This is a genomic window from Massilia sp. IC2-476 (assembly GCF_020707295.1).
Lineage (GTDB): Bacteria > Pseudomonadota > Gammaproteobacteria > Burkholderiales > Burkholderiaceae_D > Telluria.
In genome coordinates, this window is sequence record NZ_JAJFER010000001.1 from 679,160 (window position 1) to 735,023 (window position 55,864).

A 55,864-nucleotide genomic window follows, 5' to 3' on the forward strand; every position below is an offset into this window, starting at 1 on the left:
TATCGAACGAAAGTACCTGGGGCGTGTGCCAGTACATCAAGCAGGCCGAACTGCGCGGCCTGCCGCGCATCGCCACCGTGCAGAACCTGTACAACCTGACGGCGCGCCATTTCGAGACCAGCCTGATGGACGAGGCCTGCTACCGTGAAGGCGTGAGCCTGCTGGCCTACAGCCCGCTGGCTTTTGGGCAGCTGACGGCGAAGTACCTGGACGATCCGAATGCAGTCGGGCGCCTGACGGTGTTCCCGAAAAACTGGAGTCCTCGCTATGTGCGCCCGGCGGTGCTGGCGGCCACCGCGGAGTATGCAGCGCTGGCGCGGGCGCACGGAATGACGCCCGCGCAGATGGCACTGGCGTGGTGCTATTCGCGCTGGTTCGTGGGATCGACCATCATCGGCGCAACGAATCTCGCGCAGCTGAAGGAGAACATCGATGCGGCCGACCTGGTGCTGTCAGCGGAGGTGCTGAAGGGGATTGATGAGATTCACGCGCGCTACGTGAATGTGGGGCAGTAGCCCTGATGCCGGTCACTTAAAAGCTGGGGCTCATCCGTAGGGTGGGCGGGTCTCCCGCCCACGCGGTCAAATCACAGTACTGCAACCGTGCGGCTGTTCATATCGCAGCTATCACCGCGTGAGCGGGGAACCCGCCCACCCTACAATCCGGCTGACTGACTGGCATTAGGCAGTAGCCCCCACATTCACTCTGCCTGCAAGGCCTTCTCGATATCCGAGCGCGTATACCCCTGGGCAAAGCGCTCGATGAAGTGGTAGGCATACGCCCGTAGATACGAACCCTTGCGCACCGCGAGCCGCGTCACGTTCGGCGCGAACAGGTGCGAGGCCTCGATCGCCCGCATCCCCTTGTCGCGGCCGTGATCGAAGGCCATCGAGGCCACGATCCCGACACCCATCCCCAGCGACACGTACTGCTTGATGACGTCCGAATCCATCGCGGTGAGCACGATGTCCGGCGCCAGCCCGGCTTCCACGAAAGCGGCATCGATGTGGCTGCGGCCAGTGAAGCCGACGTCGTAGGTAATCAAGGGATACTCGGCCAGGTCTTCCAGCCGCAGCGGCGTGCTGGAGGCGAAGATCGGGTGGCCTTCCGGCGCCACCACCAGGTGGCTCCAGCGGTAGCAAGGGAAGGACACGAGGTCGGGGAAGGCGCTCAGGCCTTCGGTGGCGATGCCGATATCGGCCTTGCCCGACAAAACCCATTCCGCGATGTGTTCCGGTGCGCTCTGCTGCAGGGCGATGCGCACGCCCGGGAAGGCGTTACGGAAGGACTGCACCACCTGGGGCAGCGCGTAGCGTGCCTGGGTGTGCGTCACCGCCACCGTCAGGGTGCCGCTGTCTTGGGCCGCGAACTCGGCGCTGGCCTGCTGCAGGTTCTCGGCTTCCACCAGCAGGCGCTCGACGATCTTGAGGATGCCCTTGCCCGGCGGCGTGAGGCCGGTCAGGCGCTTGCCGTTGCGCTCGAAGATGACGACCCCGAGCTCTTCCTCGAGCTCGCGGATCTGGCGCGAGACGCCGGGTTGCGAGGTGAACAGCGCATTGGCCACCTCGGTCAGGTTGAAGTCGCGGCGTGCGGCTTCGCGTACGGAACGCAGCTGCTGGAAGTTCATATGCCTACCTTTCAGATACCTTCGCCGGCGTCGACGAAGACTTCGATACGGCGCGGCTTGACCACCAGGGTGTCGCCTTCGCGGAAGCCGTGGCGGGCGAACAGTTCGTTCGGCATCACCGCCTCGATCAGCTGCTGGTTGTCGGCGCGCTCGAGGTCGAGCTGGGCCAGCGGTCCGATCGCATGCGCGCGGCGCAGCTTGGCCACGACTCCACCCTTGTCGCCTTCGCCCGGCGTATAGCGCTCGACGTCGAGGTCGTGCGGACGTACGTAGCCGATGCCCTCGCCGCTGCCCGCATGCTGCGGCACGTCGAGCTTGACGTCGCCGCTGGCCAGCACGCCATCCTGCACGCGGCCGTGGAACAGGTTGACGTTGCCGAGGAAGCCGTAGACGAAAGGCGACGCCGGCTTGTTATAGACGGCATCCGGCGTGCCAAGCTGCTCGATGCGGCCCTTGTTCATCAGGACCACCTGGTCGGCCACTTCCAGCGCTTCTTCCTGATCGTGGGTGACGAAGATCGAGGTCACGTGCAGTTCGTCGTGCAGGCGGCGCAGCCAGCGGCGCAGTTCCTTGCGCACCTTGGCATCCAGCGCGCCGAAGGGTTCGTCGAGCAGCAGCACGCGCGGCTCGACAGCGAGGGCGCGGGCCAGGGCGATGCGCTGGCGCTGGCCGCCCGAGAGCTGGGGCGGATAGCGGTCGGCGATCCAGTCGAGCTGCACCAGTTCCAGCAGCTGGCGCACCTTGTCGCGGATCTGCTGTTCCGACGGGCGCTCCTTGCGCGGCTTGACGCGCAGGCCGAAGGCGACGTTCTCGAACACGGTCATGTGCTTGAACAACGCATAGTGCTGGAACACGAAGCCGACCTGGCGCTCGCGCACGTGGCGGTGCGAGGCGTCTTCGCCGTCGAGCAGGACGGCGCCGGAATCGGGATGCTCGAGGCCCGCGATCACGCGCAACAGCGTGGTCTTGCCGCAGCCCGAGGGGCCCAGCAAGGCGGTCAGCTGGCCGTCGGGGAACTTGAGCGAAACGTCGTCGAGCGCGGTGAACTGGCCGAACTGTTTACGGATGTGCTGGACTTCGATGGTCATGCTGCGTGCTCCAATATGCGTGTGTCTTCCTTGCGGGCCTGATGCAGGCGCCATTCGACAAAACTCTTCACCGCCAGGGTCACCAGTGCCAGCAGCGCCAGCAGCGACGCCACCGCGAAGGCGGCCGTGAAGTTGTACTCGTTGTAGAGGATCTCGACGTGCAGCGGCATCGTGTTGGTCTCGCCGCGGATGTGGCCCGACACCACCGAGACGGCGCCGAACTCGCCCATCGCGCGGGCGTTACACAGGATGACGCCGTACAGCAGGCCCCACTTGATGTTCGGCAGCGTCACGCGCCAGAAGGTGGACCAGCCCGAGGCGCCCAGCACCAACGCCGCTTCTTCCTCTTCCGTGCCCTGCTGCTGCATCAGCGGGATCAGCTCGCGTGCAACGAAGGGGAAGGTGATGAACAGGGTTGCCAGCACGATGCCCGGCACCGCGAACAGGATCTTGATGTCGTGCGCGGCCAGCCAGTCGCCGAACCAGCCCTGGGCGCCGAACAGCAGCACGTAGATCAGGCCGGCGATCACGGGCGAGACCGAGAACGGCAGGTCGATCAGGGTCAGCAGGATGCTCTTGCCGCGGAATTCGAACTTGGCGATGGCCCAGGCGGCGGCGACGCCGAACACCAGGTTCAGCGGCACTGAGATGCCGGCAGCGATCAGCGTGAGCTTGATGGCAGATACCGCGTCCGGATCCTTGATCGATTCGAGGTAGGTGTCCCAGCCCTTCTTCAGGGCCTCGGTGAACACGGCGGCCAGCGGCACGAACAGGAACAGAGTGAGGAAAGCCAGCGCCACCGCGATGAGCAGGTAGCGCACCCAGTTCGGTTCCAGCACGTTGGTGGTAGGCCGGCGCGCCGGGGCGGCGGCTTTCGGCGCCGCCTTGATGTTGTCGAGGACTGCGCTCATCAGTTGCGTACCCCTTTTCCTGCACGTTTGCGAGTCCACGCCTGCAGCAGGTTAATCGTCAGCAGCAGGATGAACGAGATGACCAGCATGACCACCGCGATCGCCGTGGCGCCCGCGTAGTCGTACTGTTCGAGTTTGGTGATGATGAACAGCGGCGTGATCTCGGACACCATCGGCAGGTTGCCGGCGATGAAGATCACCGAGCCGTATTCGCCGGTGGCGCGCGCAAAGCTCAGCGCGAAGCCGGTCAGCAGGGCCGGCACGATCGAAGGCAGCACCACGCGCCAGAAGGTCTGCAGCGGCGACGCACCCAGGCTGGCAGCGGCTTCTTCCAGTTCGCGCTCGGCTTCTTCCAGCACCGGCTGCACCGTACGCACCACGAAAGGCAGGCCGATGAAGGTCAGCGCCACCAGCACGCCCAGCGGGGTGAAGGCGACCTTGATGCCGAACTTGGCGAGCTGTTCGCCGATCAGGCCGTTGTGCGAGTACAGCGCGGTCAGCGTGATGCCTGCCACGGCGGTAGGCAGCGCGAACGGCAGGTCGACCAGCGCATCGACGATGCGCTTGCCGGGAAAGGTGTAGCGCACCAGCACCCAGGCGACGATGCCGCCGAAGATGACGTTGATGAAGGCGGCCAGCAGCGACGCGCCGAAGGTGAGCTTGTAGGAAGCGACCACGCGTTCGGAAGTGACGGCGGTCCAGAAGGCGTCCCAGCTCATCGTGAAGGTCTTCAGGAAGACCGCCGAGAGCGGGATCAGCACGATCAGCGCAAGGTAGAAAATCGTGAAGCCCAGCGAGATGCCGAAGCCGGGTATCACCCGGCCAGGGGATCTGCGTGGCGCGATGTGCGTCTGCACGAGGGAGGTCATGGAAGCCCTTATTACAAATTCTTCTAACGGGCTACCATATTCGCACGCAGCCCTTATATTACAAACGAAGCATTTCTTATTTGTATAGACACGGCAGCTATTACGACTTTAGAACACGAGCTTGGCGGCGACACCGGTCAGGGTGGTGGCCAGCAGCGCGCGCAGGAAGCGTTCCGGCACCTTGCGCGCCGCCATGGCGCCCAGGGTAATGCCCGGCACCGAACCGATGAGCAGGGTCAGGAGCAGCATCCAGTCGATCGAACCCAGCCACCAGTGGCCGACCGCGGCGATCGCCGTGAGCGGCACGGCGTAGGCGATGTCGGTGCCGGCCACCTCGGCCGGCGTGAGACGCGGGTACAGCATGACGAGCAGCGTGGCGCCGATCGCGCCTGCGCCGATCGACGAGACGGTGACGAGCGTGCCCAGCACGACGCCCGAGACAATGGTTGCGATGGCGAGCGCCCTGCCCTGCAGCTGGCGCCGTGGGTCCGCATTGACCCAGGCCAGCATGCGCGCGCGGAACAGCAGCGCGACCACGGTCAGCATCACGGAGCCGGCGATGGAATAGCGGATCAGCTGGCCGATCTCGGCGTCGAGCCCGCCGAAGTACTTCAGTGCAAGCGTGGCCACCAGGGCGGCCGGCAAGGCGCCCAGGCACAGGCGGCCGACGATCGGCCAGTGGACGGTGCGGTTGAAGCGGTGGGTGACGGTGCCGACACCCTTGGTGATGGAAGCGAAAGCCAGATCGGTGCCGACGGCAACCGAGGGCGAGACGCCGAACAGCAGGGTCAGAAGCGGCGTCATGAGCGAACCGCCGCCCACGCCGGTCATGCCGACCAGCAGCCCTACTGCGAATCCCGCGAAAATATACGTCGTCGACATGCCTCTACCCTTACGTTAAGCCACAGCGTAAGGGGGCTCGGCAGTAAAGCAAACAACAGGTTTCTTATTTGCTTATGCGACGGGTGGTGACCGCGTGGGCGGGAAACCCGCCCGCCCTACGGCTTATTTGTTTGGCTGCGGAGTCAGGCGCAGGTAAGGGCGCGGCGAGGTATAGCCCTTCGGATACTTTTGCTCGATAACGGCCGGATCCTGCACGGTCAGCGGAATGATGACGTCGTCGCCATCCTTCCAGTTGCCCGGGGTGGCCACGGTGTAGCCGTCGGTCAGTTGCAGGGCGTCGATCACGCGCAGCACTTCGTCGAAGTTGCGGCCGGTGCTCATCGGGTAGGTGATCGTCAGGCGCACTTTCTTGGCCGGGTCGATCACGAACAGCGAACGCACGGTGGCGGTGGCCGAGGCTTCCGGGTGGATCATGTCGTACAGGCTCGATACCGACTTGTCGGCATCGGCGATGATCGGGAAGCCGACCACGGTCTGCTGGGTTTCTTCGATGTCGCGGATCCAGTCGCGGTGCTTGTCGGCCGGGTCGACCGACAGCGCGATCGCCTTGACATTGCGCTTGTCGAATTCCGGCTTCAGCTTGGCGGTCAGGCCCAGTTCGGTCGTGCAGACCGGGGTGAAGTCGGCCGGGTGCGAGAACAGCACCACCCAGGAATCGCCCGCCCATTCATGGAAGCGGATCTTGCCGATGCTGGAATCCTGCTCGAAATCGGGGGCGGTATCGCCGAGGCGTAAGGTCATTGTCATCTCTCCAGGTGATTGGACTGCGGAAGCCGGTCACGGCCGGCCACATCAAGCCATAGTCTAAGAGGACTTGGCAATTAATCAAACGACAGGTTTGTTATTTGCTTGTACCGAGGGCGACAGGGTTGCGCCACCGTTCAGAGATAACGGTTGTACAACACAACCGCCCAGGTCGCAAGCGCCAGCAGCAGGGTCAGGGCGACGGCCGCGCTGCCCATGTCCTTAGCCACCTTGGACAGCGGATGGCGTTCGAGCGAGATGCGGTCGACGATGGCTTCGATGGCCGAGTTGATGATCTCGACGATCAGCACCAGGATCAGCACGCCGATCAGCACCAGCTTCTGGAAGCTCGACACCGGCAGCAACAGCGCCACCACGGTGGCGATGGCGATCACTACGACCTCCTGCCGGAACGCCGCCTCGCTGCGCCAGGCCCAGGACAGGCCGTCCGCGGTATTGCGGCAGGCTGCCAGCAGGCGCGCGATGCCGCGCTTGGTCTTGAATTCGCTGATCGGGTGTTCCATGTGTTTATTGAATATAAATGCCGGGCTGTCATTATGCCGCGCGCAAGACAGCTTGCACACAGCAGCCCGACGGTTTGCATCTGCGTTTCACATCATGGTATAAAGGTGTGAATACTGCACTGCACCAACCACATCATGAAAATGGAAACCCCAGAACCGGCTTCGGCGCCCGCCTCGGCCAAGACCTCGATCCAGGTGATCGAGCGCATGATGGCGCTGCTCGACGCGCTGGCCACCTATTCTGATCCGGTGAGCCTGAAGGAGCTGTCCAAGGTGTCCGGCCTGCATCCCTCGACCGCGCACCGCATCCTGAACGACATGGTTGTCACGCGTTTCGTCGACAGGGTCGAGCCGGGCACCTACCGCCTCGGCATGCGCCTGCTGGAACTGGGGAACGTGGTCAAGAGCCGCCTGTCGGTGCGCGAAGCGGCGCTCGACTTCATGCGCGCCCTGCACAAGAAGACCCAGCAGACCGTGAACCTGTCGGTGCGCCAGGGCGACGAGATCGTCTACATCGATCGCGCCTATTCCGAGCGCTCCGGCATGCAGGTGGTGCGCGCCATCGGCGGCCGCGCCCCGCTGCACCTGACCTCGACCGGCAAGCTGTTCCTGTCGATCGACGATGCGAAAACCATCCGCGGCTACGCCACCCGCACCGGGCTGGCGGGCCACAACAAGAATTCGATCACCGACCTGGCGCGCTTCGAGCGCGAACTCAGCCTGGTGCGCGCGCGCGGCTATGCGCGCGACAACGAGGAACTGGAGCTGGGAGTGCGCTGCATGGCCGCCGGCATCTTCGACGACAGCGGCAAGCTGGTCGCGGGCCTGTCGATCTCGGCTCCGGCCGACCGCCTGCAGGAAGAGTGGCTGGAAGACCTGGTGCAGACGGCGTCCAGCATCTCGGCCACCCTGGGCTACCGCCCTGCCCCGGCCATCTGACGATCGCGGGTGGCCGCCCAGAACAGCAAGGCCAGCAGGCTGATCGCTGCCCCAAGGATGCAGACGCCGCTCCAACCCGCGTGGGTGAAGCTGAGGGTCGCACCCATCGCTCCCATGCCGCTGCCAAGCGCGTAAAACAGCATGTAGGCGCCGACCAGCCGGCCGTGGGCCTCGCTGCTGGTGCGGAAAATCATGCCCTGGTTCGTGACGTGGATCGCTTGTCCGCCAAGGTCGAGCAGCACAATGCCGGCCACCAGCGCCAAGGGCGACAGGTGCATGAAGGACAGGGGCAGCCACGCCAGACACAGCAGGACCAGCGCAAGCAGGCTGGTTTGCTGGCCGCGGCCCTGGTCCACCAGGCGTCCCGCGCGGGCCGCCGCCAGCGCACCCACGGCGCCGATGAGGCCGAAGGCGCCGATGGCGGTGTGCGAGTAGCCGTAGGGCGGTGCGCTCAGGGCCAGGACCAGTGCGCTCCAGAACACATTGAATGCCGCAAACATCAGCAGCGCAATGACGCCCCGAACCTGCAGCACGCGGTTCCGGCGCAGCAGGACCAACATCGACGCCAGCAGGGCGCGATAGGTCATGGCGGAGCGGCCGCCGGCAAGTCGCGGCAAACCGCGCCACATCAGGGCAGCCAGCAACAGCATTGCCGCGGCAGCGGCGAGGTACACGCTGCGCCAGCCTGCGAGGTCGCTGATGGCGCCGGCAAACACCCGAGCCAGCAGCAGGCCGGTGAACACCCCGCCCTGGGTTGCCCCAACGATCCGTCCACGCTCGTGTTCTCCCGCGCTGCTGGCGGCATACGCAATCAGGCCCTGCGTCATGGCGGTGCCGAGCAGGCCGGTCAGGAGCATGGCCGCCAGCAGCATGCCTGGCGATTGCGCACAGCCGACCGCGACCAGCGCGACCACCAGCAAGAGTGCCTGCACCAGCATCAGGCGGCGCCGTTCGACCAGGTCGCCCAAAGGCACCAGCAGGAACAGTGCAAGGGCGCAGCCGGCCTGGGTGGCCGTGATGACCGCGCCGACCGCCGCGTGCGAGATCGAAAAGTCGACAGCAAGCGCGTCCAGCAGCGCCTGGGCGTAATACACGTTCGCGACGCTCATCCCTGCCGCGCAGGCAAACAGCCAGGCAAGGCTGGCGGGCATCATAGGTCTGGCATCGGGACAGGCGACATGCATGGAGCGATCCTAAACTGGTTTCAATTTGAAACCAGTTGAAGCCTAGCCGAGGTGGTCTTAAAATGCAACCACTTTGATCGCCAGCTTCCCGCCATGACAACTCCGGAACCCATCAGCAGCGAACCTTGCCCTGTGGCGAGGTCGGTCAACATCCTGGGCGATCGCTGGTCGCTGCTGATCGTGCGCGATGCCTTCGACGGGATCGGCCGCTTCAGTGAGTTCCAGCGCAGCCTGGGCGCCGCCCGCAATATCTTGGCGGACAGACTGCGGCGCCTGGTCGATGGGGGAATTCTCGCGACCCGGCCCGCTGGCACCGGTAGCGCCTACCAGGAATATGTGCTGACCGAGGCCGGCAAAAGCCTGTTTCCCGTCGTCGTCGCGCTGCGCCAGTGGGGCGAGCGCAACCTGTTCATGCCCGGTGAAGCGCATTCGGAACTGATCGAGAAGAAAACGGGCAAGCCGGTACAGTTGATGTCGGTCAGGACCGAAGACGGGGGCGTACTGGGGCCGGACGATGCCGAGGTGCGCAAGCTTGCGCTCTCGCCCGGCACGGATACTTAATGTAGTGCCGGGGGCGGCGCTGCCGCGCTGAAGTTGCCGATCGCCGGGGAAGCGACCTTCTCGCCGAGGGTGCCGGGCGTCAGCACGTCGAGCTTGCTCGGGGCCAGCGCTTCCAGGAAGCGGCGCACGCGGCCGGCATCGGCGGTGCGTGACATCTTCCCTTTCGAATCCAGGAACACCATGATCACGTTGCGGCCGTGGATGGCCGCCTGCATCACCAGGCAGCGCCCTGCTTCGTTGATGAAGCCGGTCTTCTGCAGGCCGATGTTCCAGTCCGGCAGCGCCACCAGGTAGTTGGTGTTCGCGTAGCGCATCGGGCGACCGCTTGCCTTGACGATCGAATTCGGGGTGGTGGAATACTCGCGCAGCAGCGGTTCCTGGTGCGCTGTGGCGACCAGGCGCGCCAGGTCGCGCGCGCTCGACACGTTACGGCTCGACAGGCCGCTGGAGTCGACATAGTGGGTGTCCTTCATGCCCAGCTCGCGTGCCTTGGCGTTCATCGCGTCCACGAAGGCCCCGATGCCGCCGGGATAGTTGCGCCCGAGCGCGGAGGCGGCACGGTTTTCCGAACTCATCAGGGCAATATGCAGCAGTTCGCGCCGCGTCATGCGGGTGCCGACCGGCAGGCGCGAGCTGGAATACTTGTGGCGGTCGACGTCCGCGTCGGTGATGCGCAGGGTTTCGTCGAGATCCTGCCTGGCCTGCACCACGACCAGGCCGGTCATGAGCTTGGTGATCGAGGCGATCGGCAGGGCGATGTTGGCGTTCTTTTCGAACAGCACTTCCGAGCTGTTCTGGTCGAGCACGAAGGCGACGTTCGAGCGCAGCGACAGCGGATCGGCCGTGCGGCGCAGGCCGGCGACGTCGCCCAGGCTGCGCGGATCGACGGCCGCGGCGCCGGCGGCGCGGCGCACCAGTTGGTAAGTCACCTTGCGCTTGCCGCGCACCATCTCGACGCGGCGCACCATGCGCGCGCGGTTGTCGTCGGCGATGGCCTGGGCCAGGTCCTGGCGCTTGGCGCGGGTCTTGCGTACCGCCTTGCCCGAGGCCCGGCGCTGTTTTTTCTTGACGACCTTTTTCTTGCCGGACTTGGCTTCGGCCGACGCACCCGCACCCGCACCGGCGCCCGCTCCGGCACCGTAGACGGGCTGGAACGCAAACAGCAGCGATACGACGGCGGCCAAGGCAAGTTTAAACATCTGGAAACCCTTCGACGCAAACTGATGAGATACGGAATGCAGTGTAGCTGAACGACGCCCCATCGCAAGCGAAACTTATATTCCGTGCGGCAACGTTCCGAAAAACGACAAACCGTTTCCAATCAAGTATTTACGTCCACCTCACTCGCGGAATTGCGTGAAATCTTGAACAGGCACGCGTTCGGTCACGAGGGAATTTTCTATGCGGCCGGGATCGGCCCAACCGAGCGCCATGCCGCACACCACCATTTCATTCTCCGGCAACCCGAGCTGCTGCGCAATCACGCGGTGATACTGTGTGAAGGCTGCCTGGGGGCAGGTATCGAGGCCGCGGGCGCGCGCGGCGACCATGATGTTCTGCAAGAACATGCCGTAATCCAACCACGAACCCTGCTCCATGATGCGATCGATGGTGAAGATCAGGCCGACCGGAGCGTCGAAGAAGCGGTAGTTGCGCGCGTGCTGGGCCGCCATGCCGGCCTTGTTGTCGCGCGTGAGTCCGAGCAGGCTGTACAAATCCCAGCCCACCTTGCGGCGCCGGTCGACATAGGGCGAGATCCATTCGCGCGGGTAGTAGGCGTATTCCTCGGTGTGCTGGCGTGCCTGCTCCGGATCGGCGTTCACCGCCAGGATGGCCTCGCTCAGGCTTTGCTTCGCCTGCCTGCTCAAGACGTAGACCTTCCACGGCTGGGTATTGGTGCCGGACGGCGCGCGCGCGGCCACCTCCAGGATGCGTTCGATGTCGGCGCGCTCGACCGGCTTGTCCAGGAAGGCACGGATCGAGTGGCGCGAGGCGATTGCCGCATCGACGGCTTCCTGCTGGGGGCTGGTGATCATGAAGTCTCCTTGTTTTGAACGACGAATGCGACACCCAGCACGGCCACCGCCATGCCCGCCAGCGCGAGCGGACTGAAGGCCTCGCCGAACAGCAGCCAGGCCATGACGGCGGTGGTGGGCGGGGTCAGGTACAACAGGCTGGTCACTTCCGTGGCGCGGCTGCGCCGGATCAGCGTGAACAGCAGGAAAATGGCGCCAATCGACAGCGCGAAGATCGACCACAGCCAGGCCACGACGAAGTCCATGCTCCAGGTGACGCTGGAAAAACGCGGGTCCAGCCCTTCCAGCAGCACGGCCAGCGGCACGAGCACGGCCACGGTGGCGCCGAACTGGATCACGGTGCCGGTGCGCAGGTCGAAGCCCGGGCAATAGCGCTTCTGGTACATGGTGCCGGCCGTGATGCACAGCAGCGCGAACACGCACAGGGCGATGCCGGCCACCGTCAGGCCGGCCAGGTGCAGCTTGGCCTGCACCACCAGCGCCACACCGAGCAGGCCGAGCGCGAAGCCCAGCCACTGGCGCGGCCGCACCCTTTCCTTGAGCAGGGGCGCGCAAGCGGCGGTCAGGATGGGCTGCATGCCGACGATCAGCGCGGTCAGCCCGGCCGGCATCCCGATCTTGATCGCGGCCCAGACGCCGCCCAGGTAACCGGCCTGCAGCAGCAACCCAGCGACCGCCACGTGCAGCACCTGGCCGCGCGGCCAGGGTGCGCGCACGATAAACACCACTGGCAGCAATACCGCCAGTACGCCGAGGCAGCGCAGGATCAGGAAAGTGAGCGGCGGCGCATACGGCAGCCCGAGCTTGGCCACGATGAAGCCGGTACTCCACAGGAACACGAACAGCAGCGGAACGGGCGACAGCCAGGTGGCCTTTGTGACAGAATGCGCGCTGCTTCGGGTGCTGGAGGACATGAATGGGATGCTGCAAAGCAGCCTGTTTCGGTGACTTGGCGGAACGACAAGGTGCTAGTCTAGCATGCCGACGGAAGCGGCTCTGCCTGCCCCTTCGCGGAGCGTTTTCTTGCGCTAAATCAAACGTAAGTCCTTGAAATTTCTTGCAATCAATGCATTCAAGAAATTTATGCACACTTTATGGTGCGTCGCATCAAATCTGCTTGACTCCCCCTGAAAACTGGATGAAAATTTGCCCTGTTGCGGTGCACAAAAAAAGATTTCGTTCCTAAAGACGGAAACATCTGCCTCACCGGTCCAAGCAACATTTCATCCACTGAACACATTGAATTTTGGAGAGCCACATGTTTGCAATTCCTGAGCAGTTTTCGAATGCCACCAAAGCCAACCTGGAATCGCAGTTCGCCCTGCTGTCCTCGCTGACCGCCAAGACCTTCGAAGGCATGGAGAAGCTGGTCGACCTGAACATCAGCACTGCCCGCAGCACCCTGGAAGATTCGTCGAACGTCGCCCGCCAGCTGCTGGGCGCCAAGGATCCGCAGGAATTCTTCTCGGTGACCGCGTCGCAGGCCCAGCCGACCGCTGAAAAGGCCCTGTCGTACAACCGCCAGCTGGCCGCCATCGCCACCGGCACCGGCGCCGAGTTCTCGAAGGCCGCCGAAACCCAGATCGTCGAAACCAACCGCAAGGTCATCGCCCTGGTCGACGAAGTGAGCAAGAACGCCCCGGCCGGTTCGGAAACCTTCGTTGCCGCCGTCAAGACCGTGATCAGCAACGCCAACGCCGGCTACGAGCAGTTCAGCAAGACCAGCAAGCAGGCTGCCGAAGCGATCGAAAACAACGTCAACGCAGCGGTGAGCCAGTTTTCGGCGACTGCTCGCAAGGCTACCGCTACTGCGACTGCTGCGACCCAGACCGCTGCCGCCTAAGCTGCGACTGGTCAAATGAAAAAGCCGGGACGCTGTCCCGGCTTTTTGTTTTTCGGGCCACCTACTCGCCCAGGTAGGCCGCCTGCACCCGCGGATCGTCCAGCATCTGCGCGGCATTGCCGGTCATGGTCAGGCTCCCCGACTCCATCACATAGCCGCGGTGCGCCGCCTGCAGCGCCAGCTTGGCGTTCTGCTCCACCAGCAGGATCGTGATGCCCTGGCTCGACACGTCGCGGATCACTTCGAAGATCTTCTCCACCATGATCGGCGACAGGCCCATCGAAGGCTCGTCCAGCAGCAGCAGCGTCGGGTGGCACATCAGCGCGCGCGCCATCGCCAGCATCTGCTGCTCGCCGCCCGACAGGGTGCCGGCCAGCTGGCTGGAACGCTCCTTCAGGCGCGGGAACACCGCGTACCACTTCTCGATGTCTTGCGCGATCCCCGCCTGGTCATTGCGCGTGTAGGCGCCCATCAAGAGGTTCTCGTGGATCGTCATGCGGGTGAACACGCCCCGCCCTTCCGGCACCATGGCGAGCTTTTGCTGCACCATGCGGAAGGACTGGGTGCCGCGCAAGGGCTTCCCAAGATAGCTGATCTCGCCTTCCACCTTGCATGGCGGGAGCGTGCCAGTGATCGCTTTCAGGGTGGTGGTCTTGCCGGCGCCGTTGGCGCCGATCAGGGTCACCAGTTCGCCCCGGTTCACTTCCAGGTCCAGGCCCTTGACGGCCTTGATGCCGCCATAGGCGACCTTCAGGCCAGATACTTTCAGGATGTTGTCGGTCATTGATGCGCCCCACCGAGGTAGGCCTTGATCACGGCCTCGTTGTTCTGGATCTCCCTAGGGGTACCTTCGGCGATCTGCTTGCCGTATTCGAGCACCGTGATGCGGTCGCACAGGCCCATCATCAGCTTGACGTCGTGCTCGATCAGCAGCACGGTCTTGCCTTCGTTCTTGATTTTCACGAGCAGCTCGCGCAGGGCCAGCTTCTCGGTGGCGTTCATGCCGGCCGCCGGTTCGTCCAGCGCCAGCAGCTGCGGGTCGGTCGCGAGCGCGCGCGCGATCTCGAGGCGGCGCTGGTCGCCGTAGGACAGGTATTTCGCGGTGCGATGCGCAAACTGGCCGATGCCCACGAAGTCCAGCAGCTCCTGCGCCCGCGCGCGGATCGCCGCTTCTTCTGCGCGCGCCGCCTTGTGGCGGAAGATCGCGCCGAACACGCCCTGGCGGGTGCGTACGTGGCGACCCACCATGACGTTTTCCAGCGCGCTCATCTCGCCGAACAGGCGGATGTTCTGGAAGGTACGCGCAATGCCCGCCTTCGCCACCTCGTGCGGGGCAGATGGCGAATACGGCTTGCCGGCCAGTTCGAACGTGCCGCTGTCCGGCTGGTACAGGCCCGTGATCACGTTGAAGAAGGTGGTCTTGCCGGCGCCGTTCGGTCCGATCAGGCCAACAATCTGTCCGCGCTCGATGCGGATGCCGACGTCGGTCAGGGCCTGCAGGCCGCCGAAGCGCTTGTTCACGCCGGAGATGTTCAAAAGGATCTCGCTCATGCCTTGGCTCCCTCTTCGTCCTCGCGGGCCAGGGCGGCGTTCGGGCGCTCCTCCTTGTTCGGCGAGGGCCACAGGCCGGCCGGGTTGACCAGCATGATCAAGACCAGCGCCAGGCCGTAGAGCAGCTGGCGAAGCACTTCGGCTTCGATCACCACGGTGCCGAACAGCGCCTGCTGGGCCGGCTCCACCACGTGACGCAGCACTTCCGGCAGCGCCGCCAGCAGCACGCCGCCCAGCACCACGCCGGGGATGTGGCCGATCCCGCCCAGCACCACCATCGCCAGCACGGCGATCGATTCGGTCAGCGAGAACGATTCCGGCGACACGAAGCCCTGGAAGGCGCCGAACATGGCGCCCGCCACGCCGCCAAAGCTCGCACCCATGGCGAATGCCAGCAGCTTGACGTTGCGGGTATTGATGCCCATGGCCTTGGCCGCGATCTCGTCTTCGCGGATCGCGACCCAGGCGCGGCCCAGGCGCGAATGCTGCAGGCGCGAGGTAACAAAAATAGTCGCGATGGTCAGCGCCAGGAACAGGAAATAGTAGGCGTTCACCGAAGGCATCGAGAAGCCCCCGATGTGCACCGTCGCCTGCGAGCCTGCCTCGCCCGCCAGCGACACGCCGAACACGCGGATCGGGTCGATCATGTTGATCCCCTGCGGCCCGTTGGTGAAGTTGATCGGGTCGTTCAGGTTGTTCATGAAGATGCGGATGATCTCGCCGAAGCCGAGCGTCACGATGGCCAGGTAGTCGCCGCGCAGCTTCAGGGTCGGGGCACCCAGCAGCGCGCCGAACAGGGCCGCTACCAGGGCTGCCAGCGGCACGATCGCCCACACCGACAGGTGGATGCCGTTCTGCTGGATCTCGGGACCGAAGAAAGTCACCAGGGCTTCGCCCAGCGCCGGCGAATAATAGATCACCGACTCCAGCAGGGCCGCGAACTGGGGCGACGAGAACAGGCCGACCAGGTAGGCCCCCACCGCGAAGAAGGCGATGTAGCCCAGGTCGAGCAGCCCGGCGAAGCCGACCACGATGTTCAGGCCCAGCGCCAGCATGATGTACAGGAGCGCGATGTCGATGATGCGCACCCAGGAATTGCCGAACTGGGAAGCGAAGAAAGGAAAGACCAGCATCAGGGCCAGCACCACCGCCATGCTGGCGTAGGCCTGGCGCGGCTTGTGCTGGACGTCGAAAGTCAGGAGTGACATGGTGTCGGTCCTCGGTTACGCGCGGTCCGCCACGCGCTCGCCCATGATGCCCGACGGGCGCAGGGTCAGCACGAGGATCAGCACGACGAAGGCGAAGATGTCCTGGTAGTGGCTACCCAGGAAGCCGCCGGTGAGGTCGCCGATGTAGCCGGCGCCCAGCGCTTCGATGATGCCCAGCAGGATGCCGCCGATCATGGCGCCGTAGATGTTGCCGATCCCGCCCAGCACCGCCGCGCAGAAGGCCTTCAGGCCCGGCAGCACGCCCATGGTGAAGGTGATCGACGCATAGTTCGCGCCCCACATCACGCCCGCCACCGCGGCCAGCGCGGCGCCGATGGCGAAGGTGGCGACGATCACGCGGTTCGAATCGACGCCCATCAGGCCGGCCACGCGCGGGTTCTCGGCCACGGCGCGCATCGCGCGTCCCATGCGGGTGCGCTCGACCAGCAGCACCAGGGCGACCATCGCGGCGGCGGCCAGCACCAGCAGCAGGATCTGGGTGTGCGAAATCAGGGCGCCGCCAATGGACACCGGTTCCGGCGACAGCAGCTGCGGGAAGGGCAGCGGGCTGCGGCCCCAGATCATCATGGCGAAGGTCTGCAGCAGGATCGACACGCCGATCGCCGTGATCAGGGGCGCCAAGCGCGGCGCGTTGCGCAGGCGCCGATAGGCGACGCGCTCGATCAGGATGTTGACCAGTACCGCGACCGGGATGGCGCCGATGATCGCGATCGCCAGCTGCACATAGCCCGGCAGGCCGGGCGCATGGGCTTCCAGCAGTTTCAGGATGGTCAAGCCGATCATGGCGCCGATCATCAACACGTCGCCGTGGGCGAAGTTGATCAGGTTCAGGACTCCGTAGACCATTGTGTAGCCGAGGGCGACGAGGGCATACATGCTGCCCAGCACCAGGCCGTTGAGGATTTGTTGGATGAATGTTTCCATCGTGCGCGTTCGCTCTCCATTGCGGTCCAAGAAAAAACGGCACTCCGGGTAACCCCGCAGTGCCGTTCTGGCCTGGCGTTCATTCCGATTGCCATCATGATAAATGGCATTCAGGAAAACTTATACTGGAATTTGTTCCGTGTAATTACGCCGCCTTGGCGCCATCCAGGCCTTTGGGCAGCGGGAACACGACGTTTTCTTCCACGCCCTCGAGCGCACGCACGCTGGCCGCGCCCAATGCCTTGAGGCGGTCGATCACGGCCTGCACCAGCACTTCCGGGGCCGATGCGCCGGCGGTCACGCCGATGCGCTTCTTGCCAGCGATCCATTGCGGATCGATGGCAGCGGCATTGTCGACCATGTAGGCCGGCGTACCCATCTTCTCCGCCACTTCGCGCAGGCGGTTCGAGTTCGAGCTGTTCGGGCTGCCGACCACGACCACCACTTCCACCTGCGGCGCCATGAACTTGACGGCTTCCTGGCGGTTGGTGGTGGCGTAGCAGATGTCGCCCTTCTTCGGCTCGATGATGTTCGGGAAGCGCGCCTTCAGGGCATTGATGATGTCGGTGGTGTCGTCGACCGACAGCGTGGTCTGCGAGACATAGGCCAACTGGTCCGGGTTGTTCACCTGCAGCGTCGACACGTCGTCCACGGTCTCGACCAGGTGCATGCCCTCTTCCGCCTGGCCCATCGTGCCTTCGACTTCCGGGTGGCCGTCGTGGCCGATCATGACGATCTCGCAGCCCTGCTTGCGCATCTTGGCCACTTCCACATGGACCTTGGTCACCAGCGGGCAGGTCGCATCGAAAATGGTGAGGCCACGCGCCTCGGCATCCGCACGGACGGCCTTGGACACGCCGTGGGCCGAGAACACCAGGGTGTTACCGGGCGGGACGTCTTCCAGTTCCTCGATGAAGATCGCGCCCTTGTTGCGCAGGTCTTCCACCACATAGGCGTTGTGCACGATCTCGTGGCGCACGTAGATCGGGGCGCCGAACTGGCGCAGCGCGCGCTCGACGATCTCGATGGCGCGGTCCACGCCAGCGCAGAAGCCGCGCGGCTGGGCAAGCAGAATTTCGTTTTCCATGAAGGTTTCCTGTTTTACAGAACCGAAATCAGTTTCACTTCGAATTGCAGGGACTGGCCGGCCAGCGGATGGTTGAAGTCGAACAGCGCGGTGGTCTCGCGCATTTCCAGCAGCACGCCGGCAAAGCGGCCGCCCTTGGGCGCGTTGAACTCGATCAGCTCGCCCACCTTGTAGTCGGCATCTGGCACCGAGTTCTCCGCCAGCGTTGCCTTCGACACCGGCTGGATCAGGTCGGGATTGCGTTCGCCGAAGCCTTCTTGCGCGGTGAGCTGGAAAGTCTGGTGCGCGCCCTCTTCCATGCCGATCAGTTTTTGCTCGAGAAAAGGTGCCAGTTGACCCTGGCCCAGCAGCAAGGTAGCCGGGGTGCCATTGAAGGTAGTGATGAGATCAGTACCGTCGGCGGTGGCCAACCGATAATGCAGGGTCAGGTAAGAAGATTCGTTGACGACGTTGGACATGTTCTTTGTGGTGACAGGCAGGCCCGTGACAGGCAAACCGCTATTGTAAGCCACGCCCGGCCCTCGCGCCTCCACGTGCCCTTTTTTATGGCAAGGATCAGACAATGAGAATCACCGAATGGCCCGAAGAGCAACGCCCGCGCGAACGCCTGCTGCGCGGCGGCCCCAGGGTACTGTCCGACACCGAACTGCTGGCGATCTTCCTGCGCGTCGGCGTGGCCGGGAAAAGCGCGGTGGCGCTGGCGCGCGACATGCTCGAGCATTTCGGCTCGCTGCACCGGCTGTTGCATGCGAGCTCGAGTGAATTCGGCGCCCTGCACGGCCTCGGCCCCGCCAAGTACGCCCAGCTGCAGGCGGCGGTCGAGCTGACACGGCGCGCAGTAGCCGAGGAGTTCGAGCGCGAAGGCATGTGCTCGCCAGAAGCGGTGCGCGCCTACCTGCGCCACCAATTCGCGCTGCAGGCCCACGAATCCTTCGTCGTCCTGTTCCTGGACGTGAAGAACCGCCTGATCAACTATGAAGAAATGTTTCGCGGCACGCTCACACACACCAGCGTGTATCCGCGCGAGGTGGTGAAAGCGGCGCTGCGGCGCAATGCTGCGGCCGTGATCCTGGCGCACAACCACCCTTCCGGCGTGCCCGAGCCGAGCGAAGCCGACCTGCGCCTGACCTCCAGCCTGGTGCAGGCCCTGGCCCTGGTCGATATCCGCGTGCTCGACCATTTCGTGGTGGCGGGAACACATGTGCATTCCTTCGCCGAGCATGGCCAGCTATAGGGGCGGAGGCGGAATAAGAGCGTGAAAACAGGGTGTTACGGAACTCATCGGCAATTGTTAAATTCTGCGATTATCAAAAGACACAATTGTTTTTCGCAAGTGATTGATTTGTCGTGTGTTTCCACGCTATACTCTCGTTTTTCCAATCCTGGATATTCTTAAGGAGTGCACTATGGCACGTGTCTGCCAAGTTACCGGCAAGGGAGTGATGGTTGGCAACAACGTCTCCCACGCTAACAACAAAACCAAGCGTCGTTTCCTGCCGAACCTGCAGAACCGCCGCATCTTCGTGGAATCGGAAAACCGCTGGGTCTCCCTGCGTCTGTCCAACGCCGGTCTGCGCGTGATCGACAAGCTCGGCATCGATGCCGTGCTGGCCGACATGCGTGCCCGTGGCGAAAAAGTTTAATTAGGGAGCTATCATGGCAAAAACTGGCCGCGACAAAATCAAGCTGGAATCGACCGCAGGTACCGGTCACTTCTACACCACCACCAAGAACAAGCGCACCATGCCGGCGAAGATGGAAATCACCAAATTCGACCCGAAGGCACGCAAGCACGTGATCTACAAGGAAACCAAGATCAAGTAATCGATCTTGTTCCTCCAAAAAAGCCGCCGTCCCAGACTGGCGGCTTTTTTTATGCTTGCGCTCAGCAGGCGCTCGGGTAAGCTTGCGCCACGATGACAGAACCGCAAGCCTCACCACCCTTCCCGACCCACCGTATTGATGCCCTCGACGTGCTGCGCGGCTTCGCCCTGGTCGGCATCTGCCTCGTCAACGTCGAATTCTTCAATCGCCCCGTCGCCGAGTCCGGCGCCGGCATGGCGCCCGGCCTGCACGGCCTCGACTGGTTTGCCGCGTGGGTGGTCGCTTACTTCGTCAGCGGGAAGTTCTGGACCATCTTCAGCCTGCTGTTCGGCATGGGTTTCGCCGTGATGCTGGAGCGGGCCCGTACCAAGGGCCGCCCTTTCCTGCCCGCCTACCTGCGCCGCATCGCGGCCCTGCTGGTATTCGGCCTGCTGCACCACAGCCTGCTGTGGAGCGGCGACATCCTGATCAGCTATGCGATCGGCGCCCTGTTCCTGCTGCTGGCCCTGTTCGCGCGCGGGCGCTGGCTGCTGTTCGCGATCGTCTGCTGCATGGCCCTGTCGCTGCTGCCGGCACCCTGGCGCGAGTTGAATGGGCTGGCATTGCCGCTGGCCTTCGTGGGCCTGGTCGCGCTCTACCTGCGCGGCAAGCCGGGCGAGCCTGGATTTGCGCTGGCCATGATCATCCCCGGGGCACTGATCCTGCTGGCCGCACTGGTGCTGGTGCTGCAGGGATCGGAAGGCGCCCCCATGCTCGCCGTCGCAGGCAGCATCCTGCTCGCCCTCGGCCTGCTGGCCCGACGCCGTGGCGGCGAGGGACATGGCCGCCTGTGGCGCGCGGGCATCGCCATCTTCGTGCTGAGCTTCGGCTTCCTGGTTGCGGAAGGCGGCCTGCGCTACTTCTCTGCCGGCTCCCCGAGCCTGGGCCCGGCAACCTCGACCGCCATCGACGGACGCGAAGTCGACCAGGACACCGCGCGCAGCCTGCGCCACCGGGAGCTGGTGCAGCGCATTGCCGAGGAACGCAAGGTGCTCACGCAGGGCAGTTACGCGCAGGCGGTCGCCATGCGGGTCGGCCACCTGCGCGAGCGCCTGCGCGACGAAGCGGGCTTTTCCATCGTGCTGGTCGGCGTGTTCCTGGTCGGCGTCTGGTGCGTGCGCAGCGGCATGGTAACCGAGCCTGTCCGGTGGCAGTCATTGCTGCGGCGCCTGGCCTGGATCGGCCTGCCGCTGGGCATCGGTATCGGCCTGGCGGGCAGCCTGGTCGCGACCGCACGTCCTCCAGGCGTCGACGACCAGGGATGGGATTTCGCCTACGGCCTCCTGATGCTGGGCAGTCTGCCCGCCTCCTTCGGCTACATGGCCGCCCTGCTGCTGCTCCTGCAGCGCCGGCCGGGACTGGCGCGCGTGTTCGCGCCGCTGGGGCGCATGGCACTGAGCAATTACCTGATGCAGTCGCTGGTGCTGTCCCTGCTGTTCTACGCCCATGGCGCAGGCCTGTGGGGGATCGGGCGCGCGGCCCAGGTCGGCGTGGCGCTGGCGCTGTGCGCCCTGCAAGCCTGGCTCAGCGCGTGGTGGCTGAGGCGCCACCGCTATGGTCCGATGGAATGGCTGTGGCGTGCCTTTACGTATCTGCGCCTGCCGGAGCGGCGCCCCTCAGTAAATACAACACTGCCTTGACCCCGTATATTGCAATTTTCGCTGGACCGTGAAAGCATAAGGCGTTGTCGACTTCACCATCACCGGCATGTCCCAGCTGCTGAAGTTCCCTGCACTGCCTCTTCTTGCCGCCGGCCTGCTGTGCGCCCTGCCGGCACGCGCCCAGTCCCTTCCCGACGCGGTGCCGACGGTCGAAGTCAAGGCGGCCCATACCCGGCTGCTGCCGTACAAGGAATTGTTCTACCCCATGGCCAAGGCAGTCCAGCAAAGCCTGGCGGGACGCGCCGCGCTGGCGGTCCAGCTGCGTCCGGCGCGGCCCGGCGTGCGCACCGACGACCTGGCGGTCTGGCTGGAGGGAGGCGGCGAATCGCTGCCGGTGCGCGCGGACGCACATGGCCTGTACATCGTGCCCGTGGCCGACCGCATCGCTGCCCAGGACGGCAGCTTCTCCATCAACAAGAAGCCGTCCGACCTGCGCGCCAACCTGGTCCTCGTGCCCACCCTCGCCCCCGATGCCTGGACCATGGGCGAGATCCGGCGCCTGCTGCATGACGTGCACGCCACCCTCGACCCGCTGGTGCCCTGGCACCACCGCTTCTTGATGTGGGCCTTCACGCGCAAGCTCGGCGTGTCCGTGTGCAGCCTGTCGCCCAGCTCCTACGTGGACGTGCGCGACGGCGAGCGCCTGCTGGCCAGCTATCCCACCAGCGAGCCGGCGCGCAACCATGCGAATGCGCCGGTCTACTGCCACCGCTTCACCGGCAACGAAGACTTCGATCCGCGCGCCCGGCTGGTGCTGCCGGAAGATGCGCAGGTACTCCTGATCTGAACATAAAAAAAGGCTCCCCGCGGGGAGCCTTTCTCTTGCCGGCACAGGCCGGGTTTGCTTACGCGTAGCTGCGCAGGCGCAGCGAGAAGTCCTGCAGGGCCTTGATGCCCGAGGCTTCGGCACGTGCGCACCAGTCCTGCAGTTGCTGCAGCAGCTGGTCGCGGGTCGAGTGCGAACGTTCCCAGATTGCGCCCAGTTCCACGCGCATCTGGTGCATGGTTTCCAGCGCCTTGCTGTGCTGGAACAGCTCGACCAGCTGCTGCTTGTGCGAGGCTTCCAGCTTGGCCGGCTCGCGCTGCATCAGCTTGCGCGAGCTCTTCAGGAAGCGCGCTTCCAGTTCAGCCTTGTGCTTCAGGTGCTCGAATTCCTCACGGAAAGCGTGACGCACCGATTTCGCATACTTGGCCATCACGTCGTAGCGGTTGGCGATCACCGACTGCAGGGTGTCGAGGTCGGCCACCAGCTTGTCCTTGGCGAATTCCGGCTTTGGCGCAACCTTCTTGACCTTGGCCAGGCCCAGGGTTTCCAGGATGCGGATATAGCCCCAGCCCAGGTCGAACTCATACCACTTGCTCGACAGCTTGGCCGAGGTGGCGAAGGTGTGGTGGTTGTTGTGCAGCTCCTCGCCGCCGATCAGGATGCCCCACGGCAGGATGTTGGTGGCCGCATCGCTGCAGTCGTAGTTGCGGTAGCCCCAGTAGTGGCCGATGCCGTTGATGATCCCGGCCGCGGTGATCGGGATCCACATCATCTGGACCGCCCATACCGAGATACCGACGATGCCGAACAGGGCGAAGTCGATAAGGAGCATCAGCACCACGCCCATGGCGCTGTGCTTGGTGTACACATGTCGCTCGATCCAGTCGTCCGGGGTGCCATGGCCATACTTCTCCATGGTTTCCTTGTTCTTGCTCTCGGCGCGGTACAGCTCAGCGCCTTCGAACAGCACCTTGCGGATGCCGCGCGTCTGCGGGCTGTGCGGATCCTCTTCGGTATCGCACTTGGCGTGGTGCTTGCGGTGGATCGAGGCCCATTCCTTGGTCACCTGGCCGGTGGTGAGCCACAGCCAGAAGCGGAAGAAGTGGCTCGGGATAGCATGCAGTTCCAGCGCACGGTGCGCCTGGTGGCGGTGCAGATAGATCGTCACGGCGGCGATCGTGATGTGCGTCAGTACCAGGGTGGCAATGACGATCTGCCAACCGGTGAAGTCGAGCAGGCCAGTCGACAGGAAGCTCAGCACGGCTTGCACGGGTTCGCTACTAAAGAAATTCATTCAGTCTCCATGGATATCGCGTCAGTACGCCAAACTTCTGGCGACCACAACCCGACATTTTACGCGGTTCCAGTGACGCGCGGCACGCGAAAGAGCCTTAAGGCATGCCTTATTTCAAGGTGCAGCGGGGGTGCGTGCCACAAGCGATGTGATATGTGCATCCAGCAGGCGCGTATCCATTGACGGATGACCAAGCTTGATCTCGCCCGACTGGACAAGTGCATAAATCTTCTTGTTCACATCGGAGATCGGCCCGCCCTGCCCGTTCTCGGGGTCGCCCAGCCAGAAGCCGACTTCCAGCTCGTAGCCGTCGGCGGCGAAAGCGTTCAGCAGCACGTTCGGCGCCGGCTCGTCCAGCACCCGCGGCACGCCGCGCGGCAGCGATTCGAGCAAGGGCATGATGATGGACAGGTCGCTGTCGTAGGACACGGTCAGCTTCGTGATGGCGCGCACGTTGCGATTGGTCGAAGACTGGTTCAGCACCACGCCGGTGATCAGCATCTCGTTCGGCAGCAGGGTCTGGGTGCCGTCAGTCCCGCGCAACACGGTATAGCGCGTATTGATGCGCGCCACCCGGCCGGAATATTTATCGAGCGTGATCGGGTCGCCGATGGTCAGGCTGCGCTCCAGCAGGATGATGAAGCCGGACACGTAGTTGCTCGCGATACGCTGCATGCCGAGACCGAGACCGACGCCGAGCGCACCGCCGAACACCGACAGCACGGTCAGGTCCAGCCCCGCCAGCGACAGGCTGAACAGCACGGCGACAAGGATCAGCACCGCCCGGCTCATGCGCGCCAGCACGACCTTGATCGAGCTGTGCATGCGGTCCACCTTCATCAGGCGTTCTTCCAGCGCGGCGCCGGCCCACAGCGCCAGCATCATCAGGACCACGATCGAGACAATGCCCTCGACCAGGTCGGCCAGCACGATCTTGTGCTTGCCGACCGGCAAAACAGTGCGATCGAAGAAGCGGATCACCTCGGGCAGCACGCCCGTGATGTGCAGGGCCACGCCCAGCCAGACGATCAGGGCAAAGATCTTCTCGAAGGTCTGCAGCGCCTCGCCCAGCTGGCCGCGGCGGGCGAACACCCGCCGCAGCAGGTAGAAGAAGGTGCGGATCACCGCGAACGAAGACGCCAGCGGCACCGCCACATCGAGCAGGTGCACGCTCTGGTAGTTGCCCATGACGGCGCGGGTGGTCACCAGGAGGCCGAGGATCAGCAGCGGCGGCAGCACGCGGCTGAAACTGGCCATGCCGAGGCCGATCAGGCCACGTTGCTGCTCCTGGTGGCTGGCCAGCCAGGACCGGTGCATCAGCCGCGCCAGGCCCCAGCCGACGGCGACGCACAGGACAATGGCAAGCGCCTGCCACAGGATGGCAGGCTGGCGGATGTCGCCGAACAGGTCGGCCAGCAGTTGCTGGAGCGGCATATTCCGGTTTTACGCGTCGTCCGCCGGCTCGGCAGGCTCAGCGGCCTTGGCCTTTGCCTTGCGTTCCAGCACGGCAGCGAAGAAGCCGTCGGTCTGGTGCTTGTGCGGCAGCATCTTAAGGTACTGGTCCATTTCGAGCGGGATCTTCTGCTCGGCCAGCACCTGGCTTGCCGGCACCAGTTCGAAGTCCGGGTGGGTGGCCAGGAACTGTTCGACGATCACGTCGTTCTCTTCGTTCAGCAGGCTGCAGGTGGCGTACACCAGGCGGCCGCCGTTCTTGACCAGGCGGGCGGCGCCGTCCAGGATCGATGCCTGCTTTTCCTGCATCTCGGCAACCGCTTCCGGGCGCTGGCGCCACTTGACGTCCGGGTTGCGGCGCAGGGTGCCCAGGCCGGAGCAAGGCGCGTCGACCAGCACGCGGTCGATCTTGCCGGCCAGGCGCTTGATCTTGGCGTCGCGCTCGTGCGCGATCAAGACCGGATGCACGTTCGACAGGCCGCTGCGCGCCAGGCGCGGTTTCAGCTTCGACAGTCGCTTTTCCGACACGTCGAAGGCGTACAGGCGGCCGGTATTGCGCATGGTCGCGCCCAGCGCCAGGGTCTTGCCGCCGGCGCCGGCGCAGAAATCGACCACCATCTCGCCGCGGCGCGCGCCGAGCAGCTGGGCCAGCACCTGGCTGCCCTCGTCCTGCACTTCGATCGCGCCTTCCTTGAACAGCGGCAGGTTCTGCAGCGCAGGTTTCTTCTGCACGCGCAGGCCCAGCGGCGCATACGGCATCGGCTCGGCCGCGATCGGCGCCTTGGCCAGTTCGGCGATCACGTCGTCGCGGTTGGCCTTGATGGAGTTCACGCGCAAGTCGAGCGGCGCCGGGGTGTTCAGCACGGCAGCCAACTCCAGCGCCTCGGCCTCGCCGAATTGCGCCACGAGCTTGTCGTACAGCCAGGCCGGCAGGTTGGCGCGCATCTGCGGCGGCAGCAGACTGCGGTCGACTTCCTTGACGCGGGTGAGCAGATGGGTTTCTTCCTCGCTCAGGCCGCCGAGGGCGTCGATGCCCACGGTCTCGGCCAGGCCCAGCAGGGCCAGCTTGCGCATCGAGGGCGTGTTGCCGGAGCCGGCGAAGTCGGTGTAGAAGGATTTGTTACGCAGGACGGCATACACCGCCTCGGCGATGACGCCGCGCTCGCGGCCGCCGAAACGGGGGTGGTCCTTGAAGTAGCGCGACAGGGTGACGTCGGCGGGCGACGTGAAGCGCAGGATCTCGCGCAATACTTCTTCGGTATTGCCGATGATCGCTGGAGGCAATCTCATGGTGTTCCTTAATTAAATGCTTGTGGTTTCGGCGGGCGCGAGGATGCGCACCTCACCGTTTTCAATACTGAGCCTGTCCTCGACGAACAGGCGCACCGCATACGGGTAGAGCTTGTGTTCCTCGACCAGCACGCGGGCGGACAGGGTCTCTTCGGTGTCGCCAGGGAGCACCGGCACACGCGCCTGCGCCACCACCGGGCCATGGTCGAGCTCGGCAGTGACGAAATGGACGGTGGCCCCGTGTTCCTTTTCGCCGGCGTCGATCGCCTGCTGGTGCGTGCCCAATCCCGGGAACAGCGGCAGCAGCGAGGGGTGGATGTTCAGCATGCGGCCGGCGTAGTGCTCGACGAAAGGCGCCGTCAGGATGCGCATGAAGCCGGCCAGCACGACGAGGTCGGGCGCGAAGCGGTCGATCGTCTCTTGCAGGGCCGCGTCGAACTCGGCGCGACTCGCATATTCCTTGTTCGCGACAACGGCCGTCGGGATGCCGCGGGCACGGGCGAATTCCAGGCCCTTGGCTTCCGGCTTGTTGCTGATGACAGCCGCGACACGGGCCGGCCAGCCCTCCGCTTCCAGCGCGCGCACGACCGCTTCCATGTTGCTGCCACGGCCGGAAATGAGGATCACGATGTTTTTCATAGCGCGCATTGTACCGTATCGCCGGCGGGCAACCGCGGCGGACGGCGCTGCGGCCAGCGACTCAGACCGGAATCGCGAAGGAGTAGAATACGCGGAACGGGACTTTCTTTTCGGCCCAGAATTCGGCCGCGTCACGGAACACGTCGAGCAGGTTTTCGCGTGCTTCCTTGTCGAATTTCTGCGCACTCGGCAGTTGCTCGAGCACGACGAGGAAGCCAGGCTGGGGCCCTGCTTCGGCCACGGTTTCGGTCAGGCACTTGCGCAACGCGTCGAAGTTCTTGCTGCAGGGTTTGGGGAAATAGAAGTTCTCGCCGATGCGGGCGCACACCTGCTGCTTGGTCAAGGTATTGGCGCAATGCGCATAGAGAAAGTGATGACCCAGGCGCGCAGCCTCCTGCTGCAGTTCGGCGACGCGGAACGCGCGGATCGACTGCACCAGATTGGGCGGCACTCTCATCAACAAACTCATTTTTTCCTCAGGCTGACCAGATGGGTGTGATACGGCGCCCACAGCGCTACGCGTCGCGACGGCTGACATCCGCCACATTCTTCTCTCCCGTAGTTGTTTCCGCACGCCAATTAAAGACCCTTAGTGTGTAAGAGTAACGTTTTGTGGTATTGGAAGCAACCCAAATGTGATCCAGGGAATCCCATTTGTAATAATTAGTATGTTCACATATGCACAACTTGTCGCTCCACCAACAGCTCTGCCATTCTGGCGGCGGATGCGAAAAGCTTGCGTTGCTGTTACATTTTGTTGCCACAGGGATTCGATGAGTTCGGCAGATCGGATTACCATAGGAGCCATGGAAGTCCGGTCGGTTCCCACCCCACCAGACCCGTCGAATACACCACTACGAGGTAAGACCATGAACTTTCAAGCCAAACTGATCATCGCCGCCGCGGGCCTGGCTGCCCTGCCCCTGGCGCAGGCCCAGGATTTCGAAGATTTCGGCCGCGTGGTGCGCGTGCAGCCGCGCGTGGAACAGATTCGTACCCCGCGCCAGGAATGCCGCACTGATTACGTGCAGGTGCCGGTGGAGCAGCAACGCGGCGTTGGCGGCGGCATCGTCGGCGGCATCGTCGGCGGCCTGCTGGGCAACCAGGTCGGCAGCGGCAGCGGCCGTGTGGCCGCTACGGCAGCGGGCGCGATTGCCGGCGCCATGGTCGGCGACCGCGCGGAAAACGCCAACCGCGGGCCTGGCGGCGTGCAGGAACAGGCCGTGCGCCAGTGCCGCACCGTCGAAGCCTACGAGTCGCGCACCAACGGCTACGACGTCACTTACGAGTACCGCGGCCAGACCTACACCACCCTCATGAATCGCGATCCGGGCAACCGCGTCCGCCTGCGCGTCTCGGCACAGCCGGTCGACGGTTACTGATCCTCAGCCGGCTCCGCGCCGGCTTCCCGCAGCGCCCTTGCGCTGCGGGAACCCCTCCCCCGATAATAGGGCGATTCAACCAGGTTGCCCTATGCTCATCAAACGCAAATCCATCGAACAGGCCGAATCCTCGCGCCGTCCCGCGCGCAAGCCCAAGTTCGCTCCCGTCACCCTGTCCGAACAGGACGGCGTCCGCTACCTCCACTTCGGCACCGAATGGGTGCAGGGCGCGATGCGCATCCGCAAACCGGACTGGCCGGAGCTGGAATACGCGCAGCAGATGATGGCCTGGATGCTGTTCATCGAATCGCCCCGCGCCATCGCCCAGCTGGGCCTGGGCGCCGCGACGCTGACCAAGTTCTGCTACCGCCAGTTCCTTGACGCGAGCGTCACCGCCGTCGAGCTGAACGAATCCGTGATCGCCATCTGCGCCTCGATGTTCAAGCTGCCGCCCAATGACGAACGCCTGGAGGTGCTGGAAATGGACGCGATGGATTTCGTCCTCGACCCGGCGAATCACGGCGCCTTCGATGTCCTGCAGTGCGATTTGTACGACGCCACCGCACGCGGCCCGGTGCTCGATACGCCCGAGTTCTACCAGGCCTGCAACGATTGCCTGGCCGAAGGTGGCATCATGACGGTCAACCTGTTCGGCGACCACCCGAGCTTCGCGAAGAACCTGAAGGCCATGAAATTCGCCTTCGATCACGTGATCTGCCTGCCGGAAGTCCATGAGGGCAATGTCGTGGCGCTATGCTTCCGCGACAGGCCGCAACTGGACAAGGAAGTGCTGGCTGCACGCGCCGCACAGATTGTGGCGGCGACCAAGCTGCCGGCCAAGTCCTGGGTCAAGGGCATCCTCGCTGCCAACTAGAACCCACCAACGGGAGCCGAACGTGACTACGCAAGCCGTCCCCACCACCTCCAAGTCGCCGCGCCTGCGCGCGCTCGACCTGCAGTCGATCTTCTCGTGGCTGCTGGCCGACGGCATCGTCACCAAGGACACGGTCAAAACCCAGTTCGCACAGGCGCAGGCGATATTGAAAAACGCGGCAGGGTCGATGCATCCGCTGACGGCCGTCGCCCAGTGCAAACTTGTATCCGCGCTGCCGCCGAATCGCCTCCTGACGCTCGACCTGCTCACCGAATGGTGCGCGACCAAGGTCGGCCTGCCTTTCATCCGCATCGACCCCTTGAAAATCGATTTCACCAAGGTGGCGGACGTGATGTCCGCCAGCTATGCGGCGCGCTTCAACATCCTGCCGGTGGAGATGACTGCCTCCACGCTGGTGGTGGCGACGGCCGATCCGGCCAACGTGGAATGGGAAGCGGAAATCGCCAAGGTCTCGCGCCGCAAGATCGAACTGGTGCTGGCCAATCCGCTCGATATCGGCCAATACATCTCGCAATTCTTCAGCCTGGCCAAATCGATCCGCGACGCCAACCGCCAGACCGGCCAAGACCTGGCGATGCGCAACAACTTCGAGCAGTTGGTCGAACTGGGCAAATCGAACAAGCAGTTCGATGCGAACGACCAGCACATCGTGAATATCGTCGATTGGCTGTGGAGTTACGCGTTCGAACAGCGTGCTTCGGATATTCACCTGGAACCGAAGCGCGAATTTGCCGTGATCCGCTTCCGCATCGACGGCGTGCTGCATCAGGTGTACCAGGTGCCGGCGGTGGTCATGATTGCGATGACGGCGCGTATCAAGCTGCTGGGACGGATGGACGTGATCGAAAAGCGGCGTCCGCAGGACGGGCGCATCAAGACCCGTACCGCCGGCGGCCAGGAAGTCGAATTGCGCCTGTCGACACTGCCGACCGCATTCGGCGAAAAGCTGGTAATGCGTATTTTCGATCCGGAAGTCGTCGTCAAAACACTGCCGGAGCTGGGCTTCCCGCCGGAAGACGCGGCGCGCTGGGACGCGCTCACCAACCGGCCGCACGGGATCATCCTGGTGACCGGGCCGACTGGGTCTGGCAAGACGACCACGCTGTACACGACGCTGAAGGCACTGGCGACCAGCGAAGTGAATGTCTGCACCGTGGAGGACCCGATCGAGATGGTCGAAGCCTCGTTCAACCAGATGCAGGTACAGCCGGGGATCGAGCTGTCGTTCGCCGACGGCGTGCGTGCGCTGATGCGCCAGGACCCGGACATCATCATGGTGGGCGAGATCCGCGATTTGCAGACAGCCGAAATGGCGATCCAGGCGGCGCTGACCGGGCACCTGGTGTTTTCGACGCTGCATACGAATGACGCGCCAGCCGCGGTCGTGCGTTTGCTGGAGTTGGGGGTGCCGGATTATCTGCTCGAAGCGACCCTGATCGGCGTGATGGCGCAACGTCTGGTGCGCACGCTCTGCCCGGAATGCAAAGCGCCTGGTGGGGAGTTGAGTGACGAGGTGTGGCAGAGCATCGGGGGCGCGTGGAATATTCCGAAGCCGGCGACCGTGTATCGACCGATCGGCTGTCCGGAATGCCGCCAGACGGGCTATCGGGGCCGCACGGGTATCTATGAACTGCTGACGGTGAGCGAAGGGTTTGCCCACGCCGTGCGTGAATCCGCCGATATCCAGAAGCTGCGCCAGCAGAGCGTGGCTGACGGCATGAAGCCGCTACGCATTGCCGGCGCGATGAAGATCGTCGAAGGCGTGACTACGGCGGATGAGGTGCTGAAGGTGACGGCGGCGCTCGTCTAAAATGCCGCTGCACAGTTAGCACTAGCGCAAACCCGAACGCCCGGCTATAATGCTGCCTCTTTCGGGTCGTTAGCTCAGTTGGTAGAGCAGCGGACTTTTAATCCGTTGGTCGCTGGTTCGAGCCCAGCACGGCCTACCAGAATTAGTTGTAGCAAAGAAGGCGTTACGAGTGATCGTGACGCCTTTTTTGTTTAGCGCATCCCTATTCCTCACTTATTTCCCAAGAAAAAACTCCTGCAAGGAAAGCTCTTCGCTTCGTTGATATTCTCTAGTGTTTTTCTTGCTTGGCTAGCTTGATCGACTCGACGATGTGATCCCACATTGCAACAGCTTGATCATTTTCGATTTGAGTCGTTGTGCGGGTCCCGTCGCTTAATGGCTGACCAGAATCCAAAGAGAGAGAAATACTAGGAGTAGTTTTTCCGGGATTCTTCCGTCTAGTTTCAAGCATAAACTTCAATACGTGCTCTCCAGCTCCCTCGATATGTCCAATGCCAAGCCACTCATCAGTAAGCATTCCTGCAGTTGTACGCTGTCGAGCCCTGAGCACTTTGGTCCTAACTTTCAGCTCTTGCAAAGCAGAGCTGTCACGCTTCATCCTATCAGATAATGTCATTGGATCATTGTGCGAAAATGTATCAACGCCAATCTCGAGCACTAATCCACCATTGTCGCGATAGGTAAATTTGCCATTCTCCTGCGATAAATTTGACTGGATCACGACCGGACCAAGGCAGAATCCAGGCCCTACGCTACTGACATCCAAACTCGTTATCGACTTTGATAGCTTCTTTAATTGCTCTTCAGCTTCCAAATACGCATTATTGAAGGAATCTAGTCGCAGTTTGACCATCGCATTTCCACGCAAAAAGAACATCTCGCTGAAATATGCATCGTCGATTTCCTGCACTCGAAACAAAGTTGAACCGTCGGGAAGAACCGTGTCCATCTTCAAAACATCAACAGCCTTGCTTTCCGATCTACTGAGTTCAGAACGCCGCTTCTGAACCTCAATATCAAACTTTGTCTTTGTCGTTATGCCAGATTGAACCAGAATGTCAATCTCGGGATCCTGTGCGGTTGCACCCTCAGCCTTGAAAATTCCGGTAGTGATATTAGACGGCTGAAAAGAGATGGGGATACTCACAAAATGCCGCCCCACACAATGAACCATATCATTACCGATATACATTTTCTTCCCTTCGTTTCCACTTGGCTTGCATCCCAATAAAACTGTGAATGAAAGAGCCAGTATAAATTTCATCATGATATCTCAGCCTTCGCCGCTAATTTTGTAACCGCATACAGGGTTATTAGCTGCGAAGTAATTGAGTTCCGATAAGCGGGTTCGTGTGCGATATCGGGGACCTCAAATTGTTGCAAAACACTTCTTCCGCCAACTCGCCTTGGAGCGCATCCAGAATTTGCAGGGACAGTCCCGTCACCGCTGCTATCTTGCCCAGCGCAGCGGAGTTCCCAAAAGCTCGTTTCCGACGTCAAACCACTCACTGTCTCTCCCCGTGGCGAGACTTTCGGCACTGCGCCGCCGCCAATGTAAATGTTGTTGCTGCCGTCCGTTCTTACTTCTGAATGCCGGAGGTTTACAATGTTATCGCGCTCATTAGGGATGGCATTTATCCCTTTAGGAGCGACGCCCTTCTTGACATTCCATCTTATTTTAGCGAAGCTTCCTTTCTTGGGACCACCACCATAAAATACATAGGTGTTATGGTGATATTGTCCTTCTATCGTTCTATGGAATTCCCTCGCAATCTTCACGTTCTTTACAAAATCTGCCCATCTAATAGGTTTCCCATTTGCAGGACTAAGCCACTCCTCTTTGACGAGACCCCACCACTTATCTTTCTCAAGGTAGATTTCTTCATATGGATCGGCCAGCGGCAAGGACATAAGCTTCTTATTATCCTGATCCGCGACTTCCATCCACTTACTTCCGTAATCAAATGAAGGAAGTAATTGGAGCGCCCCTGGTGCTTGCGCAAATACTGCTGTCACTTCTCTTCCGTCAGCGCCGATAACCAAACCTGCAGCTGCATCCTCATCTTTCATCCCAACTTTACAACGTCTATATGCGACTGCAGCACCAGTCGAAGGCATGACTCCGTGAACAATTCCAAGAATTTTAGTGGACATGCCAGTGAGTTGACTGCATGCGCGCGCGACGAGCCCGCCCATTGAATGGGTTATCAGAATAACTTGAGTACACTTAGTTTCAGCGCCATTGTTTTCTGAAATAACTTTATCGATACGCTCCTTCAATGCTTCAGCGGCAACAGTGTTTGAAGCAAGCCAGTTATATCCGAAAGCATAGATTGGGAAAGCTGATTTTGCTCGCTTAAGGAGGTCGTCCGATTTTATTGGCTCGACAGGAAAACCTCGCTCAGCCACTTGCGGCAAGCCGGGCATGTCCATGATCAGGCCTGGAGACAGTTTGCGCTTCAGGAAATTTGGTACAGCCGATTGCTCGGATAAAGAATTATTTTTGAAATCTGTCCAATTGGCCGGATCTCGCTCGCCGTTGAGTTTAGCGTCGAGCCAAAGCAAAAATTTATGATAACTCGCTTCCGAAACCTCCCCCCATCCCCGCATCAAATAGTTCTTTTGGTCCATCCCGCCTTCAGCATGAGCGGTTGGGACTGCCCCCAAGGTATATACTTTCGTTCGCTTAGGGTGAAGCAATTCTTGGCGATATCCGGCACTTTTTCCAGCCCATTTCGCCACGAGCTTCGCTGGTATTGGGCCAATAGCGTCCAGCAACCATACTGGCTTGCCGTCCAAGTCACACAAATTCGACCCCATAATTCCCGGAACGAACACAATCGGCACCGCATTTTTCGGCGGCACGGTTATCTTAACAGGAGTGATGAGGGTTGCATCTGTCAGCCGCCACTCGGTCTCCAATCGTCCATTCACGGATGGCCTTAATTCGGCAAAGCGATTCTTCGCCTCAGGTTCGTATTTGACCTTTTCACTCATCTTTTCACCTTGCCGAGTATCACAATGCGTAGTTTTTCAGAGTGAAATGCCTGCTGTAGCGGGATCATTCCAGCCTCATCTGTAATCCCTTCCACCTTCCCCCCATCCTCTTTAATGATGGCATAACGTACATTTTTAACTGGGTCTCCAGCTGGGTCTACTAGCTGGAATTTGTCATCAAAACGCATCGTTCCGCGCGGCAGTTCCGGATACTTATACTTCAGTTCAGCGGCTCCGATAAAGCTTTTCTTCCCGGCGGCGATTTTGATATTCCCCGGGCAAGCCACTTTTATTCCATCGCGACCAACAATAATTTTGGCTCCTCCAGAGGTGACAAGACTTACTTCTTTCGCGGCAGCTAAGTCAATAAGGCTGTTGCCGCTAATAACGGTAATCGCGTCCTTAGACTGCACAGCCATTTCTCCGTATTGCGCCTGGATATCGATAGAGTCTTTCGCAGATATTATTTCGGCTCCAATGCCAGTGACATGGTATTTTTGAGCCGCGGCCAGAAAGCCGATTGCTTGCATCGCATGGAAGCGGAGCTGCCCCCCTACAAGGGATTGAAATACTCCATCGTTCAATAGCGAAATTAATTCTCCGCATGCGAATTTCAGGCCCCGCCCAGCGGTCGAGCCAAAGCTGGCTGCAGCTGCGACGCCAAATATATGGCCGGTTGGTTGCGGGACCTTTTGAATGTTGGACTGCGTATTATTCGCCTTCGCATCTGCTATTGCCGTTGGCAAGTCTTTTGAACTCGTCATCCCAGAGAGTCGGATGAGCAATGCCTTTAGCGGTGCCGCCGCCGTATCAATTTTGCTCTCCTTCGTTTTGTACGATCCTATATGCGTGGCGAGCCTCACACTTTCATGGATATCTGCTGCCGAGTTAAAAATATCGGCTGTGATTACCGCCTGTTTCATTAGTGCTACTTCAGCTGCATTTTGACCGGTCGGTTCCCGTGCCACGGCGTTGTGATGAAGGATGTAGCTTGATACTAATAACGCTTCGCCAGTACGTACGACACCATAGTGATCGGTTCGTAGCTCCGTTCCAATACCCCGTAATCCTCCTCGATAATTATCAGCCGTGTAAATAAGATGGCCTAGATTAAGCTCGCATCCTGCATGTGTATTCTTCAGTTGCACCCGTCCTTGGCTATCAAAGTCATCGAACACTAACTGGGAGTATCCATAGCCACCAAATTCCTTGCTTCGCACCCCCGACTGCGACGCCGGATTGCGGTGCCCAGAGCTTTCAGCGGAAGCACCATGCCACACAGGGTTATTCCCACTACTTAGGTTCGCCTGTCCGGATGTTCTGTGGTCATTTGCAGCTTCGAAACAGAAGGAACTCGTTTCGCTATCACGGCGGCCACCTGGTGTAGGGGCCATCCCACCTTCTCCTCGGCCGTTGTAAAGCGCGCCGACAACGATCGGCCGATCGATGTCGTTCTCCAGGAACTGCACCAGCAATTCCTGCCCAATGCGCGGCGAAAATTGTTGCCCGATGCCGCCACCAGCCGAACGCTGCGCGACCCGCACCCAGCAGCTCGCGTCACTGCCATCCTGCCAGTGGAAGCGAATTCGCACCCGTCCCAGCCTGTCGCAGTACAACTCATCTGAGCCACTCGGCTGGTCGCTCCCATCCGCACCGACGACGATCGCACTTTGCGCACCAAAAGCTGCTGGCTTAGGACTGGCGCGGCCATCGCTGGCTAATTGCGGGCGCCAAATGAGCTCGCTCGAAACGGCGCTAAAACAGTTGGCATACCCTGTCCCCCGCGCCTGCGCAATCATCAGTTCCAAGTCTTCGGTCACGTCTACGTGCGTCAGCTCTTCGAGCAACTCTGGTATTGGCCCAAACAACTCGGCCAACGCATGCGCTGCCGTCGGCGGCATGTTGTTGACGCCGATAGCAAGAACGCGTAGTACGGTGAACGATGCCGACTCCCCCAGCTGCTGCAGCGGCGCGCCAAGCACTTGCACCCTGCTCCCAGCCCGCAGCGTCCTGACCGTCGAGCGCCCCCGCCACACCTGCCCGTGTGCCTCCTGCTCCTGCATGCGCAGGTCCGCGTAATGCTGCGCCTGCTGCCAGTCCGCATACGCATACTGCCCCGGCACCTCGAAAGATTCGAGCACCGGCAACTTGCCGTAGGTGTAGTGGGACGGCGAACTGGCCGCGACGACCTGTTTCGCCTTGTAGTCATAACTGAGCACCGTCGTCAGCGAGGCATGCAGGCGCCGTTGCGCCGATAGGGACTGGATGCTGTCCGATTCCTCCACCGAGCGCGCGCCGTGGAAGCGAATCCCGCCGAGCGCCTCGCTGCTGGCGTCTTCCGGCACCGCGCTGCGCTGGCTGCTATCCGCGAACAGCACCAGCCCGGGTCCTGCTTCAGTCTGTTCGTGCCGCCAGCACAGCCCCTCGTCAGCCAGAAGCCGCTGCACGAAGTCCAGATCGGACTCACGGTACTGACAGCAATAACTGCGCGGCGACACCTCCGCCAGGAAAGGCCCGGTATCGTCGCTCCAGCGCCAGCGCGCCCGTGGCTGGTAGGCGGAGAACACCGCATCGACGATCTCGACGACACTCTTGTCCTGCCACACCCGGCAATTGCGCACTTGTCCCACGCGCCACAGCCATGAACAAATACGAATGCGGTAGCGCGCCAGCCCGCCATCGCTGCCCAGCATGGCGGCTTCGCAGATCTCTCCGGCAAAGCGTTCCCGCGTCCCGTCCGCCAGCGCGATTTCCAGGGCCGCCGGCAGGCCGAGCAGGCTCTCCAGCTCCAGGTAAGCATCCGTGGACAGCGCAATCACATCGCGCGTGCCCACTTGTTGCACTCCGTCGTCGGCAAAGAAGGCTTCAACCACCAGCCCGGCTTCCTCATCCTCTCCCACCTTAAGTTCGTACAGCCGGCTTGCGCTGCTGAACTCAGCCAGGGCGGCAAAGATCTGATCCGTCAGCGTCGTGCTCATGACCGTGGCATTTCCTTGTGGACTCGTCAGCCGAAGTCCCCACGATATAAGCAGTCCGCACAGCAATTCTTGCGCCGCGTCATTAGTTGCAGACCTCGGCAATTGAACGCGCCCGATCCCTACAAAGGATTAAGATATTTACAACTTCTTATTCCTGCTCCGTCACGTGAAATTCATCCAGAACATCTTCCTCGTCGGGTACATGCTGATCGTCGCCCTGTTCTTCGTCTGCGGCGTAGGGCTGATCGTGCTGGCGGCGGTGGAGACCTGGGGCGCGCTCGACCCGCGCGTCGAGCTGAAAGTGCGCGAACGCTTCGAACTGATCCTGGAATGCGTGGGCCTGCTGACGATCGCCGTGGCGTCGCTGGAACTGGGCCAGACCGTGCTGGAAGAAGAGGTGCAGCGCTCGGTCAACATCAGCGCCCCGACGCGGGTGCGGCGCTTCCTGTCGCGCTTCCTGATCGTGGTCGTGGTCTCGCTGTCGATCGAATGCCTGATCGGCGTGTTCCAGTTCATGCACGGCCGGCCCGAATACCTGCTGCACTCGGCCGCCATTGGCGTGGCCGCGGCCGCCATCCTGGCCACCTGGGGCATGTTCGTGCGCATGAACGTCGACGCGGAAAAGCTCGAGCCGCATTCGATGCGCGAGGTCGTGGCCGAGGACAAGGAAATCGAAAACTGAATATCAGCGCTTGAACAGCCCGCGCACCAGCGAGTCGACCACGCCTCGGGTCACGGCTTCCTTCACCGTTCCTGTGACGGACGCCGGGGCCTGCTTCTCCTGCGATGCTTCCGGCGCCGCCTCCTGTCCCATCATCGCGGCATTCATCGCCCCGCCCATGCCGGGCATCAAGGAAGCAACCGACTTCAGCCGCACCTTGACGTCCCATTGCGGTTCCCAGGTGATCTTCGGATCCTTCGGCCGCGGCGGATAGGCCATGTTCAGCTCTTCGCCATACGCAATCACGCGCGACATCGACATCGCACCGACGGCTTCCTTCGGCGCCATGCACTCGGTGGCCGAGGCGGGCAGCAGCACTTTCTCCTTCTGCCACTTGCTGATGGAACCGTTCGGCTGGTAGTTCACCAGCCCCATGCCCATGTCCGGCAACTCGCTCGAGGTCCAGTAGACCATTTCCATCTCGTTGCCCTCGGCCTTGCCGGTGTCGCGCATGCCCATCGCCTGCACGAACCAGGCGCTGGCCTGCTGCATCGGCTTCCACTTGAACAGCACGCCATTGCCTTCGTCATTGCGGGCCGCTTCGACGGCGGGCATCAGGTCGTGCCGGGCGTCGATGTTGAACTTGAAGCCGTCCACCACGCCGTCGCCGGCAAAGCCGTGCTCGCCAACCATCGAGGCGCCATCCGGCAGGCGGCGCGCATCGATCTTGTTCGGCCACACGGGACGGCCCAGCGCCGGGCCAGGTACGCGCGAGGTGGCGCTGCGGTTCTGGAAGAATTTGTTGAACTGGGCAGGATCCATCTTGGCGAGATCCAGCACCAGCGGCTGGCCCTTGCGCACTTCCGCGCCGCAGCCCCAGTACAAATACATTTTCCCCTTCGGCATCTCGAACTTGACCGGTTCCGGGCTGTCTTGCGTATCGCCGGCCTCCACCGGCGCCTGCTCCGGCGCCAGCAGGTTCAGCACGGGCGCCAGCTTCGAGCCGGCCGGCACGCTGTGGTTTGCTGTCTTCAGCTTGCCGTTGTTGCGGGTCAGGAGCGTCACGTCCATCCAGCGTCCGGGGCTGCCGGTCTGGGTCATGCCGAAGGTATTGTCATTGTTCCTGGCGCCGAACAGGCTGCCCATCAAGCCGCCCGCGCCCGGCATCGGCGCACCGCCCGAAAAGGTCGCGAGATCGATGTAGGCCTGGCTGACCGGCGGTTTCACTTTCTGCACCGGCTGGGCCGCCAGGGCGGACGGCAGGACACACAGGCCGGAAACGGCAAGCGCGAGGTGTTTTGGCAAGTACATGGGACTTCCTATGAGGATGAATTGACGAGGCCGATTTTGCTGCGAGGCCCGTCTCGATCCCATCCCCCCGGGAGGGGGAAACTTGGCCCGGCCAACAAATTGACACGAAGCACTTGGATATTCGCGCAAACGTCGCTATAATCTTGGCTTCTTCGGGTCGTTAGCTCAGTTGGTAGAGCAGCGGACTTTTAATCCGTTGGTCGCTGGTTCGAGCCCAGCACGGCCTACCAAAGATTCAGCAAGGAAGGCGTCATGAGAAATCGTGACGCCTTTTTTGTTTTTGCGCGTCATATTGCTGTCATCCCCGCCTCCTATGCTGTCGGTTTTTCAACTCTGGAAATCCGACCATGCCGTTTCTCGACCACGCTGCCCCACCAACCACCCTGCGCATCCTGGGCGCCGCCCTGCTCGCTGCCGGCCTGCTTGCCGGCTGCGGCAGCAGCAGCGATGACGACGAAGAACTCACGCCCAAGACGCTGACGATGGAAAAGATCGGCAGCTACAACGGCGGCAAGGCCGGCGCGGCCGAGATCACGGCCTTCGATGCGGCCAGCAAGCGCCTGTTCGTGGTCAATGGCGCCAACGGCACGGTCGACGTGCTCGACCTGTCCACGCCGTCCGCGCCGAAACTGGTCGGTACCATCAACGTCAGCAGCCTCGGCAGCGGCGTCAACAGCGTCGCCATCCACGACGGCCTGGTCGCACTGGCGATCGAAGCGGCGCCCAAGACCAGTCCCGGCACTGTGGCCTTCTACAATGCCGCCGACCTCAAGCTGGTCAACAGCGTCAAGGTCGGCGCCCTGCCCGACATGCTCACCTTCACCCCGGACGGACGCACCCTGCTGGTCGCCAACGAAGGCGAACCGAACAGCTACGGCCAGGCCGACTCGAGCGATCCGGAAGGATCGGTCAGCGTCATCACCGTCAACCGCGGCGGCACGCCGACGGTTGCCACCGCCGACTTCCGCGCCTTCAACGGCCAGGAAGCCGCGCTGCGCGCGCAGGGCATCCGGATCTACGGCCCGGGTGCGAGCGCGGCCCAGGACTTCGAACCGGAATACATTGCCACCAGCGAAGACGGCCGTACCGCCTGGGTCACCCTGCAGGAAAACAATGCCGTTGCGACCGTCGACGTCGCCACGGCCAAGGTCACCGCGATCAAGCCGCTCGGCACCAAGAACCACAACCTGGCCGGCATGGGCCTGGACGCCTCGGACGAGGACGGCGGCACGAATACCAACAGCGGCACGCCGGCGGTGCGCATCGCTCCCCAGCCGGTGAAGGGCATGTACCTGCCGGACGCGATTGCGCGCTTCACGGTTGACGGTACGGCCTACCTGATTACCGCCAACGAAGGCGATGCGCGCGCCGACTGGCCCGGCTTCAACGAAGAATCGCGGGTGCGTACCCACTGCAGCGCCGGTCTCGACCCGGCCGTGTTCGGCAATGCGGCCAACCTCATCCTCGACTCGAACCTGGGCCGCCTGCGCATCACCACCACCCCGAACGGCGGCAGCGCCGGCAAGAACGCGGCTGGCCAGTGCACCGAGCTGTACGCCTTCGGCGCCCGTTCCTTCTCGATCTGGGACACCAGCCTGAACCGCGTGTACGACTCGGGCGACGAGTTCGAACAGAAGACCGTCTCGCTGCCGAACGCCCGCTTCAATGCCAGCAACGATAACAACGACCTCGATGGCCGTAGCGCATCCAAGGGGCCGGAACCGGAAGGCGTAGTAGTCGGCCGCTTCGGCAAGAAGACCTATGCCTTCATCGGCCTGGAGCGCGTCGGCGGCGTGATGGTGTACGACGTCAGCAAGCCGTCGGCGGCCAGCTTCGTCACCTACCTCAACACCCGGACCAACGATAGCGGCGACCTGGGTCCGGAAGGCCTGGCCCTGATACCGGCGGATAAATCGCCGAACAGCAAGCCGCTGCTCGTCGTCGGCAACGAGGTCAGCGGCACTACCGCCATCCTGCAGATCAACCTCAGCTACTAAGCCGATCCGGGAAATGCCGGCCGTGACGGTTGGCATTTCCCGCCGCGCCGCCGATAATCGGCGCCATGCCTTATTCCATCGCTGCCCCCGTCCACTTCGAACTCGTCATCAAGAAGAGCCGTTTCATTGCCTGCGTCCAGCCGATGCCGGACCGTGCCGGCGCCCAGCAGGTCGTCGCCAGGCTGCGCGCAGAACACCCCGGCGCCGCCCACGTGTGCTGGGCGCTGCTGGCGGGCGGCCAGTCGGCCGCGGTCGACGATGGCGAGCCGAGCGGTACGGCGGGGCGGCCGATGCTGGACGTGCTGCGCCACCAGGACCTGGAAGGCGTGCTGGCCACCGTGGTGCGCTACTTCGGCGGCGTCAAGCTGGGCGCCGGCGGCCTAGTGCGCGCCTATACCGACAGCGTGGCGCAAGCCCTGCTGCAGGCGCAGAAGGTGCCGATCATCAAGCTGCAGCAGCTGCGCTGCAGCGCCCCGTATGCGCTCGAAGGCTTGGTGCGGCGCGAACTCGACGCCGCCAGCGCGCAACTGGTGGCGGTGGCGCATGGCGACGAGGTGGTGTTCGACTTCAGCCTGCCGGCACAGGATGCGCCTGGGCTGCGTACGCGGCTGGACAATGCCGGCCATGGCCGGATCGGCTGGCCGCGCATCGACGACGCGGCGCCTGCATAGCCCTGGGCTATACCTGTCATCACGACTCGAAAGCGGACTGAGGACGCGCCGCGCGCTATAGTGGCCGATCCACTTCGACATTCCACCGCGTTTTGATCAAGAAAAGTCTCCTTCCCCTCGCCCTGGGCGGCTTCGGCATCGGCATGACCGAATTCGTCATCATGGGCATCCTGCCCGACGTCGCCAGCGGCCTCGGCATCAGCATCCCGCAGGCCGGCCACCTCATCACCGCCTATGCGCTCGGCGTCGTGGTCGGCGCGCCCACGCTCGTGAGCCTGATGGCGCACCGCCCGCCGCGCAGCGTCCTGATGTGGTTCATGGCGATGTTCACGCTGTTCAATGCAATGTCGGCCTTTTCGCCCAACTACGAGATGATGATGCTGTCGCGCTTCATGGCCGGCCTGCCGCATGGCGCCTTCTTCGGCGTCGGCGCCGTGGTCGCCAGCCGCCTCGCGGACGAAGGCAAGGTGGCGGCCGCGCTGGCCACCATGTTCACCGGCCTGACGCTGGCCAACGTGCTGGGCGTGCCTGCCGGCACCTGGCTCGGCCACAACATGAGCTGGCGCGCCGTGTTCCTGGTGGTGGCGGCGATCGGCCTGGTCACCGTGCTGGCCCTGCGCCAGCTGGTGCCGCACATCGAGGCCAAGGCGCGCACCAGCCTGCTGCACGACCTGCGCATCTTCCGCGGCCCCGCCCTGTGGCTGGCGCTCGCCATCACCTCGATCGGCACCGGCGGCTTCTTCGCCTTCTTCAGCTATATCGCGCCGCTGCTGACCGACGTGACGCATTTCGCGCCGGCGACCATCCCGATGGTCATGACCGTGGTCGGAGTCGGCATGACGGTCGGCGTGCACCTGGGCGGCCGCCTGGCCGACCGCGTGCCGCCGCTGCAGTCGATCCTGATCCTGCTGGGAACGATGACGGTCCTGTTGCTGTGCAATGGCCTGTTCGCCAGCTCGCAGCCGGCCATGCTGGTGCTGGCCTTTGCCACCGGCGCCAATGCGCTGGCGCTGGGTCCGTCAATCCAGATGCTGCTCATCGAGCATTCGCGCGAGGCCGAGATGCTGGGTTCTTCGCTGGGACAATCGGGCTTCAATATCGGGAATGCGACCGGCGCCTTCCTGAGCGGGATTCCGCTGACGCTCGGCTATTCGTATGCCTCGCCGCAATGGGTCGCGGCCGGACTCGCCCTGGCGGGCGTGGCGCTGGCCCTGGCGATGCTGATGCAGGGACGCGCACAGGCGCGCGCCGCCTGCGGGGCCTGAATCCGCAGGCTCAGGCCGCGGCCGGCAGCGCCTGCACCCGCTTGCGGCGGCCGGCGAAGGCGACGGCCACGCCGGCCAGCATCAGCGCCAGGGTGCCCGGCTCCGGCACCGTGATGTTGGATCCGTCGGTGCGCAAATCATTGACGCCTGCCAGTTGCGTCGCTGTGAAGTAATGGTTGGAATTGACCTGGATGGTCGAGTTCCAGCTGCCCACCACCACCTGGCCATTGATCACGCCCCAGTCGGCGGTGACGGCCGCCTTCGGCGCCAGCACGCTGCCGATGATGCCCTTGACGTTGAGCGCCTTTGCGTCAGGGAAGTTGAACAGCACGTTGTAGTTGCTCAGCGGCTCGAAGCTGATGCCGCCCTCGTTGAACGTGGCGCTTTCACCCATCACGTTGAAGATCAGGGTCTGGCCGGCCACCAGCTTGTCCAGGGTCCAGCTGCTCGAGGTACGGAACATGTCGGCCGAGACGTTGAACACGTCCACACCACCCTTGCCGCTGCCGCTCACGACAACGCCACTCCACAGCTTGCTGACACTGCCTGTTCCCTGCACCGAGGCCAGCTCCTGCGACAGCTTGAGGAAGGCGGTCGAGGTGCTCCCAAAATTGATCGGACTGACGGGCGTGCTCAGCGGCATCGCCGCGTTTTGCAGGAGGGTGTTGCCGCCGACGTAGATCTTGCCCTTGTCGATCGATCCACCCTTGAGCGTCAGGTCGCCCCCTGCGATCAGCGCATGGCTTCCGTAAGCTGCCTTGCCGTTGGCATTGATCGAGTAGGAACTGACGTTTACGTTGCCGCCAGCGATGACGGCGCCCTCCACATCGCTCGATTTGGCTGAGAAATTCCCCAGCGTATAGATATTGGCACCGCCCATCATGCTCCCCAGGTCGATGACGCCAGCCTGGGCCGTACCGCACGCAAGAAGGCTTACGATTATTGACGCATGAGCAAGTGCCAATCGACGCATGATAATTCTAATGGGAAATTTTAGATTCCCCATAGTATCATCAAATTTAGCAATTTGCTCATGCAAGCGCTGTCAATACCTCCTTCGTCCAAACCACTGTCGCAAATTCGCCATGCAGGCTGACCAGCGCCGCATCATGCATCTCTTGCGCCGTGAAATGGCGGCCGTCCGGCCCGGTACGCTCGAAGGTCGCCGTGGCGTCCGCCACGAACAAGGTCTCGAAACCAAGGTTTCCGGCCATGCGCGCCGTCGTCGACACGCAATGGTCGGTCGTTAAGCCCACGATCACCACGGTCCCAATGCCGGCGCCGCGCAGGCGCGCCTCCAGGTCGGTGCCGATGAAGGAACTGTTCACGCTCTTGACGATCACCGCTTCGCCCGGCAGCGGCCGCGCTTTCGGCTTGTGTTCATAGCCGGGCGTCCCCGGGCGGAACAGCCCGGCAGGCGAGGCCGAGCGATGCTGGATGTGGAAGACCGGCCGCCCGCTGGTGCGCCAGGCCGCCAGCAGCGCAGCGACCTGCTTCTCGGCCTCCGGGTTGTTGCGCCGGCCCCAGCGCGGGTCATCGAAAGCCTGCTGCACGTCGATGCTGATCAGGGCGGCGTTGGAAGGCAAGGTCTTCATGCTTGGTCTTGGTAAGTAGCTCGGAACGCCATCCTCTACCGCCGGCAACAATGCCACAACCGAAATGGCGGATAATGGCTGGCTTGACATGAAGGATTTCGATGGCATGAAGCTGAGCCAACTGAAGATGCTGGTGGCGGTGGCCGACCATGGAAGCTTCAGCGCCGCCGCCGCAGAGCTGAGCTGCACCCAGTCGCGCATCAGCCATGGCATCGCCGAACTCGAAGGCGAGCTGGGCGTCAGCTTGCTGGCGCGCGGCCGCGCCGGTTCGGCGCCGACCGAGGCCGGACAACGGGTCGTGGACAAGGCGCGCCAGATGCTGCGCCTGGAACGGGGGCTGATCGACGCCGCCCGCGCTGACGAAGAGGTAAGCGGCACCGTGCGCATCGCCTGCTTTCGCAGCGTCGGCACCCATCTGCTGCCGCACGTGCTCGAAGCCCTGGCGCAATCGCAGCCGCGACTGCGGGTCGAGATCGACGACAGCTGCGAGGAGCGGGCCGACGTCACCCGCGCACTGCAGGACGGACTGGCGCAAATCGGCATTGCCCAGCTGCCGCTGGGCGCCGGGTTAGACGCCTATCCTTACCTGCACGACGACTACGTGCTGGTGGTCCCGGCCGCGCTGGCGCTGCCGGCAATGAACACGTCCGGCTGGCCGGAGCTGGGCGCCCTGCCCTTCATCACGCTGGCCTGCAGCGGCGCGGCCGAGATCCTGGCGCGCTGCCGCGCCGCCGGCTTTGCGCCCGAGCCGGGACGGGTGCTGGCCAACGACACCAGCATTGCCGCCATGGTCGGACGCGGCATGGGTTATGCGATCCTGCCGCGCCTGGCTACTTTCCCGGAAGCGCTTGACGTCAGGATCCTGTCGCTGCCGATTCCCGCGCGGCGTCAGTTCGCCATCGCCGGCTTGCCGGGCGTGCTGCGCCAGCGGCCGGTGCGCGCCGTGGTGCGTGCGCTGCGCGAGCGCAGCCTGGCCGCGCGCACGGGGGCGGGCCAGGCCGGCATCATCGGGTGGGAATAGTCAGACCAGCGAGGCGTCGCCCAGGGCCTGGGCGGTCTCGGCCGCTTCGCTGCGCAGCAGCTGCAGCGTGGCGGCGTCCAGCGGACCGGCTTCGTGGTCATCGAGGCGCGGGGCGCCCAGGGGGGAGTCCACCAGCGCGTAGCGGTTGGCCAGCAGCAGGGTATCGAGCAGGGTGTGCGGCTCGGGCTGCAGCACGCCGTCGCGCAGGGCGCCGATGGCTTCGGCGACGTCGGCCGGAATGTCCAGCTTGCGCATGATTTCCGCGCCCGCCACGTCCTCGACCAGCACGCCCCAGCGATCCGTGTCGTCTTCCAGCAGGCCGGGGAATTCGTCGGCGCGCGACAGCAGGTAGAAGCCGCCCACCTCGTGCACGATGCCGGCGAACAGCGCGGTGTCGGGGTCGACCCTGGTGACGTGGCGCGCCACCGAGTGCGCCAGCGCCGCCACCTGGGCGCTGTGGGTCCACAGCTGCTCGGCCTTCGCGCGCAGGATCGGGTCGGCGATGCGGTGGCCGAACTGGCGCACCATCAGGGCGGCAACCAGGCCGCGCAGGCGGCGGTAGCCGATGCGCAGCACGGCGGCGCGCACGTTGGTCACCTGCATGCCGCCCGCGCCGCTGCCGTAGGCCGCCGTGTTGGCCAGCGCCACGGTGCGCGCCGCCAGCTGCGGTTCGGACAGCACGAGGCGGATCGCCTCGTCCACATGGCAATCCGGATCGTCCAGGGCCAGCTGCAGGCGTAGCACGGCATTCACGCTGGTGGGAAAGGTAATGTCCCCACGCGCGGCCTGGGCAGCGATGTATCCGAAGGCTTCAAGTTTGTTCACGCAGGAATTATACCCTTGCCCCTGCTCCTGCCCGGCCGTTTAGTTAGCAAAAATGAAAAAAGCCCGCACGGCCAGTGCGGGCTTCGGTACTGCGCGGTGCAGCGGCTTACTTTACCTTGATGGCGCTCTTGACCTTGGTCACGCCTTCGACGCCCTTGGCGACCTGCTCCGCGCGCTCGGCCTCGGCCTTCGAGTCGACGAAGCCGCTCAGCATGACGACGCCCTTCTCGGTCTCGACCTTGACTGCCAGTGCGCTGGTATCCGGCGCAGCGGCCAGGCCGGCCTTGACCTTGGCGGTGATCGCCGTGTCCGACATGGCGGCCGTGGTGCGCGAACCGGCGCGCTCGGTCGCCTTCTCGGTCTTGTCGGCGGCGTTCGAGGCGGTGCTGCGGGTCTTGTCGCCGACGTTCTCGGCGGCGCGTTCGGTGCGCTCGGCGGCGCCCGAGGTCACTTCCCTGGTCTTGTCGGCCACCTTGCTGGCCGCTTCCTTGGTCTTGGCGACGGCGGTCGCGGCAGCGGCGCGGGTCTTCTCGCCGGCGCGTTCGAGGGCGGTGTCCGGCTTGTCCTTGTTCTCGACCAGGCAGGCGGTCTTGTTGCCCTTTTCTTCGCACTTCTCGACGGCGGCCGACTTCACCGGATCCTTGGTGTCGGTGCTGGCGACCAGGCCGGCGCTGCCTGCCGCGGTAGCAGCGGTGGCGCCGCTGCCGCCGGTGCTGCCGGCCTTGCTGTCAGCGCTGCCGCCGGCAGCGGCCAGCGCGGCGGTGCGCACCGACTTGGCATTGTTCATGCAGCTGTCCTTGGCGTTGCCCTTCATGGCGTCGCACTTCTCTTCGGCCAGCTCGTACTCGGCATCGGCCAGCTTGCGGCGCGCCGCTTCGCGGTTGGAGGCGGTGTTGTCGTACTTCGTGACGGCAGCCAGCTCGGCCTTGGCGCGGGCAACGTCGGCCTGTTCCTCGCAGATGTCCTCATCCTTGAGCGCGTCGCATTTCTGCTTGGCGGCCTTGTGGTCGGCTTCGACCTTCTGCATGGCCGTACGATAGCCGGCGGCGTCGTTCTGGGCGAATGCGGGGGCCGCGGCGATGGTGGTGCCGGCAACGGTGGCCAGCAGGGCGGCGAGGAGTCGGTTCATGATGTGTCCCTTGGTGTCGGTTGTTGTGATGTCATCATTAAACGCCCACCACCCCGCGCTATCTGTGCGACAGCGTACACACACCCGCTTCCTCGTCATTACGCGGCCTCGACCGTTGCCGGGCCGCCTCCTTCATTCGGTCGCCAGCAGGCCTTCACGCCACAGGACGGCGACATCGTCGAAGGGCGCGCCGGCCTTGCCGAACGCGGCGCCGTCGCCGGCAAGGCGCACCCAGGCGCGGGTATCGTGGCCGCTGCGCGGCACCGCCACCTTGTCGCGCACGCCGGCCAGCCAGCGGTACACGCGCGCATACTCGTCCGGCTTGCTGCGCCGGGTCCAGGCCAGTGCGGCCAGGTCGGCAAAGCCTTCTTCGCGGCGCGTCTCGCGCATCGCCTTCGAGGCGGCCAGCAGCGACGCGTCGGCGGCGTGTTCCTCACCCACTTCCACGAAGCCGGCCGGCAGCACGTGCCAGGCGCCCTGCGCATAGCGCCAGCAATGCGCGATCTCGTGCGCCGCCATGGCTTCGATCAGGGCGCCCTGCTGCGCTTCGGGAATCCCGGCCAGCACGGTCTCGGCGTCCGGGTTGTTACGCAGGGACATCACCAGCTTGCAGCGGCCTTTGTCGAAGCCCATCGCCAGCGGCACGTCGCCGGGACGCGGCTGGGGCTGCACGGTGATGTCGAGGGGGAGCTTGAGCTGCTGGGAATAGGCCAGCACCGGCCCGGCCGCATCGAGCCAGCGCTTTTCCAGCGCGGTCAGTTCGGCGGCATGCAGTGCCGGTGCGCACAGGATCGCAGCGATCGCAGCGGTGGTGAAGGGCTTGAACATGGGCTTACTCCGTAGGACGATAAAATGCCTATCGGCAATTCTAGCCCGGGATGAAGCCCCACTTTTGAGAAAATATTTGTCTGTGTTGAGAAGAGCAAGGCTGTCAGTTTTGCACTGACGGCGTGGGCTCAAGACCGTGCAATGCCGGCGCCACGATGGCGGCCAGGCGCTGGGCTTCGGCTTCCATCGCCGCCGCCGCGCTCGAGGCCTGCAGCAAGGCCGTGGTGCGGCGCGTGCTTTCGCTGCGGTCGGGCGGCGGGCCTTCTACCAGGCTGATGGCCGAGGTCACGGCGGTGACCCGCGACACCGCGTTGGCGATCGCCTGCAGCGCGCCAGCATCTTCCATGTGGGCCACCGGGCTGCCGACCAGGTCGCGGATATCCTTCACCACCGCCGTCGAGCGCAGCGCCAGCGCCTGCAATTCCTGCACCACGGCGCTGCTGTCCTCATCCTGTTCGCCGGTGCGCAGGGCGTGCACGGCGGCGTCGAGCGCCAGGATGTTGGCGCGGAAGGCCAGGCCGTCGATGGCGCCGACGATGTCGTCGACGCGTTTCGGGGGGATGGCGGCGGGCGCCGCCGCGACGTCCTGTGCCAGCGCCTCATCGGGCGCGGCCGTCGGCGCAGGCCGCAGCCCGCGCACCACGTACCAGGTGCCGAACACGGCCGCCGCGACGGCGCCCGCGCACAGCAGCACGATCCACTGCCCGAAGCCGGACGCCAGCCGGCGCGCATTCGCCATATCGTCCGCCGCCAGCTTTTCCTGCAGGTCGACGAAGCGCGAGACGCTGGCCAGCCAGTCGACGAAGGCCGGCGCCGCCTGGCTGGCAAGCAGGGCCCGGGCGTCCTGCGTTTCGCCGAGGGTGTGCAGGGCCAGCACGCGCTCGACCAGTGGGCGGGTGCGCCTTTCCTGTTCCTTGATCGCGGCCAGGGCGTCCCGCTCCTCGGGCAGGATGCCGGGCAGCTCATGGAACAGTGCATCGAGCGGCGACGCCGCGCGCGCATAGGCGTCGGCCGAGGTTTTCAGCCGCGCGATCAGCGCGGCGGCCGCGGCCGGGTCGGAGGCGAGGACGAGGTCGCGCATGGCGATTGAACGATCGCGCACGCTGGCGCGCAGCTCGAAGGCGTAGCGCTGCTTGATGCCGCTCACGTCGTCGATGCGGAACAGCAGATGCTCGATCTGCCCCGCGCGCGCCGCAGCGAGCACGGCCAGCGCGATCATCAGGAGAATCACGGCGCCGTAGCCGATGGCCAATCGCGCGCCAGTGGAAAGGGGCTTCGTCGTCATGTTCTAGTCTGAGGGCTGCGGGAATTGCTCCAAAGCAATGCTGCGACTATAACACGGCCCTTGTATGGACTGACGGAGCTTTCAGCTCAAGTTAAGTAAATTCGGCGGCACTGTTGCGTACGTGCCAAACAGGCCGCCGAATGCCCTGGCTGCTGCCTTACTTTGCCAGTGCTGCCGCCGTCACGAAGCTCGGGCGGATGTCGTTCGGCACGCTGGACTTCAGCTTGTCGAGCGCCTTCTGCACTTCCGGACGGATCACCACGTACTTCGTCATCATCGCCTTGGCACGGGCATAGTCGCCGGTGGCTTCGATGGTGAGGAATTCGCGGTCGAGGTCGGCCACGGCCGCCTTGATCTTCTTGAAGTCCACGGCGAACGTGCCGTCGCCATTGGCCACGAACGCGCCTTTGTCGAGCAGGTAGTTGACCTGGATCGCCATCCCGCGCGCATGCGAAGACGTCAGGCCGAAGTGCAGGGTACGGAAGCTCGAGGCCAGGAAGGTGTTATACAGCTTGCGCTCGGCCGCCTCGCCCTGCCCCAGCGTGTCCTTCAGCAGGCCCTTGTCCATCATGTAGCCCAGCGCCCACAGGCCGGTTATGTCGGCCTTGGCTTCCTCGATGGTCGAATAGGTGTCCTTCAGGTCCTGGCGCGGCGTCGATTCCTTACCGTCCTTCTTGGTATGGTGCGGACCGAGGCCGTGCATGATCTCGTGCGCCAGGATGTGGGTGAAGAAGGAATCGAAATCGAGGTCCTTCTGGTCCTGCGGGCGCAATACCAGCTTCGAGATCGGTTTGAGGGTCGATTCGAACTTCGCTTCCTGCACGTTCTTCAGCATCACGCGCTTGGAGCCGCGCTCGCGGATCACGCGCTCGTCGTTCGGCAGGTTGTAGGCGGCCGTCTGCACGCCCATGTTGCCGTCGCCGGCGCCGAAGACCTGGTTGACCACAACCATCGGGGCGATCGCGCCGACCTTCGGGTTGCGGTACTGCTTGTCGACCGGGAGGTTGTCTTCCAGCTCCTGCAGGTGCTTGCCGAAGAAGGCCAGCTTCTGGGTTTCCTTCTGGTCGCGCACGCTGACATAGGCTTCGAACGCCGCCTTGTAGCCGAACAGCTCGTCGTTATAAGTCTCGTAGGGGCCGATGGTGACGTCTACCGGCGAGTCGAGGTCCATCCAGGCGAAGTCCGAAGCCAGGTAATCGTTGGACAGGAAGGCGTCCGCACGCAGGGTCAGGAATTTCTTGAGCGAGGCGTTGTCGGTCGAAGCCGCGGCTTCGCGCAGCAGCTTGGCCAGCTTTTCCAGGTCCGGGCGGTACTCATCCGAATACTTCACGGTGCGGAACTTGCCGTCCGGGCCAGTCCGGATGACGGTGAAGAACCACTGCGCATCGGCCTTCTGCGCGGCGGGCAGGCCGTTCATCCAGCTTTCCAGCGCTTCCTTGCCGGCGTTCTCGGGATAGAAGTTGGCGCCAAGCGGCTTCTTGGCCGGGATCTTGATGCCGGCATACTCCGCGGGCATGAAGGACTGGTTGTCGTCCAGCCCCGACCACGGGCCCTTGTTCAGCCAGAAGGCGTTCTGGCGCGCCTTGCCCAGTGCCGAATTGTCCTTCTGCAGCGCGGCCCACAGAGCTTCGTTGCCGGACCAGCGCTGGCGCAGCTGCAGGGTGTCGATGATCTTCGCCGCCTCGATCAGCTTGACCATCGCGGCGCGGTCGCCTTTCGACAGCTTCGAGGTATCGGCCTTCAGCTCGGCCGGTGCGAAGCGCTTGGCCATGGCCTGGAGCTGGGCGGCGCTGGCTGGTTCTGCCGCCTGCGCATAGGCGGCGCCGAGGGCGGCGACCAGCACGAGGGGAGCGAATAGTTTGTTCATGGTGTCTCCTGTCAGCTTGTTATAGTCGGGCGATTTTACTGCCGGTCGAGTGCCGGCCCGGTGTACTTCATCAAGAGGCCCTTCGGCCCCACCGCCCAGCCCTGGGTCGGGCCGGCGAAACCGACCGTGTTCATCGGTGTCTTGTCGAGTTCGGTCCAAGTGCGTCCGCCATCGCGCGAATAGCCGGAACCCGCCAGGCCGCCCGCAACGAGCGCACGCGGCGCGCCCGGCACCGGCGCCACCACCGACATGTAGCCGGCTGGCGCCACCTGTACCGGCGTCCAGCTGGCGCCGCCGTCCGTCGTGAATGCGCCGTTGGTGCCGGCCATGCGGGTTTCCTTGTAGTCGCCGCCGGCCGCGAAACCCTCTTTCGGATTCAGGAAGGCGACCGAGAACACGCCGCGCGCGGCGGCGCCGGCCGGAATCGGGGTCGAGGAAACGCGCCACGTCTTGCCGCGGTCGCTGGAGTGGAACACGCGCGAGGAGGCGCTGCCGCCGGTGGCGATCCAGGCGTCACTGCTGCCCGCCACGGTGAGGCAGGTGCCGCTGGCGGCGAAGGCGCCTTCGTTGGGCATCGCTTCGATACCTTTCGAAGCGACCTCCTGCCAGGAGCGGCCGCCGTCGCTTGTCGTGTAGACCTGGAAGCTGCCTTTGACCGGATCGCCGAACAGGATGCCATTGTCCTTGTCCCAGAAGGCGATGGCGTCCCAGAAGCCATCCGCCACCGGGTTCGTCACGATTAGCTTCCACGTGGCGCCACCATCCTCGGTACGGTAGATGCGCGAGGCCGCGCCGGGCCCGGCGCCCATCACGACGGCCGTCTTCTCGTCGAAGGCCTGGATGTCACGGAAGTCGATCTTGTCGGCCTCCGGCACCTGCATCGTCTGCCACTGCAGTCCGTCGACAGTGCGCAGGACGGTGCCCTTGGTGCCGCTGGCCCAGGCGACCCTGGCGCTGACGACCGACAGGCCGCGCAGCTCGGCGCTGGTCGGGCTGGTGATCGCTTGCCAGGATTGGGCGCTGGCCGCGCTGGAAACCAGCATGGTGGCGGCGAACAGGACGCGTGCAGGAAGAAGCATGATGCGGATCCTCGTAGGGTTGAGTGATCCGCATTGTAGCCTTACTTTATTGGGGTGCTTTCGCGATGGTCGCCAGTGCTTCGCCCTGTTCCCAGCCGCCGCCGAGCGCGCGCGCCACGGCGACAGTCGCCAGCAGGCGCTGGGTGCGGATCTGCGCCGCGGCACGGTCGGCCGCCAGCGAGGTGCGCTGGGCTTCGGTCACGTCGAGGTAGGTCGACACGCCGCGCTGGTAGCGCGCCTGCGCCACCAGCAGCGCACGCGCCGCCGCCTCTTGCGACTGGGCCTGCACCTCGCCCTGCTGCTGGCGCTGCTGTACGTCCGACAGCGCATCTTCCACTTCGCGCAGCGCGGTCAACAGGCGCGTCTGGTGGTTGGCCACCGCTTCTTCGTAGCGCGCTTTCGACAGCGCCAGGTTGGCGCGGTTGCGGCCGCCGTCGAACACGGGCAGCGACAGCGCCAGCGGGCCGAAGGAGAACTGGCGTGCGCCGCCGCTGGCCAGGTCGCGCAGGTGTTCGGAGGCGAAGCCGAAGTTCGACGTCAGGGAAAGCGAGGGATAAAAGGCGCCTTCCGCCACGCCCACCTGGGCATTGAAGGACTTCAGCTGGGCGACGCTCGCCGCCAGGTCGGGGCGCTGGCCCACCAGGCTGGCCGGCAGGCCGACCGGGATCGCGGGCGGCTGCGGCAGCTGCGCCCTGGCGTCGCCCGCCAGCAGCGGCGCGCTCGGCGACGCGCCCACCAGGGTGGCCAGCGCGTGTTCGACCGTATTGCGCTGGCGCTGCACCTCGTGCAGGTCGGCTTCGGCATTGGCGCGTTCGATGCGGGCGCGCGAGACGTCCAGTTCGTTCGTCAGGCCGGCCTTGAAGCGGGCCTCGATCAGTTGCTGGGCTTCCTGCCGCGCCGCCAGCGCGTTCTTCAGCACCGCCAGCTCGGCGTCCAGGCCGCGCAGCTGCCAGTAGGAGCTCGCCACTTGCGAGGACAGCATCAGCAGCACGCCGTCGCGGTCGTCCTGGGCCGCCAGCGCCTGGGCGTCCGAGGCTTCGACCACGCGGCGCACGCGGCCCCACAGGTCGAGTTCATACGAGAGCGAGGCGCCGACACTGAAGTTGTTGCCTTCGATCGAGCGGCCACCCAGCGCGATGCCCTGCGAGGTCTCGCTCGAGGTACGCGAGTTCGATACACCCGCGCTCACTGCGACGTTCGGCATCTGCCCGGCACGCACCACGCCCAGCTGAGCCTGGGCCTGCAGCAGGCGCTGGGCCGCGGCCTGCACGCCCGGGTTGTCGCGCAGGGCGCGCTGCTCCAGGCCGTCGAGGGTGCTGTCGCCGAACACGGTCCACCACTGGGCCGGCAGGCGCGCCGCCTCGTTGCTGGACGCCGCGTGGCGGAAGGACGCATCCTGCGCGTTGGCCGGCGCCTTGAAGTCGGGACCAACCGTGGTGCAGCCACCCAGGGCCGCAGCCAATACACTAACGAGTACGATTTTCTTCAGCATAGTCATTCTCAATGTTCGATATCAGTGGGCGCATTAGTGGGCACCTGAGGCGCCACCCGGCGACTTCACCTTGTCCGCCAGCCAGATCGCGGCGATGCAGCCGATCAGCACCAGGCCGATGATCCAGAAGCCGTCGTTGTAGGCCATCACATAGGACTCGCGCCGTACGATGCGGTCGATCACGGCCAGCGCCTGGTTGGCTGCCGTCGCCGGGTCCATGCCGCTTGCCATGAAGCCCTGGGTCAGCTGGTCCAGGCGCTGCTGGGTCGCCGGCGCATACTGCGACACCGCCTCGCCCAGGCGCGCCGAGTGGAAGTGCTCGCGGTTGGTCAGGCTGGTGGCCAGCAGTGCGATGCCGATCGAGCCGCCCAGGTTGCGCGTCATGTTGAACAGGCTCGAGGCCGAGGGCATGTCCTTCGGCGGCAGGCCCTGCATCGCGAAGTTCGACAGGGTCAGCATCACGAAGGGCTGGCCGATCGCGCGGATCACCTGGGTCATCATCAGCTGGTCGTAGCCGGTGCTCGCGTCCATGAAGGCGTTCATCAGGCAGGAGCCGCCGAACAGCAGCAGGCCGAAGGAACACAGGATGCGGTTGTCCACCTTCGAGGACAGCGCCGCCGCAAAGGGCATCACGAGCAGCTGCGGCAGGCCGACCCAGGCGATGACTTCGCCGATCTGCATCGGGGTGTAGCCGGCGATCTGGCCCAGGTACAGCGGCAGCAGGAAGGAGGAGCCATACAGGCCCATGCCGGTCACCGCCGACAGCACGGTCGCGACCAGGAAGTTGCGCTGGCCGTAGAGGCGCAGGTTCACGAACGGGTCCGGACGCGAGAAGCTCACCGCCACCCAGCCCAGGATGCCCACCAGCGACAGCGCAGCGAAAGTCACGATGAAGCGCGACTCGAACCAGTCCTTCGAATTGCCCTCTTCCAGGAAGATGGTCAGGCAGGCCAGGCCGAGCGCCATCAGGCCGATGCCGAGCCAGTCGGCATTGAGCAGGGCCTTGAAGTTCGGCTTTTCCGGATCGAGGCCGTACAGCATGCCGGCGATCAGCAGCACGCCCGGCACCCAGTTGATGTAGAAGATCGAGGGCCAGCCGTACAGCTCGGACAGGTAGCCGCCCAGGGTCGGGCCCATGGCCGGCGCCAGGGTGGCCGTCAGGCCGAAGATCGCCATGCCGACCGCGCGCTTGGATGCGGGCAGGCGGGTCATCACCAGCGTCATCGCCATCGGGATCAGCGCGCCGCCGGTAAAGCCCTGCAGCATGCGGAACACGATCATGCTTTCCAGGTTCCAGGCCGCGCCGCACAGGGTCGAGAACAGCAGGAACAGGGCCGTCGTGCCAATCATGTAGTAACGCACCCCGAAGGCGCGGGCGAACAGCGCCGTCATCGGGATCACGACGATCTCGGCGCACAGGTAGGCGGTCGAGATCCACGAGCCCTCTTCCTGGGTGGCCGACAGCGTGCCGAGGATGTCGCGCAGCGAGGAGTTGGTGATCTGGATGTCCAGCACCGCCATGAAGGCGCCCAGCATGCCGGCGGCCACCGCGATCCAGGTGCGCGCGTCGATGCGGGCGCCGTTGGCGGGCGCCCCGGGGACGGCACCCGGCACGCCGGCCTTGGTGAGGCTAGTCATGGCAGGTCCTTAATGGGCGACGGCCGCAGTCTGGGTGTGCTGGACCTTCTGGCCCAGTTCGACCTCGGCCACCACCGACATGCCCGGCACCAGGCGGCCGGCGTATTTCTTGACGTCGTTCGGGTCGAGCACGATCTTGACCGGCACCCGCTG

At 63.8% G+C, this 55,864-nt stretch carries 54 protein-coding genes and 2 tRNA genes (2 of these 56 cut by a window edge); 19 read left to right on the top strand and 37 right to left on the bottom strand.

The window, feature by feature from the left end; genetic code table 11:
• Positions 1-515, top strand: the final stretch of a protein-coding gene (locus tag LK539_RS03105; protein WP_227799442.1) for an aldo/keto reductase. Its footprint begins 532 nt before the window's first position; only the last 515 of its 1,047 coding nucleotides appear in the window; the start codon falls outside the window, past its left edge; it ends in the stop codon at positions 513-515.
• Between the two features lie 185 nt (positions 516-700).
• Here LK539_RS03105 and LK539_RS03110 read toward each other — a convergent pair whose 3' ends face one another.
• The 7 genes from LK539_RS03110 to LK539_RS03140 form a co-directional block, all read right to left on the bottom strand.
• Positions 701-1,627 (bottom strand): CysB family HTH-type transcriptional regulator, encoded by a 927-nt coding sequence (locus LK539_RS03110; RefSeq protein ID WP_227799443.1) that lies wholly within the window; start codon positions 1,625-1,627, stop codon positions 701-703.
• A gap of 11 nt (positions 1,628-1,638) precedes the next feature.
• Positions 1,639-2,715: a sulfate/molybdate ABC transporter ATP-binding protein gene (locus tag LK539_RS03115; protein WP_227799444.1), complete on the bottom strand. Its 1,077-nt coding sequence runs from the start codon at positions 2,713-2,715 to the stop codon at positions 1,639-1,641.
• On the bottom strand, positions 2,712-3,626 hold the full coding sequence (gene cysW, locus LK539_RS03120; RefSeq protein ID WP_227799445.1) for a sulfate ABC transporter permease subunit CysW: 915 nt from the start codon (positions 3,624-3,626) through the stop codon (positions 2,712-2,714). The genes LK539_RS03115 and cysW overlap by 4 nt, the downstream gene beginning before the upstream one ends.
• Positions 3,626-4,495 (bottom strand): sulfate ABC transporter permease subunit CysT, encoded by an 870-nt coding sequence (cysT, locus tag LK539_RS03125; protein WP_227799446.1) that lies wholly within the window; start codon positions 4,493-4,495, stop codon positions 3,626-3,628. The genes cysW and cysT overlap by 1 nt, the downstream gene beginning before the upstream one ends.
• 108 nt (positions 4,496-4,603) lie before the next feature.
• The gene (locus LK539_RS03130) at positions 4,604-5,377 is read right to left on the bottom strand and encodes a sulfite exporter TauE/SafE family protein (protein WP_227799447.1); all 774 of its coding nucleotides are present in this window, start codon (positions 5,375-5,377) and stop codon (positions 4,604-4,606) included.
• Positions 5,378-5,500: 123 nt separating this feature from the next.
• Positions 5,501-6,139 (bottom strand): peroxiredoxin, encoded by a 639-nt coding sequence (locus LK539_RS03135; protein ID WP_227799448.1) that lies wholly within the window; start codon positions 6,137-6,139, stop codon positions 5,501-5,503.
• A 140-nt stretch (positions 6,140-6,279) separates the two neighbouring features.
• A complete protein-coding gene (locus LK539_RS03140; RefSeq protein WP_227799449.1) occupies positions 6,280-6,666 on the bottom strand; it encodes a diacylglycerol kinase in 387 nt (128 codons plus the stop codon).
• 135 nt (positions 6,667-6,801) lie between these two features.
• Here LK539_RS03140 and LK539_RS03145 point away from each other — a divergent pair, with 135 nt between their 5' ends.
• The gene (locus tag LK539_RS03145; protein ID WP_227799450.1) at positions 6,802-7,605 is read left to right on the top strand and encodes an IclR family transcriptional regulator; all 804 of its coding nucleotides are present in this window, start codon (positions 6,802-6,804) and stop codon (positions 7,603-7,605) included.
• Here the strand turns inward: LK539_RS03145 and LK539_RS03150 are convergent.
• The gene (locus LK539_RS03150; RefSeq protein WP_227799773.1) at positions 7,581-8,756 is read right to left on the bottom strand and encodes an MFS transporter; all 1,176 of its coding nucleotides are present in this window, start codon (positions 8,754-8,756) and stop codon (positions 7,581-7,583) included. The genes LK539_RS03145 and LK539_RS03150 overlap by 25 nt on opposite strands.
• 126 nt (positions 8,757-8,882) lie before the next feature.
• Here LK539_RS03150 and LK539_RS03155 point away from each other — a divergent pair, with 126 nt between their 5' ends.
• Complete coding sequence (locus tag LK539_RS03155) at positions 8,883-9,350, top strand: helix-turn-helix domain-containing protein (protein WP_227799451.1); 468 nt, start codon at positions 8,883-8,885, stop codon at positions 9,348-9,350.
• Here the strand turns inward: LK539_RS03155 and LK539_RS03160 are convergent.
• From LK539_RS03160 to LK539_RS03170, 3 genes are all read right to left on the bottom strand, one after another.
• A complete protein-coding gene (locus LK539_RS03160) occupies positions 9,347-10,549 on the bottom strand; it encodes a serine hydrolase (RefSeq protein WP_227799452.1) in 1,203 nt (400 codons plus the stop codon). The two genes, LK539_RS03155 and LK539_RS03160, sit on opposite strands and share 4 nt — an antisense overlap.
• 141 nt (positions 10,550-10,690) lie before the next feature.
• Positions 10,691-11,386 carry a nitroreductase gene (locus tag LK539_RS03165; protein WP_227799453.1) on the bottom strand — a complete coding sequence of 232 codons (696 nt, stop codon included), beginning with the start codon at positions 11,384-11,386 and terminating at the stop codon, positions 10,691-10,693.
• Positions 11,383-12,300: a DMT family transporter gene (locus tag LK539_RS03170; RefSeq protein ID WP_227799454.1), complete on the bottom strand. Its 918-nt coding sequence runs from the start codon at positions 12,298-12,300 to the stop codon at positions 11,383-11,385. The genes LK539_RS03165 and LK539_RS03170 overlap by 4 nt, the downstream gene beginning before the upstream one ends.
• Positions 12,301-12,644: 344 nt before the next feature.
• On the opposite strand from LK539_RS03170, the gene phaP reads away from it, so the two are divergent.
• A complete protein-coding gene (gene phaP, locus LK539_RS03175; protein ID WP_227799455.1) occupies positions 12,645-13,229 on the top strand; it encodes a TIGR01841 family phasin in 585 nt (194 codons plus the stop codon).
• A gap of 61 nt (positions 13,230-13,290) precedes the next feature.
• On the opposite strand, the gene LK539_RS03180 is transcribed toward phaP, so the two are convergent.
• The 6 genes from LK539_RS03180 to LK539_RS03205 all read right to left on the bottom strand — a co-directional run bounded on the left by LK539_RS03180 (position 13,291) and on the right by LK539_RS03205 (position 18,478).
• Complete coding sequence (locus LK539_RS03180; RefSeq protein WP_227799456.1) at positions 13,291-14,013, bottom strand: ABC transporter ATP-binding protein; 723 nt, start codon at positions 14,011-14,013, stop codon at positions 13,291-13,293.
• A complete protein-coding gene (locus tag LK539_RS03185) occupies positions 14,010-14,780 on the bottom strand; it encodes an ABC transporter ATP-binding protein (RefSeq protein WP_227799457.1) in 771 nt (256 codons plus the stop codon). Before LK539_RS03185 ends, LK539_RS03180 begins: the two co-directional genes overlap by 4 nt.
• Positions 14,777-15,988 (bottom strand): ABC transporter ATP-binding protein, encoded by a 1,212-nt coding sequence (locus LK539_RS03190; protein WP_227799458.1) that lies wholly within the window; start codon positions 15,986-15,988, stop codon positions 14,777-14,779. The genes LK539_RS03185 and LK539_RS03190 overlap by 4 nt, the downstream gene beginning before the upstream one ends.
• 15 nt (positions 15,989-16,003) lie before the next feature.
• Entirely contained in the window at positions 16,004-16,933 is a 930-nt protein-coding gene (locus tag LK539_RS03195; RefSeq protein ID WP_227799459.1) for a branched-chain amino acid ABC transporter permease, read from the bottom strand.
• 145 nt (positions 16,934-17,078) lie between these two features.
• Complete coding sequence (ispH, locus tag LK539_RS03200) at positions 17,079-18,020, bottom strand: 4-hydroxy-3-methylbut-2-enyl diphosphate reductase (RefSeq protein ID WP_227799460.1); 942 nt, start codon at positions 18,018-18,020, stop codon at positions 17,079-17,081.
• 14 nt (positions 18,021-18,034) lie between these two features.
• Entirely contained in the window at positions 18,035-18,478 is a 444-nt protein-coding gene (locus LK539_RS03205) for a peptidylprolyl isomerase (protein ID WP_227799461.1), read from the bottom strand.
• A gap of 104 nt (positions 18,479-18,582) precedes the next feature.
• Between LK539_RS03205 and radC the strand changes: the two genes are divergently transcribed.
• The 5 genes from radC (at position 18,583) to LK539_RS03230 (ending at position 22,331) form a co-directional block, all read left to right on the top strand.
• On the top strand, positions 18,583-19,254 hold the full coding sequence (gene radC, locus LK539_RS03210; RefSeq protein ID WP_227799462.1) for a DNA repair protein RadC: 672 nt from the start codon (positions 18,583-18,585) through the stop codon (positions 19,252-19,254).
• 172 nt (positions 19,255-19,426) lie between these two features.
• On the top strand, positions 19,427-19,663 hold the full coding sequence (gene rpmB, locus LK539_RS03215; RefSeq protein WP_026354825.1) for a 50S ribosomal protein L28: 237 nt from the start codon (positions 19,427-19,429) through the stop codon (positions 19,661-19,663).
• Positions 19,664-19,676: 13 nt separating this feature from the next.
• Positions 19,677-19,844, top strand: a complete 168-nt coding sequence (gene rpmG, locus LK539_RS03220) for a 50S ribosomal protein L33 (protein WP_005665735.1) — start codon at positions 19,677-19,679, stop codon at positions 19,842-19,844.
• A 92-nt stretch (positions 19,845-19,936) separates the two neighbouring features.
• A complete protein-coding gene (locus LK539_RS03225; RefSeq protein ID WP_227799463.1) occupies positions 19,937-21,523 on the top strand; it encodes a DUF418 domain-containing protein in 1,587 nt (528 codons plus the stop codon).
• 67 nt (positions 21,524-21,590) lie between these two features.
• Positions 21,591-22,331: a hypothetical protein gene (locus LK539_RS03230; RefSeq protein WP_227799464.1), complete on the top strand. Its 741-nt coding sequence runs from the start codon at positions 21,591-21,593 to the stop codon at positions 22,329-22,331.
• Positions 22,332-22,389: 58 nt separating this feature from the next.
• Here the strand turns inward: LK539_RS03230 and LK539_RS03235 are convergent, their stop codons facing one another.
• The 5 genes from LK539_RS03235 to LK539_RS03255 all read right to left on the bottom strand — a co-directional run bounded on the left by LK539_RS03235 (position 22,390) and on the right by LK539_RS03255 (position 27,532).
• A complete protein-coding gene (locus tag LK539_RS03235; protein ID WP_227799465.1) occupies positions 22,390-23,604 on the bottom strand; it encodes an acyl-CoA desaturase in 1,215 nt (404 codons plus the stop codon).
• 114 nt (positions 23,605-23,718) lie between these two features.
• On the bottom strand, positions 23,719-25,038 hold the full coding sequence (locus LK539_RS03240) for a mechanosensitive ion channel family protein (protein WP_227799466.1): 1,320 nt from the start codon (positions 25,036-25,038) through the stop codon (positions 23,719-23,721).
• Between the two features lie 9 nt (positions 25,039-25,047).
• Positions 25,048-26,346 carry an RsmB/NOP family class I SAM-dependent RNA methyltransferase gene (locus LK539_RS03245; protein ID WP_227799467.1) on the bottom strand — a complete coding sequence of 433 codons (1,299 nt, stop codon included), beginning with the start codon at positions 26,344-26,346 and terminating at the stop codon, positions 25,048-25,050.
• A gap of 12 nt (positions 26,347-26,358) precedes the next feature.
• The gene (purN, locus tag LK539_RS03250; RefSeq protein ID WP_227799774.1) at positions 26,359-26,985 is read right to left on the bottom strand and encodes a phosphoribosylglycinamide formyltransferase; all 627 of its coding nucleotides are present in this window, start codon (positions 26,983-26,985) and stop codon (positions 26,359-26,361) included.
• A gap of 61 nt (positions 26,986-27,046) precedes the next feature.
• Positions 27,047-27,532, bottom strand: a complete 486-nt coding sequence (locus tag LK539_RS03255) for a barstar family protein (protein ID WP_373889507.1) — start codon at positions 27,530-27,532, stop codon at positions 27,047-27,049.
• Between the two features lie 322 nt (positions 27,533-27,854).
• On the opposite strand from LK539_RS03255, the gene LK539_RS03260 reads away from it, so the two are divergent.
• From LK539_RS03260 to LK539_RS03275, 4 genes are all read left to right on the top strand, one after another.
• Positions 27,855-28,367, top strand: coding sequence for a glycine zipper 2TM domain-containing protein (locus tag LK539_RS03260; protein ID WP_227799469.1), 513 nt, complete (start codon positions 27,855-27,857; stop codon positions 28,365-28,367).
• Between the two features lie 91 nt (positions 28,368-28,458).
• Positions 28,459-29,241: a spermidine synthase gene (locus LK539_RS03265; RefSeq protein WP_227799470.1), complete on the top strand. Its 783-nt coding sequence runs from the start codon at positions 28,459-28,461 to the stop codon at positions 29,239-29,241.
• A 187-nt stretch (positions 29,242-29,428) separates the two neighbouring features.
• Positions 29,429-31,072 carry a GspE/PulE family protein gene (locus tag LK539_RS03270; RefSeq protein WP_229520594.1) on the top strand — a complete coding sequence of 548 codons (1,644 nt, stop codon included), beginning with the start codon at positions 29,429-29,431 and terminating at the stop codon, positions 31,070-31,072.
• A 63-nt stretch (positions 31,073-31,135) separates the two neighbouring features.
• A tRNA-Lys gene (locus LK539_RS03275) sits at positions 31,136-31,211 on the top strand.
• A gap of 129 nt (positions 31,212-31,340) precedes the next feature.
• Here the strand turns inward: LK539_RS03275 and LK539_RS03280 are convergent.
• Genes LK539_RS03280 through LK539_RS03290 form a run of 3 tightly spaced genes read right to left on the bottom strand, consistent with a single transcriptional unit; the run spans position 31,341 to position 37,047 of the window.
• Positions 31,341-32,339 (bottom strand): T6SS immunity protein Tli4 family protein, encoded by a 999-nt coding sequence (locus LK539_RS03280; protein ID WP_227799472.1) that lies wholly within the window; start codon positions 32,337-32,339, stop codon positions 31,341-31,343.
• Positions 32,336-34,069 (bottom strand): triacylglycerol lipase, encoded by a 1,734-nt coding sequence (locus LK539_RS03285; RefSeq protein ID WP_227799473.1) that lies wholly within the window; start codon positions 34,067-34,069, stop codon positions 32,336-32,338. Before LK539_RS03285 ends, LK539_RS03280 begins: the two co-directional genes overlap by 4 nt.
• Complete coding sequence (locus LK539_RS03290; RefSeq protein WP_227799474.1) at positions 34,066-37,047, bottom strand: type VI secretion system Vgr family protein; 2,982 nt, start codon at positions 37,045-37,047, stop codon at positions 34,066-34,068. The genes LK539_RS03285 and LK539_RS03290 overlap by 4 nt, the downstream gene beginning before the upstream one ends.
• Positions 37,048-37,213: 166 nt before the next feature.
• Here LK539_RS03290 and LK539_RS03295 point away from each other — a divergent pair, with 166 nt between their 5' ends.
• Positions 37,214-37,729, top strand: coding sequence for a hypothetical protein (locus LK539_RS03295; RefSeq protein ID WP_227799475.1), 516 nt, complete (start codon positions 37,214-37,216; stop codon positions 37,727-37,729).
• Between the two features lie 3 nt (positions 37,730-37,732).
• On the opposite strand, the gene LK539_RS03300 is transcribed toward LK539_RS03295, so the two are convergent.
• A complete protein-coding gene (locus tag LK539_RS03300) occupies positions 37,733-39,019 on the bottom strand; it encodes a hypothetical protein (protein ID WP_227799476.1) in 1,287 nt (428 codons plus the stop codon).
• Positions 39,020-39,173: 154 nt separating this feature from the next.
• Here LK539_RS03300 and LK539_RS03305 point away from each other — a divergent pair.
• The 4 genes from LK539_RS03305 to LK539_RS03320 all read left to right on the top strand — a co-directional run bounded on the left by LK539_RS03305 (position 39,174) and on the right by LK539_RS03320 (position 42,952).
• Positions 39,174-39,249: transfer RNA gene (locus LK539_RS03305), tRNA-Lys, on the top strand.
• 117 nt (positions 39,250-39,366) lie between these two features.
• Positions 39,367-41,016 carry a choice-of-anchor I family protein gene (locus tag LK539_RS03310; RefSeq protein ID WP_227799477.1) on the top strand — a complete coding sequence of 550 codons (1,650 nt, stop codon included), beginning with the start codon at positions 39,367-39,369 and terminating at the stop codon, positions 41,014-41,016.
• 65 nt (positions 41,017-41,081) lie between these two features.
• Positions 41,082-41,687, top strand: a complete 606-nt coding sequence (locus LK539_RS03315; protein ID WP_227799478.1) for a YigZ family protein — start codon at positions 41,082-41,084, stop codon at positions 41,685-41,687.
• A 92-nt stretch (positions 41,688-41,779) separates the two neighbouring features.
• Positions 41,780-42,952 carry an MFS transporter gene (locus tag LK539_RS03320; RefSeq protein ID WP_227799479.1) on the top strand — a complete coding sequence of 391 codons (1,173 nt, stop codon included), beginning with the start codon at positions 41,780-41,782 and terminating at the stop codon, positions 42,950-42,952.
• Positions 42,953-42,962: 10 nt separating this feature from the next.
• On the opposite strand, the gene LK539_RS03325 is transcribed toward LK539_RS03320, so the two are convergent.
• Together LK539_RS03325 and LK539_RS03330 are read right to left on the bottom strand one after the other, a co-directional pair.
• Complete coding sequence (locus tag LK539_RS03325; RefSeq protein WP_227799480.1) at positions 42,963-43,835, bottom strand: choice-of-anchor A family protein; 873 nt, start codon at positions 43,833-43,835, stop codon at positions 42,963-42,965.
• A gap of 148 nt (positions 43,836-43,983) precedes the next feature.
• A complete protein-coding gene (locus LK539_RS03330) occupies positions 43,984-44,547 on the bottom strand; it encodes a cysteine hydrolase family protein (protein ID WP_227799481.1) in 564 nt (187 codons plus the stop codon).
• A 106-nt stretch (positions 44,548-44,653) separates the two neighbouring features.
• Between LK539_RS03330 and LK539_RS03335 the strand changes: the two genes are divergently transcribed.
• Complete coding sequence (locus tag LK539_RS03335; RefSeq protein WP_227799482.1) at positions 44,654-45,568, top strand: LysR family transcriptional regulator; 915 nt, start codon at positions 44,654-44,656, stop codon at positions 45,566-45,568.
• On the opposite strand, the gene LK539_RS03340 is transcribed toward LK539_RS03335, so the two are convergent.
• The 9 genes from LK539_RS03340 to LK539_RS03380 form a co-directional block, all read right to left on the bottom strand.
• Positions 45,569-46,393 carry an HDOD domain-containing protein gene (locus LK539_RS03340; protein WP_227799483.1) on the bottom strand — a complete coding sequence of 275 codons (825 nt, stop codon included), beginning with the start codon at positions 46,391-46,393 and terminating at the stop codon, positions 45,569-45,571.
• A gap of 106 nt (positions 46,394-46,499) precedes the next feature.
• Positions 46,500-47,522: a BON domain-containing protein gene (locus LK539_RS03345; RefSeq protein WP_227799484.1), complete on the bottom strand. Its 1,023-nt coding sequence runs from the start codon at positions 47,520-47,522 to the stop codon at positions 46,500-46,502.
• A gap of 132 nt (positions 47,523-47,654) precedes the next feature.
• Positions 47,655-48,350: a hypothetical protein gene (locus tag LK539_RS03350; protein WP_227799485.1), complete on the bottom strand. Its 696-nt coding sequence runs from the start codon at positions 48,348-48,350 to the stop codon at positions 47,655-47,657.
• A 103-nt stretch (positions 48,351-48,453) separates the two neighbouring features.
• Positions 48,454-49,635 carry an MCP four helix bundle domain-containing protein gene (locus tag LK539_RS03355; protein WP_227799486.1) on the bottom strand — a complete coding sequence of 394 codons (1,182 nt, stop codon included), beginning with the start codon at positions 49,633-49,635 and terminating at the stop codon, positions 48,454-48,456.
• Between the two features lie 157 nt (positions 49,636-49,792).
• Positions 49,793-51,502, bottom strand: a complete 1,710-nt coding sequence (locus tag LK539_RS03360; protein ID WP_227799487.1) for a hypothetical protein — start codon at positions 51,500-51,502, stop codon at positions 49,793-49,795.
• A 35-nt stretch (positions 51,503-51,537) separates the two neighbouring features.
• The gene (locus LK539_RS03365) at positions 51,538-52,581 is read right to left on the bottom strand and encodes a YCF48-related protein (RefSeq protein WP_227799488.1); all 1,044 of its coding nucleotides are present in this window, start codon (positions 52,579-52,581) and stop codon (positions 51,538-51,540) included.
• Positions 52,582-52,627: 46 nt separating this feature from the next.
• Complete coding sequence (locus tag LK539_RS03370) at positions 52,628-54,073, bottom strand: efflux transporter outer membrane subunit (protein WP_227799489.1); 1,446 nt, start codon at positions 54,071-54,073, stop codon at positions 52,628-52,630.
• A gap of 33 nt (positions 54,074-54,106) precedes the next feature.
• Positions 54,107-55,711, bottom strand: coding sequence for a DHA2 family efflux MFS transporter permease subunit (locus tag LK539_RS03375; RefSeq protein ID WP_227799490.1), 1,605 nt, complete (start codon positions 55,709-55,711; stop codon positions 54,107-54,109).
• A 9-nt stretch (positions 55,712-55,720) separates the two neighbouring features.
• Positions 55,721-55,864 carry the 3' end of an HlyD family secretion protein gene (locus LK539_RS03380; protein WP_227799491.1) on the bottom strand. The gene runs 996 nt beyond the window's last position, so 144 of the gene's 1,140 nt are visible here — the last part of the coding sequence; the start codon falls outside the window, past its right edge — the gene reads right to left on this strand; the stop codon is at positions 55,721-55,723.

Excerpts from the sequence above, each read along its gene's own strand:
- LK539_RS03180 (WP_227799456.1), bottom strand. The coding sequence starts at position 14,013 with ATGACCGACAACATCCTGAAAGTATCTGGCCTGAAGGTCGCCTATGGC.
- LK539_RS03225 (WP_227799463.1), top strand. The coding sequence starts at position 19,937 with ATGACAGAACCGCAAGCCTCACCACCCTTCCCGACCCACCGTATTGAT.
- LK539_RS03370 (WP_227799489.1), bottom strand. The coding sequence starts at position 54,073 with ATGCTGAAGAAAATCGTACTCGTTAGTGTATTGGCTGCGGCCCTGGGT.
- LK539_RS03195 (WP_227799459.1), bottom strand. The coding sequence starts at position 16,933 with ATGGAAACATTCATCCAACAAATCCTCAACGGCCTGGTGCTGGGCAGC.
- purN (WP_227799774.1), bottom strand. The coding sequence starts at position 26,985 with ATGAAAAACATCGTGATCCTCATTTCCGGCCGTGGCAGCAACATGGAA.
- LK539_RS03190 (WP_227799458.1), bottom strand. The coding sequence starts at position 15,988 with ATGTCACTCCTGACTTTCGACGTCCAGCACAAGCCGCGCCAGGCCTAC.
- LK539_RS03290 (WP_227799474.1), bottom strand. The coding sequence starts at position 37,047 with ATGAGCACGACGCTGACGGATCAGATCTTTGCCGCCCTGGCTGAGTTC.
- LK539_RS03240 (WP_227799466.1), bottom strand. The coding sequence starts at position 25,038 with ATGCCGCTCCAGCAACTGCTGGCCGACCTGTTCGGCGACATCCGCCAG.
- LK539_RS03260 (WP_227799469.1), top strand. The coding sequence starts at position 27,855 with ATGAACTTTCAAGCCAAACTGATCATCGCCGCCGCGGGCCTGGCTGCC.
- LK539_RS03245 (WP_227799467.1), bottom strand. The coding sequence starts at position 26,346 with ATGAGATTGCCTCCAGCGATCATCGGCAATACCGAAGAAGTATTGCGC.
- LK539_RS03350 (WP_227799485.1), bottom strand. The coding sequence starts at position 48,350 with ATGTTCAAGCCCTTCACCACCGCTGCGATCGCTGCGATCCTGTGCGCA.
- rpmG (WP_005665735.1), top strand. The coding sequence starts at position 19,677 with ATGGCAAAAACTGGCCGCGACAAAATCAAGCTGGAATCGACCGCAGGT.
- LK539_RS03355 (WP_227799486.1), bottom strand. The coding sequence starts at position 49,635 with ATGACGACGAAGCCCCTTTCCACTGGCGCGCGATTGGCCATCGGCTAC.
- LK539_RS03160 (WP_227799452.1), bottom strand. The coding sequence starts at position 10,549 with ATGTTTAAACTTGCCTTGGCCGCCGTCGTATCGCTGCTGTTTGCGTTC.
- LK539_RS03330 (WP_227799481.1), bottom strand. The coding sequence starts at position 44,547 with ATGAAGACCTTGCCTTCCAACGCCGCCCTGATCAGCATCGACGTGCAG.
- LK539_RS03325 (WP_227799480.1), bottom strand. The coding sequence starts at position 43,835 with ATGATGGGCGGTGCCAATATCTATACGCTGGGGAATTTCTCAGCCAAA.
- LK539_RS03115 (WP_227799444.1), bottom strand. The coding sequence starts at position 2,715 with ATGACCATCGAAGTCCAGCACATCCGTAAACAGTTCGGCCAGTTCACC.
- radC (WP_227799462.1), top strand. The coding sequence starts at position 18,583 with ATGAGAATCACCGAATGGCCCGAAGAGCAACGCCCGCGCGAACGCCTG.
- LK539_RS03285 (WP_227799473.1), bottom strand. The coding sequence starts at position 34,069 with ATGAGTGAAAAGGTCAAATACGAACCTGAGGCGAAGAATCGCTTTGCC.
- LK539_RS03345 (WP_227799484.1), bottom strand. The coding sequence starts at position 47,522 with ATGAACCGACTCCTCGCCGCCCTGCTGGCCACCGTTGCCGGCACCACC.
- LK539_RS03365 (WP_227799488.1), bottom strand. The coding sequence starts at position 52,581 with ATGCTTCTTCCTGCACGCGTCCTGTTCGCCGCCACCATGCTGGTTTCC.
- cysT (WP_227799446.1), bottom strand. The coding sequence starts at position 4,495 with ATGACCTCCCTCGTGCAGACGCACATCGCGCCACGCAGATCCCCTGGC.
- LK539_RS03265 (WP_227799470.1), top strand. The coding sequence starts at position 28,459 with ATGCTCATCAAACGCAAATCCATCGAACAGGCCGAATCCTCGCGCCGT.
- LK539_RS03130 (WP_227799447.1), bottom strand. The coding sequence starts at position 5,377 with ATGTCGACGACGTATATTTTCGCGGGATTCGCAGTAGGGCTGCTGGTC.
- LK539_RS03235 (WP_227799465.1), bottom strand. The coding sequence starts at position 23,604 with ATGAATTTCTTTAGTAGCGAACCCGTGCAAGCCGTGCTGAGCTTCCTG.
- LK539_RS03145 (WP_227799450.1), top strand. The coding sequence starts at position 6,802 with ATGAAAATGGAAACCCCAGAACCGGCTTCGGCGCCCGCCTCGGCCAAG.
- LK539_RS03375 (WP_227799490.1), bottom strand. The coding sequence starts at position 55,711 with ATGACTAGCCTCACCAAGGCCGGCGTGCCGGGTGCCGTCCCCGGGGCG.
- LK539_RS03155 (WP_227799451.1), top strand. The coding sequence starts at position 8,883 with ATGACAACTCCGGAACCCATCAGCAGCGAACCTTGCCCTGTGGCGAGG.
- cysW (WP_227799445.1), bottom strand. The coding sequence starts at position 3,626 with ATGAGCGCAGTCCTCGACAACATCAAGGCGGCGCCGAAAGCCGCCGCC.
- LK539_RS03230 (WP_227799464.1), top strand. The coding sequence starts at position 21,591 with ATGTCCCAGCTGCTGAAGTTCCCTGCACTGCCTCTTCTTGCCGCCGGC.
- LK539_RS03205 (WP_227799461.1), bottom strand. The coding sequence starts at position 18,478 with ATGTCCAACGTCGTCAACGAATCTTCTTACCTGACCCTGCATTATCGG.
- LK539_RS03315 (WP_227799478.1), top strand. The coding sequence starts at position 41,082 with ATGCCTTATTCCATCGCTGCCCCCGTCCACTTCGAACTCGTCATCAAG.
- LK539_RS03255 (WP_373889507.1), bottom strand. The coding sequence starts at position 27,532 with ATGTGGCGGATGTCAGCCGTCGCGACGCGTAGCGCTGTGGGCGCCGTA.
- LK539_RS03110 (WP_227799443.1), bottom strand. The coding sequence starts at position 1,627 with ATGAACTTCCAGCAGCTGCGTTCCGTACGCGAAGCCGCACGCCGCGAC.
- LK539_RS03335 (WP_227799482.1), top strand. The coding sequence starts at position 44,654 with ATGAAGCTGAGCCAACTGAAGATGCTGGTGGCGGTGGCCGACCATGGA.
- LK539_RS03300 (WP_227799476.1), bottom strand. The coding sequence starts at position 39,019 with ATGTACTTGCCAAAACACCTCGCGCTTGCCGTTTCCGGCCTGTGTGTC.
- LK539_RS03360 (WP_227799487.1), bottom strand. The coding sequence starts at position 51,502 with ATGAACAAACTATTCGCTCCCCTCGTGCTGGTCGCCGCCCTCGGCGCC.
- LK539_RS03170 (WP_227799454.1), bottom strand. The coding sequence starts at position 12,300 with ATGTCCTCCAGCACCCGAAGCAGCGCGCATTCTGTCACAAAGGCCACC.
- rpmB (WP_026354825.1), top strand. The coding sequence starts at position 19,427 with ATGGCACGTGTCTGCCAAGTTACCGGCAAGGGAGTGATGGTTGGCAAC.
- LK539_RS03140 (WP_227799449.1), bottom strand. The coding sequence starts at position 6,666 with ATGGAACACCCGATCAGCGAATTCAAGACCAAGCGCGGCATCGCGCGC.
- phaP (WP_227799455.1), top strand. The coding sequence starts at position 12,645 with ATGTTTGCAATTCCTGAGCAGTTTTCGAATGCCACCAAAGCCAACCTG.
- LK539_RS03135 (WP_227799448.1), bottom strand. The coding sequence starts at position 6,139 with ATGACCTTACGCCTCGGCGATACCGCCCCCGATTTCGAGCAGGATTCC.
- LK539_RS03280 (WP_227799472.1), bottom strand. The coding sequence starts at position 32,339 with ATGATGAAATTTATACTGGCTCTTTCATTCACAGTTTTATTGGGATGC.
- LK539_RS03150 (WP_227799773.1), bottom strand. The coding sequence starts at position 8,756 with ATGCCCGCCAGCCTTGCCTGGCTGTTTGCCTGCGCGGCAGGGATGAGC.
- LK539_RS03185 (WP_227799457.1), bottom strand. The coding sequence starts at position 14,780 with ATGAGCGAGATCCTTTTGAACATCTCCGGCGTGAACAAGCGCTTCGGC.
- LK539_RS03310 (WP_227799477.1), top strand. The coding sequence starts at position 39,367 with ATGCCGTTTCTCGACCACGCTGCCCCACCAACCACCCTGCGCATCCTG.
- LK539_RS03165 (WP_227799453.1), bottom strand. The coding sequence starts at position 11,386 with ATGATCACCAGCCCCCAGCAGGAAGCCGTCGATGCGGCAATCGCCTCG.
- ispH (WP_227799460.1), bottom strand. The coding sequence starts at position 18,020 with ATGGAAAACGAAATTCTGCTTGCCCAGCCGCGCGGCTTCTGCGCTGGC.
- LK539_RS03270 (WP_229520594.1), top strand. The coding sequence starts at position 29,429 with ATGCATCCGCTGACGGCCGTCGCCCAGTGCAAACTTGTATCCGCGCTG.